The sequence below is a fragment of the Streptomyces sp. NBC_00691 genome, from assembly GCF_036226665.1.
GTDB lineage: Bacteria > Actinomycetota > Actinomycetes > Streptomycetales > Streptomycetaceae > Streptomyces.
Map to the genome: position 1 here is coordinate 5,890,001 of NZ_CP109007.1, position 57,671 is coordinate 5,947,671.

A 57,671-nucleotide genomic window follows, 5' to 3' on the forward strand; every position below is an offset into this window, starting at 1 on the left:
GAACAGGGCGATTCAGTAGCGCGCTCAAGACCCGAAGCGGAGTGATCTAGCCATGGGCAGGTTGAAGCGGAGGTAAGACTTCGTGGAGGACCGAACCCACCAGGGTTGAAAACCTGGGGGATGACCTGTGGTTAGGGGTGAAAGGCCAATCAAACTCCGTGATAGCTGGTTCTCCCCGAAATGCATTTAGGTGCAGCGTCGTGTGTTTCTTGCCGGAGGTAGAGCACTGGATAGGCGATGGGCCCTACCGGGTTACTGACCTTAGCCAAACTCCGAATGCCGGTAAGTGAGAGCACGGCAGTGAGACTGTGGGGGATAAGCTCCATGGTCGAGAGGGAAACAGCCCAGAGCATCGACTAAGGCCCCTAAGCGTACGCTAAGTGGGAAAGGATGTGGAGTCGCAGAGACAACCAGGAGGTTGGCTTAGAAGCAGCCACCCTTGAAAGAGTGCGTAATAGCTCACTGGTCAAGTGATTCCGCGCCGACAATGTAGCGGGGCTCAAGCGTACCGCCGAAGTCGTGTCATTGCAGCATGAGGGCCAACGCCCGCTGTGATGGGTAGGGGAGCGTCGTGTGCCGGGTGAAGCAGCCGCGGAAGCGAGTTGTGGACGGTTCACGAGTGAGAATGCAGGCATGAGTAGCGATACACACGTGAGAAACGTGTGCGCCGATTGACTAAGGGTTCCTGGGTCAAGCTGATCTGCCCAGGGTAAGTCGGGACCTAAGGCGAGGCCGACAGGCGTAGTCGATGGACAACCGGTTGATATTCCGGTACCCGCTTTGAAACGCCCAGTATCGAGCCCATTAATGCTAAGGCCGTGAAGCCGTTCCGGACCCTTCGGGGAAAGGAAAGTGGTGGAGCCGCTGACCCAAGGTGGTAGTAGGTAAGCGATGGGGTGACGCAGGAAGGTAGTCCAACCCGGGCGGTGGTAGTCCCGGGGTAAGGGTGTAGGCCGTGTGATAGGCAAATCCGTCACACATTAAGGCTGAGACCTGATGCCGAGCCGATTGTGGTGAAGTGGATGATCCTATGCTGTCGAGAAAAGCCTCTAGCGAGTTTCATGGCGGCCCGTACCCTAAACCGACTCAGGTGGTCAGGTAGAGAATACCGAGGCGTTCGGGTGAACTATGGTTAAGGAACTCGGCAAAATGCCCCCGTAACTTCGGGAGAAGGGGGGCCACGTCTGGTGATCGGATTTACTCCGTGAGCTGGGGGTGGCCGCAGAGACCAGCGAGAAGCGACTGTTTACTAAAAACACAGGTCCGTGCGAAGCCGTAAGGCGATGTATACGGACTGACGCCTGCCCGGTGCTGGAACGTTAAGGGGACCGGTTAGCTCTGTTTCGACAGGGCGAAGCTGAGAACTTAAGCGCCAGTAAACGGCGGTGGTAACTATAACCATCCTAAGGTAGCGAAATTCCTTGTCGGGTAAGTTCCGACCTGCACGAATGGCGTAACGACTTCTCGACTGTCTCAACCATAGGCCCGGTGAAATTGCACTACGAGTAAAGATGCTCGTTTCGCGCAGCAGGACGGAAAGACCCCGGGACCTTTACTACAGTTTGATATTGGTGTTCGGTTCGGCTTGTGTAGGATAGGTGGGAGACTTTGAAGCCGTGACGCCAGTCATGGTGGAGTCGCCGTTGAAATACCACTCTGGTCGTGCTGGATGTCTAACCTCGGTCCGTGATCCGGATCAGGGACAGTGTCTGATGGGTAGTTTAACTGGGGCGGTTGCCTCCCAAAGGGTAACGGAGGCGCCCAAAGGTTCCCTCAGCCTGGTTGGCAATCAGGTGTTGAGTGTAAGTGCACAAGGGAGCTTGACTGTGAGACCGACGGGTCGAGCAGGGACGAAAGTCGGGACTAGTGATCCGGCGGTGGCTTGTGGAAGCGCCGTCGCTCAACGGATAAAAGGTACCCCGGGGATAACAGGCTGATCTTCCCCAAGAGTCCATATCGACGGGATGGTTTGGCACCTCGATGTCGGCTCGTCGCATCCTGGGGCTGGAGTCGGTCCCAAGGGTTGGGCTGTTCGCCCATTAAAGCGGTACGCGAGCTGGGTTTAGAACGTCGTGAGACAGTTCGGTCCCTATCCGCTGCGCGCGCAGGAATATTGAGAAGGGCTGTCCCTAGTACGAGAGGACCGGGACGGACGAACCTCTGGTGTGCCAGTTGTCCTGCCAAGGGCATGGCTGGTTGGCTACGTTCGGGAGGGATAACCGCTGAAAGCATCTAAGCGGGAAGCCTGCTTCGAGATGAGTATTCCCACCTCCTTGAGAGGGTAAGGCTCCCAGTAGACGACTGGGTTGATAGGCCGGATGTGGAAGCCCAGTAATGGGTGGAGCTGACCGGTACTAATAGGCCGAGGGCTTGTCCTCAGTTGCTCGCGTCCACTGTGTTAGTTCTGAAGTAACGAACTGTGCCGATATCCGGTTGGTTAACTTCATAGAGTTTCGGTGGTCATAGCGTTAGGGAAACGCCCGGTTACATTCCGAACCCGGAAGCTAAGCCTTTCAGCGCCGATGGTACTGCAGGGGGGACCCTGTGGGAGAGTAGGACGCCGCCGAACACCCGCCCTTTTAGCTCAGTCGGTAGAGCGTCTCCATGGTAAGGAGAAGGTCAACGGTTCGATTCCGTTAAAGGGCTCAGAGTAAGAAGGCCCCCGCCTTGTGGCGGGGGCCTTTTTGCGTTTCCCGGTGCGGATAGGTCCGGTCGGCGATCCCCGTAAGGGGATCGCCGGTGGCGTCAGCGGTCGTCCGGCTCGCGGAGGCGCATCGCCAGGATGGCCATGTCGTCGGAGGCCGGGGCCTGGGCGAAGCGCTCCACGGCGCGGAGCACTCGGGCGGCGACCGCGCCGGCCGTCAGACCCGTACAGGTCTTGAGGACCTCGGCGAGGCCGTCGTCGCCCAGCATGCGGGTGCCTTCGCGGCGTTCCGTCACGCCGTCCGTGACACAGAGGAGGACATCGCCCGGTTCGAGCGTGATCGTCTCCTCGTACAGTTCGAGGTCCTCCATCACGCCCAGGAGCGGCTGCGGTTCTGCCGCGGACGTCACCGTGCCGTCCGGGCGGAGCCGCAGCGGGAGCGGATGGCCGGCGCAGACGACCTTGAGGATCGCGGAGCCGTCCTCCTGAGGGCGCATCTCGCCGTACAGGAGGGTGAGGAAGCGGCTGCGGGCGCCCTCGTCGAGGATCGCCGCGTTGAGGCGTTCCAGGACGGCCGGGCCGCCGAAGCCCTCGCGGGCCAGCAGACGGAGGGCGTGGCGCGCCAGGCCGGTGACGGCGGCCGCCTCCGGGCCCGTACCGCAGACGTCGCCGATCGCGAAGCCGTAGGCGCCGTCGCGGATCGGGAAGAGGTCGTAGAAGTCGCCTCCGACCTCGTTGCCCTCGCCGGCGGCGCGGTAGATCACGTCGACCTCGACGCCCGGGATCTCGGGGAGGCCGGGCGGGAGGAGGCTGCGCTGGAGCGACTGGCTGATGGCCACGCGCTCCGAGTACAGGCGGGCGTTGTCCAGGGCCAGGGCGGCCCGGCGGGAGAGGTCCTCGGCGAGCTCCAGGATCTCCTGGCGGAAGTGGTCCTCCGAGGGCCGGCCGAGGGTCAGCATGCCGATGACCCTGTTGCGGGCCACCAGCGGCAGGACGACCGTCTCGCCGGCGACCGCGCTCGCGGTGGCCAGGGTGGTGTCGATGCCGGAGGAGAGCGGGCTCGTCGGGTTGTCGAGGGCCCGGACCGAGGCGGTCAGGGCCGCGCGGTGGGCGGCGTCGCCCGGTGCGGTCCAGACGCGGGCGCCGGGGGTCGGCACCGGGTCGGGCGGGGAGATGGAGGAGAGCAGGTCCTTGAGGCCGTCGATACGGTCCTCGTCCTCGTGGAGCACGTACGACAGGTACGGGTCGGAGGCCTGGTCGGCGATCGTGTAGACCGCGCACCAGGTGGCGAGGGTCGGGACAGTCATCTGGGCCATCAGGGCCAGGGTCTGGTCCCGGTCGAGCGTGCCCGCGAGCAGGTCGGAGGCCTCGACGAGGAAGCTCAGGGAGCCGCGGCGGAGGCGTTCCAGCTCGCCGAGGCGGGCGGACTCGACGGCCAGGGCGATGCGGTCGGCGGCGAACTGGAGACGCAGGGCCTCCTCGTTCGAGTAGCGGTTGGCGCTCTCGGCGGCCACGCCGAGGGAGCCGGTGAGCCGGCCCTCGACCTTGAGGGGCACGGTGACGACCGAGCGCATGCCGGTGCCTTCGAGGAGGGGGACGGCGCCGGGCACGGCGGCCAGGTCCTCGTGCACGGCGGGCATACGGGCGGAGCCGTAGCGGCTGGCGCCGGTCTCGACGGGAACGCGGGCGAAGCGCTGGCGGGCGGCCGGGAGGCCGGTCGTCGCCCGTACCTCCAGTTCCGTCTCGTCGTCGGTGGCGAGCAGCAGGAAGGCGGCGTCGCCGTCGAGCATGTCGCGGGCGCGTTCGACCGTGCGCTGCAGGAGGCCGTCGAGGTCGTCGGGGGCCGGGGAGCCGATGAAGACCTCGAAGGGGTCCGCGGTGCGGCTCTCGGAGCCCGGCTCGGAGGCGGGGCGCTGCGGGGTCTGGAGGATGGCCCGCTCGTGCTCGCGCACCAGGAGACAGACCGTGGAAGGCTCGCCCTGGGCGTCGCGGACGCGGAGGTGGGCGGCGTAGACGGGGATGACGCGGCCGTCGGCGCAGCGGATGCCGTAGCTGCCCTCCCAGCGGGAGAGGCGGAGTGCCTCGGCGAGGCCGGTGCCGATGCCGGGGGTGTGGGGCCAGGCCGCGAGGTCGCCCAGGGGTTTGCCGGTGACCTGTTCGGAGGCGTAGCCGAAGAGCTCTCCGGCGTCCTCGTTCCAGGCGGAGATGGCTCCGCCGCGGTCGATCTGGACGACGGCGACGCGTACGCGGCTGTCCGTGACCGGGAGGAGGGCATCGGGGAGGACGGGGCCCGCGGAGCGGGTGCCGACCGGGCGCTGGGCGAGGTCGAGGTGGAACCAGACGTGCTTGCGGGTGGGGGTGTAGTCGACGCCCCAGCGGTGGGCGAGGGCGGCGCAGAGCAGCAGGCCACGGCCGTTCTCGCGGTCGGGGCTGCCGAGGGTGCGGCCGCTCTGGACAGGGATCTCGCGCTCGGGGTAGCGGTCGGCGACCTCGACGCGGATGCTGTCGTCGGAGCGGAGGCAGAGCACCTCGGCGGAGGTGCCGGCGTGGATGACGGCGTTGGTGACGAGCTCACTGGTGAGCACGACGGCGTCGTCCACGAGCTCCGGGTGTCCCCAGCCCTGGAGGGTGTCCCGGACGAAGGCGCGGGCGGCCGCGACGGACCGCCCGACGGGCTCGAAGCTGGCAGTCGCCCGCGCGGTGATCACAGCACTCCTCGTACGCGTCTCGACGCCCGGCTCTGCCATGCTCGGTCTGTCCCTCCCGCTGCCCGGTGGTCGTCACGCGTGCCACACCGCCCCTGCCGGGCTGACCGGGACGGTTGGACAGTCGGAAGCCAGGTTACTTACCTTCACTGTCCGAGCGGATGCCGGTCATCGCTGAATCCGTCCCCAGGGGGTAGGGACGCTGTGCGAAGCTGCCGAACTGTTATCGCCTGGTTCGGTGGCGGTGAAACACTGGGCAGGCTACCGGCGAAAGCCGGAGCGGTACGGTCGACCCCTTTCGGGAGGGACACGGTGGAACCTGGCACGGCGGCGCGGCGCGGCGGAGGCAGCGGTACGCGCGCGAGGGGCGGGCGTTCCCGTGGGGGGACGGTGCAGGTCGACGCGGCGGCGCTGGAGCGGCTGCTGGCCGCACTGGTGTCCATGCGGGACGGCAATCTCCGCAGGCGGCTCACGGTGTCCGGCGACGGGGTCATGGCGGAGATCTCCGCCGTGTTCAACGAGGTCGCGGACCGGCAGATGCATGTGACGGGGGAGCTGTCCCGGGTCCGCCGGGTGGTGGGACGCGAGGGCAAGCTGTCCGAGCGCCTCGAGGCGGGGGCCGGTGAGGGGGCGTGGGCGGCGGCGATCGAGGCCGCGAACGCGCTCGTCGACGATCTGGCCCGGCCCGTGTCCGAGGTGGGACGGGTGCTCTCGGCGGTGGCCGAGGGTGATCTGGACCAGCGGATGGACCTGCGTTCGGAGGGTGCCGACGGGGCGGTCAGGCCGCTGCGCGGAGAGTTCCTGAAGGTCGCCCGTACCGCGAACAATCTCGTAGACCAGCTGTCGGTCTTCGCCTCCGAGGTGACGAGGGTCGCCGTCGAGGTGGGGACGGACGGCAAGCTGGGCGGGCAGGCGCAGGTGCGCGGGGTGTCCGGTTCGTGGAAGGACCTCACGGACTCGGTCAACACGATGGCGAACCGGCTGACGGCCCAGGTGCGGGACATCGCGCTGGTGACGACGGCGGTCGCAGACGGCGATCTGTCGCAGAAGGTCACGGCGAACGTGGCCGGCGAGATGCTGGAGCTGAAGAACACCGTCAACCGGATGGTGGACCAGCTGTCGTCGTTCTCCTCCGAGGTGACCAGGGTCGCCCGTGAGGTGGGTACGGAGGGCGAGCTCGGCGGTCAGGCCGAGGTGGCCGGGGTCGCCGGTGTGTGGAAGGACCTCACGGACTCCGTCAACACGATGGCGGGCAACCTGACCAACCAGGTGCGCGGCATCGCCGAGGTCACGACGGCGGTCGCGAACGGTGACCTGTCGCAGAAGGTGCGGGTGTCGGCGCGCGGTGAGATCGCGCAGCTGGCGGACACGATCAACCAGATGACGAAGACGCTGCGGATCTTCGCCGACGAGGTGACCCGGGTGTCGGGCGAGGTCGGCGCCGAGGGTCTGCTCGGTGGTCAGGCACAGGTGCCGGGGGCAGCGGGGACCTGGAAGGACCTCACCGACTCGGTCAACACCGTCTTCCGGAACATCACCACGCAGGTGCGGGACATCGCGCAGGTGACCACCGCGGTCGCCAACGGCGATCTGTCGCAGAAGGTCACGGTGGACGTGGCCGGCGAGATGCTGGAGCTCAAGAACACCGTCAACACGATGGTGGACCAGCTGTCCGCCTTCGGTTCCGAGGTGACCCGGGTGGCCCGGGAGGTCGGTGTCGAGGGTCTGCTCGGGGGCCAGGCCGAGGTGAAGGGCGCGGCGGGTACGTGGAAGGACCTCACCGACTCGGTGAACACGGCCTTCCGCAACCTGACCGGTCAGGTGCGGGACATCGCGCAGGTGACGACGGCGGTCGCCAACGGCGATCTGTCGCAGAAGGTCACGGTGGACGTGGCCGGCGAGATGCTGGAGCTCAAGAACACCGTCAACACGATGGTGTCGCAGCTGTCGTCGTTCGCGGACCAGGTGACGCGGATGGCCCGGGACGTGGGCACCGAGGGCCGGCTGGGCGGTCAGGCGCGGGTGGACGGCGTGTCGGGGCGCTGGCGGGAGCTCACCGACTCGGTGAACTTCATGGCCGGCAACCTGACGTCGCAGGTGCGGCAGATCGCGCAGGTGACGACCGCGGTGGCACGCGGTGACCTGTCGCAGAAGATCGACGTGGACGCGCGCGGCGAGATCCTGGAATTGAAGAACACCATCAACACGATGGTCGACCAGCTCTCCGCGTTCGCCGACCAGGTGACCCGGGTGGCCCGTGAGGTGGGTACCGACGGGCGTCTCGGCGGGCAGGCGCAGGTGCCGGGTGTGGCAGGCGTGTGGCGTGACCTGACGGATTCCGTGAACGGCATGGCGGGGAACCTGACCACTCAGGTCCGCAACATCGCGCAGGTCGCCACGGCGGTGGCGCGCGGTGACCTGTCGCAGAAGATCGACGTGGACGCGCGCGGCGAGATCCTGGAGCTGAAGAACACCCTCAACACGATGGTGGACCAGCTCTCGAACTTCGCCGAGCAGGTGACCCGGGTGGCCCGTGAGGTGGGCACCGAGGGCATTCTGGGTGGTCAGGCCGAGGTGCAGGGGGTCTCCGGCACCTGGAAGGACCTCACCCAGTCGGTGAACTTCATGGCCAACAACCTCACCATCCAGGTGCGGAACATCGCCGAGGTCACGACGGCGGTCGCCAAGGGCGACCTGTCGAAGAAGATCACCGTCGACGCCCGGGGCGAGATCCTGGAGCTGGTGACGACCGTCAACACGATGGTCGACCAGCTGTCCAACTTCGCGGACGAGGTCACGCGTGTGGCCCGCGAGGTGGGCACGGAGGGCATCCTCGGCGGTCAGGCGCGGGTCCGGGGCGTCACGGGCACCTGGAAGGACCTGAGCGACAACGTCAACCTGATGGCCAACAACCTGACGAGTCAGGTGCGGAACATCTCCCGGGTCTCGGCGGCCGTCGCCAACGGCGACCTGACGAAGAAGGTGACGGTCGAGGCGCGCGGCGAGGTCGCGGAGCTTGCCGACACCGTCAACACCATGGTGACGACCCTGTCGTCGTTCGCGGACGAGGTCACGCGTGTGGCCCGTGAGGTGGGCACGGAGGGTGAGCTGGGCGGCCAGGCCCGGGTGCCGGGTGTCTCGGGCACCTGGAAGGACCTGACCGAGTCGGTGAACTCGATGGCCTCCAACCTCACCGGTCAGGTGCGCCAGATCGCGGCGGTCACCACGGCCATCGCCAAGGGCGACCTCACCAAGAAGATCGACATCGATGCGCGCGGCGAGATCCAGGAGCTCAAGAGCACCATCAACACGATGGTCGACCAGCTGTCGAACTTCGCCGAGGAGGTCACGCGTGTGGCCCGCGAGGTGGGCACGGACGGCCAGCTCGGCGGTCAGGCCCGGGTGCGGGACGTGGACGGCACCTGGCGCGACCTGACCGAGTCCGTGAACGAGATGGCCGGGAACCTGACCCGGCAGGTGCGGGCGATCGCCGCCGTCGCCACGGCGGTGACGCGGGGCGACCTGAACCTCAAGATCGACGGTGTCGACGCGGCGGGCGAGATCCAGGCCCTCCAGGAGAACATCAACACCATGATCGCCAACCTGCGCGACACCACCCTCGCCAACGAGGAGCAGGACTGGCTCAAGGGGAACCTGGCCCGTATCTCCGGCCTCATGCAGGGCCGGCGGGACCTGGACGACGTCGCCTCGCTCATCATGAGCGAGCTGACTCCGGTGGTCTCGGCCCAGCACGGTGCCTTCTTCGTGGCGATGCCGACCGGCTCCGCGCACAGCGACGCCGAACTCGTCGGTGAGGGCGAGGGCTCGTACGAGCTGCGGATGCGCGGGAGTTACGGCTACTCCGCCGGGTCCATGCCGACCTCGTTCCGTCCGGGCGAGACGCTCATCGGGACGGCGGCCGAGGAGAAGCGGACCATCCAGGTCAACGTTCCGCCGGGCTATCTGAAGATCTCGTCCGGGCTCGGCGAGGCCGCGCCGGCGCATGTGATCGTGCTTCCGGTGCTCTTCGAGGGCAAGGTCCTCGGTGTGATCGAGCTGGCCTCCTTCCAGCCGTTCACGCAGATCCAGCGCGACTTCCTCAACCAGCTGGCCGAGCTGATCGCCACCACGGTCAACACGATCAGCGTCAACACCAAGACCGAGGTGCTGCTCCAGCAGTCGCAGGAGCTGACCGAGCAGCTCAAGGAGCGTTCGGCGGAGCTGGAGCACCGGCAGAAGGAACTCCAGGGCTCCAACGCCGAGCTGGAGGAGAAGGCCGAGCTGCTGGCCCGGCAGAACCGCGACATCGAGGTGAAGAACACCGAGATCGAGGAGGCCAGGCAGGTCCTGGAGGAGCGGGCCGAGCAGCTCGCGGTCTCCATGCGCTACAAGTCCGAGTTCCTGGCGAACATGTCGCACGAGCTGCGCACCCCGCTCAACTCGCTGCTGATCCTCGCCAAGTTGCTCGCGGACAACGCCGAGACCAATCTGACGCCGAAGCAGGTCGAGTTCGCGGAGACGATCCACGGCGCGGGTTCCGACCTGCTCCAGCTGATCAACGACATCCTCGACCTGTCCAAGGTCGAGGCGGGCAAGATGGACGTCTCGCCGACCCGGATCGCGCTCGTCCAGCTCGTCGACTACGTGGAGGCGACCTTCCGGCCGCTCACGGCGGAGAAGGGGCTCGACTTCTCGGTGCGGGTCTCGCCCGAGCTGCCGGCCACCCTCCACACGGACGAGCAGCGGCTGCTCCAGGTGCTCCGCAACCTCCTGTCCAACGCGGTGAAGTTCACCGACACGGGGGCGGTCGAGCTGGTGATCCGGCCGGCCGGGACCGATGTGCCGCAGTCGATTCGCGAGCAGCTCCTGGAGGCCGGTTCGCTGCGCGATCCGGAGGCCGATCTGATCGCCTTCTCCGTCACGGACACCGGCATCGGGATCGCCGCGAGCAAGATGCGGGTCATCTTCGAGGCGTTCAAGCAGGCCGACGGCACGACCAGCCGGAAGTACGGGGGTACGGGTCTGGGGCTCTCGATCAGCCGGGAGATCGCGCGGCTGCTCGGCGGCGAGATCTTCGCGGCGAGCGAGCCGGGCCGCGGGTCGACGTTCACGCTCTATCTGCCGCTGAGCCCGACGGAGCTTCCGGCCGGCTACGGGCAGGGGGTGGCCGACGACCCGCAGCAGGGCGCCGAGGAGGGGGCCGCCGGGGCCGTCCACCCGTTCCCGCACTTCCCGCCGGCGCCCGCACGGACGGAGGCGCGGTCCGGTGCCGGGGCGCTCTTCCGGCACCGGCGGAAGGCCGCGGCGGAGGCGACCGGGGCGCGGACGGCGGTGCCGGGGCAGTCCGGGCAGGAGATCGCCGTCGACCGGGCGGAGCAGGAGGTGGAGGCCGCGCCGCGCCGCACCTTCGGTTTCTCCGGCGAGAAGGTGCTCATCGTCGACGACGACATCCGCAACGTCTTCGCGCTCACCAGTGTCCTCGAGCAGCACGGACTCGCTGTGCTGTACGCGGAGAACGGGCGGGAGGGCATCGAAGTCCTGGAACAGCACGACGATGTGACGATCGTCCTGATGGACATCATGATGCCCGAGATGGACGGATACGCGACGACGACGGCGATCCGGCGGATGCCGCAGTTCGCGGGGCTTCCGATCATCGCGCTGACGGCGAAGGCGATGAAGGGCGACCGGGAGAAGGCGATCGAGTCGGGTGCCTCGGACTATGTGACGAAGCCCGTCGACCCCGATCACCTGCTGTCGGTGATGGAGCAGTGGATGCGGGGCGAGTGACTCCGGGCGGGGCCCGTGGGGCGGGGGGAGTGCCTCCGCGCCGCGGGCCCACCGCGGGCCGCGCCGGGGCTCCGGGCCTCGGCTGACGGACTGTCGCCAGGGGGGTGTGAGAGGCCGGGATACGGGGAACCTTCTGGTCTCCCACCGCGTTTCCGGTACGTGCACAGTGACATCGCGGTGACAGGGTGTGGCGACGGGCGGGGTGCGGCTACGATGACCGGCACAAGGACGGACGGCGTTAGGGAGTCGTCTTCTGGGGCGGCGCCCGGTGCTTCCCCCGGTTCCGGGAGCCGGGGAGACACGTTGCCGGGGCGAGGAGGACGGGGCATGGTGCAGAAGGCCAAGATCCTCCTGGTCGATGACCGGCCGGAGAATCTGCTGGCGCTGGAGGCCATTCTCTCCGCGCTCGATCAGACGCTGGTGCGGGCATCGTCCGGGGAGGAAGCGCTCAAGGCGCTGTTGACGGACGACTTCGCGGTCATCCTGCTCGACGTCCAGATGCCGGGTATGGACGGCTTCGAGACCGCGGCGCACATCAAGCGGCGGGAGCGGACCCGGGACATCCCGATCATCTTCCTCACCGCCATCAACCACGGCCCCCACCACACGTTCCGCGGGTACGCGGCCGGGGCGGTCGACTACATCTCGAAGCCGTTCGACCCGTGGGTGCTGCGCGCCAAGGTCTCGGTCTTCGTCGAGCTGTACATGAAGAACTGCAAGCTGCGTGAGCAGGCCGCGCTGCTGCGGCTGCAGCTGGAGGGCGGCGGTGAGGCCGGTCACGGCAAGGAGGCCGCCGGTCTGCTCGCCGAGCTCTCGGCCCGCCTCGCGGCCGTCGAGGAGCAGGCGGAGGCGCTGTCCAAGCAACTCGACGACGACTCCGCCGACGCGGCCGCCGTCGCCACCGCCGCGCATCTGGAGCGCAAGCTCACCGGTCTGCGCCGGGCGCTGGACGCGCTGGAGCCGGGTACGGGCGCCGCGCCGACGCTGCCGGCCCAGGGCTGACGTACCGTCACCGAGACGTCGGGCGCCTGCCGTCCCTCGTGATGCGGCGTCAGCTTCGGGCCATGGCTTGGGCGACACGAACGGGTGAGGCGGACAGCCGGTCTTCACACCGGTAACCTCGGCATCATGGCTTCACGTACGTCCGGAAAGGGTTCCCAGGGCACGGCGGGCACCGCAAAGCCGCGCGCCGGCCGTACGACCGGCGCTGCGAAGAAAGCGGCACCCGCGAAGTCCCCCGCCAAGCCGCCCGCCAGGAAGGCGCCGGCCAAGAAGGCCGCGCCCGCCAAGCGCGCGCCCGCGCGGAAGGCCGCGGCGAAGAAGCCCGCTCCCCGGCCCGCTCCGTCCCCCACCGGGGGCGTCTACCGGCTGGCGCGCGGCGCCTGGCTCGGCCTCGCGCACGCCGTGGGGGCGATGTTCCGGGGGATAGGGCGCGGCGCCAAGGGCCTCGACCCGGCCCACCGCAAGGACGGGCTCGCGCTGCTGCTCCTCGGCCTCGCGCTGATCGTGGCCGCGGGCACCTGGTCCAACCTCCGCGGGCCCGTCGGCGACCTCGTCGAGATGCTGGTCACCGGCTCCTTCGGCCGGCTCGACCTGCTCGTTCCGCTGCTCCTCGGCGCGATCGGGGTGCGGCTGATCCTCTTCCCGGAGAGGCCCGAGGCCAACGGCCGGATCAGCATCGGCCTCTCCGCGCTCGTCATCGGCGTCCTCGGCCAGGTCCACATCGCCTGCGGCTCACCCGGCCGCGGCGACGGCAGCGAGGCCATGCAGGACGCCGGTGGCCTCATCGGCTGGGCCGCGTCCCAGCCCCTGGTCTTCATGATGGGCGAGGTCCTCGCCGTCCCGATGCTCGTCCTGCTCACGCTCTTCGGGCTGCTCGTCGTCACCGCGACCCCGGTCAACGCGATCCCGCAGCGGCTGCGCGCCCTCGGGGCCCGGCTCGGCATCGTCGAGCCCGCCTACGACCCCGCGGAGGACCACCCCGAGAGCCAGGGAATCCCCTCGGGCGCGTACGACGGGTACGACGAGGAGTGGCGCGAGGACCGGCCGCAGCCCCGGCCCGCCCGGCCCGCACGGCGTCGCGGCCCCGTGGATCCCTACGACGTGGACCGGGCCGAGGCCGAGATGCTCGACCGGCGCAGCCGGCGGGCCCGCCATCCGTCCCCGGAGACCGCTTCCGAGCAGGGCCTGGACCCGGTGGACGTCGCCGCCGCCGCGGCCGCCGCGCTCGACGGCGCGGTGCTCAACGGCATGCCGCCGTCCCCGCTCGTCGCCGACCTCACCAGGGACGTCACCGCCGACCGCAAGGCCGCCGTCGACGCCGCCGCGAAGGCCGCCGCGAAGGCCGGGGGAACGGCTGCCGCGGCCGCTCCCGTGCCGACGGCCCGTGGTGGGGACCAGCGGCCCGGCGGAGGCGTACCGGATCTGACCAAGCCGGCGCCCGAGCCGACCGATCTGCCGCCCCGGGCCGAGCAGCTCCAGCTGTCCGGCGACATCACGTACTCCCTGCCCTCGCTCGACCTCCTGGAGCGGGGCGGGCCCGGCAAGACGCGCAGCGCCGCCAACGACGCCGTCGTGGACTCGCTGTCCAACGTCTTCACCGAGTTCAAGGTCGACGCGGCCGTCACCGGCTTCACCCGGGGGCCGACGGTCACGCGGTACGAGGTCGAGCTCGGCCCGGCCGTGAAGGTCGAGAAGATCACGGCCCTGACCAAGAACATCGCGTACGCGGTGGCCTCCCCGGACGTACGGATCATCTCGCCGATCCCCGGCAAGTCCGCGGTCGGCATCGAGATCCCCAACAGCGACCGGGAGATGGTCAACCTCGGCGACGTCCTGCGGCTCGCCGCGGCGGCCGAGGACGACCACCCGATGCTCGTGGCGCTCGGCAAGAACGTCGAGGGCGGCTACGAGATGGCCAACCTGGCGAAGATGCCGCACGTCCTGGTCGCCGGTGCCACCGGCTCCGGAAAGTCCTCCTGCATCAACTGCCTGATCACCTCGATCATGATAAGAGCGACCCCCGAGGACGTCCGGATGGTCCTTGTCGACCCCAAGCGGGTCGAGCTCACCGCGTACGAGGGCATCCCGCATCTCATCACCCCGATCATCACCAACCCCAAGCGGGCCGCCGAGGCCCTCCAGTGGGTGGTGAAGGAGATGGACCTCCGCTACGACGATCTGGCGGCCTTCGGCTACCGGCACATCGACGACTTCAACCAGGCGATCCGGGACGGCAAGATCAAACTGCCCGAGGGCAGCGAGCGGGAGCTCAAGACGTACCCGTACCTGCTCGTCATCGTCGACGAGCTCGCCGACCTGATGATGGTGGCGCCGCGGGACGTCGAGGACTCGATCGTCCGCATCACCCAGCTCGCGCGCGCCGCCGGTATCCATCTGGTGCTCGCCACCCAGCGGCCGTCCGTCGACGTCGTCACCGGTCTCATCAAGGCCAACGTGCCCTCCCGGCTCGCCTTCGCGACCTCCTCGCTCGCCGACAGCCGGGTCATCCTCGACCAGCCGGGCGCCGAGAAGCTCATCGGAAAGGGTGACGGACTGTTCCTGCCGATGGGGGCCAACAAGCCCGTCCGCATGCAGGGCGCCTTCGTCACCGAGCACGAGGTCGCGGCCGTCGTGCAGCACTGCAAGGACCAGATGACCCCGGTCTTCCGGGAGGACGTCACCGTCGGGACCCGGCAGAAGAAGGAGATCGACGAGGACATCGGCGACGACCTCGATCTGCTGTGCCAGGCGGCCGAACTGGTCGTCTCCACGCAGTTCGGCTCCACCTCCATGCTCCAGCGGAAGCTCCGCGTCGGCTTCGCGAAGGCCGGGCGGCTGATGGACCTCATGGAGTCGCGGAACATCGTCGGGCCGAGCGAGGGCTCCAAGGCGCGCGACGTGCTGGTCAAGCCCGACGAGTTGGACGGGGTGCTGGACGTGATCCGGGGGCAGTCGGGGGAGTAGCCCCGGGGCCGGCCGGAGCGCGGTGGCCCGGTCGGAGCAATGCGGGGACCGGCCGGAGTGCGCGGCCGGGGGAGCGGGTACGCGATCGAGACCGGGCCGAGACTCACTCGTAAGGGAATGGAGGGCAACCGTTTCCCCTGGCCGTACGTCAAGTTGAGCGGAGGGACAGAAGGATGTCCCAGCCTCATGGCGTACAAACAGCACCCGCCCGGTTGCCCCACCCTTTCGTACCACCCATAGACTGAACGTCCAGCAGGTGGCTACACGCTCGAAAGGCGCTCTCGTGTCCATCGGCAACTCCCCCGAAGACGACCGGATCTTCCCGGCAGACGACCGGGACTCGATCGGTCGCGCTCTCCAGCAGACCCGCATCGCCGCCGGTCTCACCGTCGAAGAGGTCAGTGCCTCCACCCGTGTCCGGATTCCGATCGTGCACGCGATCGAGGAGGACGACTTCTCGCGCTGTGGCGGCGACGTCTACGCCCGCGGCCACATCCGCACGCTCGCGCGTGCCGTCGGCCTCGATCCGGCCCCGCTGATCGAGCAGTACGACGCCGAGCACGGCGGCCGTCCCGCGCCCACCCCCGCCGCCCCGCTGTTCGAGGCGGAACGTATCCGCCCCGAGCCGCGCCGGCCCAACTGGACCGCCGCGATGGTCGCGGCCATCGTCGCCGTCGTCGGCTTCGTCGGCTTCACGATGTTCAACGGCAACGAGGCGCCCAAGGGCACCACCGCCGCGGACGGCGGACCGGCACCCGCGCCCGAGAAGGCCACGTCCGCCGGCAAGCCGAAGCCGGTCAAGCCCGCGCCGCCGAAGCCCACCGAGAGCGCGATCGCCGCGGTCCCGCAGGACAAGGTGACGGTGAAGATGACCGCCACCGACGGCAAGAGCTGGATCTCGGCGAAGGACGCCAACGGCAAGATCCTCTTCGACGGGCTGCTCCTGAACGGCGAGTCCAAGACCTTCCAGGACGACGAGCGCGTCGACCTGGTCCTCGGCAACGCCGGAGCGATCGAGCTCTACGTGAACGGCAAGAAGATCGACGACAAGTTCGAATCCGGCCAGGTCGAGCGGCTGACCTACACGAAGGGCGACCCCGAGGCGGGCTGAGCCGCCCCCTCCGGGCCCGTGATGTGGCCCCTGTCGCGCAGGTGAACCCTGCGCGACGGGGGAACGGCCGGGACGAAGTAGTCTTGAGTCCATGCCCGAACGCCGTACCGTCGCCCTTGTCACTCTTGGCTGCGCCCGTAACGAGGTGGACTCGGAGGAGCTCGCAGGCCGCTTGGCAGCGGACGGCTGGGAGCTCGTCGAGAACGCCGAGGACGCGGATGTCGCCGTCGTCAACACCTGTGGATTCGTCGAGGCCGCCAAGAAGGACTCCGTCGACGCCCTCCTCGAAGCCAATGATCTGAAGGACCACGGCCGCACCCAGGCCGTGGTCGCCGTCGGCTGCATGGCCGAGCGGTACGGCAAGGAACTCGCCGAAGCCCTTCCGGAGGCCGACGGCGTCCTGGGCTTCGACGACTACTCCGACATCTCCAACCGCCTCCAGACCATCCTCAGCGGTGGCAGTGTCGAGGCCCACACCCCGCGTGACCGGCGCAAGCTGCTGCCGCTGTCGCCGGTGGAGCGCCAGGCGGCCGCCGCCGCGGTCGCCCTGCCCGGCCACGGCGTCGTGGACGCCCCCGCGCCCGCCGCCACCCCGGCCTCCGCCCCCGAGGACGTGCCGAGCGACCTGCCGGACGGTCTCGCGCCCGCCTCCGGGCCGCGCGCCCCGCTCCGCCGGCGCCTGGACAGCAGCCCCGTCGCCTCCGTGAAGCTGGCCTCCGGCTGCGACCGCCGCTGCTCCTTCTGCGCCATCCCCTCCTTCCGCGGCTCCTTCGTCTCGCGCCGTCCCTCGGACGTGCTGAACGAGACGCGCTGGCTCGCCGAGCAGGGTGTGAAGGAGGTCATGCTGGTCTCCGAGAACAACACCTCGTACGGCAAGGACCTCGGCGACATCCGGCTCCTGGAGAGCCTGCTGCCCGAGCTCGCCGCCGTCGACGGCATCGAGCGCGTCCGCGTCAGCTACCTCCAGCCCGCCGAGATGCGCCCCGGTCTGATCGACGTCCTCACGTCGACCGACAAGGTCGTGCCGTACTTCGACCTGTCCTTCCAGCACAGCGCTCCCGACGTGCTGCGGGCCATGCGCCGCTTCGGCGACACCGACCGGTTCCTCGAGCTGCTGGAGACCATCCGGTCCAAGGCCCCGACCGCCGGTGCCCGCTCCAACTTCATCGTCGGCTTCCCCGGCGAGACCGAGGCCGACTTCGCCGAGCTGGAACGCTTCGTCGCCCACGCCCGGCTCGACGCCATCGGCGTCTTCGGCTACTCCGACGAGGACGGCACCGAGGCCGCCACGTACGAGCAGAAGCTCGACCAGGACGTAGTCGACGCCCGCCTCGCCCACCTCTCCCGGCTCGCCGAGGAGCTCACCGCGCAGCGCGCGGAGGAGCGGATCGGAGAGACCCTGGAAGTACTGGTCGAGTCCGTGGACGACGAGGACGGCGCGATCGGCCGCGCCGCGCACCAGGCGCCCGAGACCGACGGGCAGGTGGTCCTCACCACGTCCGACGGTGGGAGCCCCGACGTGGCTCCGGGCCGTATGGTCATGGCGAAGGTCGTCGGCACGGAGGGCGTCGACCTGGTGGCCGAGTGTCTTTTCGAGGAGGCAGGCAGATGACCGGAGTCCCGGCATCCGCGACGGGCGGGACCGGTAGGCCGGCGCCCCGCGGCAAGCTGGGCACGGCGGCCGTCAACCAGGCCAGCCTGTGGAACATCGCCAACATCCTGACCATGATCCGGCTCGTGCTCGTGCCGGCCTTCGTGCTGCTGCTCTTCCAGGACGGAGGTCACGACCCCGCGTGGCGGGCCTGGGCCTGGGCGGCGTTCGCCGTCGCCATGATCACGGACGTCTTCGACGGGCACCTCGCCCGTGCGTACAACCTGGTCACTGACTTCGGGAAGATCGCCGACCCGATCGCCGACAAGGCGATCATGGCGGCCGGACTCGTCTCGCTGTCCTTGCTCGGGGACCTGCCCTGGTGGGTGACGGGCGTCATCCTGGCCCGTGAGCTGGGGATCACCCTGATGCGGTTCTGGGTGATCCGTCACGGGGTCATCCCGGCCAGCCGCGGCGGCAAGATGAAGACGCTCGCCCAGGGCACGGCGGTCGGCATGTACGTACTGATGCTCACCGGGCCGCTCGCCACCCTGCGCTTCTGGGTGATGGCGGTGGCCGTCGTGCTGACGGTCGTCACCGGTCTGGACTACGTCCGCCAGGCGGTCGTCCTGCGCCGCAGGGGGCTCGCCGCCGAGCGGTCCGCCGCGCGGTCGGAGGCGGCGACGCGATGACCGAGGCCGCCCGGGTGCTGGCGCTGCTCGCCGAGCGTGGTCACACGCTCGCCGCGGCGGAGTCGCTCACGGGTGGACTGGTGGCCGCGGAACTCACCGGGGTGCCCGGTGCCTCGGCCTCCTTCCGGGGGTCCGTCACGGCCTACGCGACGGACGTCAAGCGGGAGCTCCTCGGTGTCGACGCGGCCCTGCTCGCCGAGCGCGGAGCGGTGGATCCCGAGGTCGCGCTGCAGATGGCGGCCGGTGCGCGGGCCCGGCTCGGCGCCGACTGGGGGATCTCGACGACCGGGGTCGCCGGGCCCGAACCGCAGGACGGACAGCCGGTCGGCACCGTCTACGTGGCCGTCGCGGGACCCGCGGCGACGGGCGCCGGCGCCGGGAAAGTGGTCTCGTTGAGGTTGAACGGCGACCGCGCGGACATCCGTAGAGAGAGCGTCCGGAGCGTGCTGGAGCTGCTCCTTGAGGAACTCTCGGGAAATGCGCGGGCACAGGATACGGAACACAACGGGGGGAATTGATGTTTGCAGCCCTGAGTGAACACGACATCGCTCCCCGCACGGCCGCAGCGCGAGGCGGTACGGTGGGGCGTGAAGGATGCGGCTACGCGGTCCGAGGAGGGAGCCACCGATGATTCTGCTCCGTCGCCTGTTGGGTGACGTGCTGCGTCGGCAGCGCCAGCGCCAAGGCCGTACTCTGCGCGAAGTCTCCTCGTCCGCCCGAGTCTCGCTCGGCTATCTCTCCGAGGTGGAGCGGGGGCAGAAGGAGGCTTCCTCCGAACTGCTCTCCGCGATCTGCGACGCGCTGGACGTACGGATGTCCGAGCTCATGCGTGAAGTGAGCGACGAGCTGTCACTGGCCGAACTGGCCGAGTCGGCAGCGGCGAGCGAACCGGTGCCGACGCCGGTACGCCCGATGCTCAATTCGGTGTCGGTGACGTCGGTGGGCCGTGTGCCCACCGAGCGGGTGACCATCAAGGCGCCCGCGGAAGCGGTGGACGTCGTCGCCGCCTAGTCGTCGCCGTACGAAGCGTACGAAGCGATACGGGGTCTGGCCTCGGTCGGTGTCCTCTCGAGGGCGCCGGGCGGGGCTTTTCTCTTGCCCGGGGGCCGGTGGGGCGAATTGTCTGAGATGCCGGGTTCCGGTGCCTCGTGCCATGGTGGGGGGAACGTACGACTGGGCCGTGTGCGCCGGGTTTGCCTCCGGTGCGCCCTCCCGCAGGGTGATCCTGCCGGTCTAGCGTCGACGGCAGGAGGCGGCCATGGTACGGCGACGGATGCCGCCGGCGACGCTCGCGCTGGTCGCGATCGGGCTGGTGGCCGGAGGGCTCTGGTGGTGGGCGGTGCTGCGCCTGCTCCTGGTGCCGGGGGAGGCCGGCACGGTCGAGGGCGCGGTGGCCGCGGGCGGCTGGGGGCTGAGTCTGCTGCCGGTGCACGTCGCCGCCTCGTCGGGGCGGCCCGGGGTCCTCGCCCGGCGGATCACCAGGGCATCGCGACGCCGCCGTTGGGGCGCAGGATCTGGCCTGTCGTGAACGCGGACGCGTCGGACGCGAGGTGCAGGACGGCGTGCGCGATGTCCTCGGCCTCCCCGACCCGGCCCAGCGGTGAATGACGGATCATCGCCGCCTCCGCCTGTTGCTGGGCGGTCGGCTCGTGGCGGTCGGTCATCGGAGTGCGGATCCAGCCCGGGGCGACCGCGTTGACCCGGATGCCGTGCCGGCCCGCCTCCGTCGCCAGCGTCTTCGTCAGCTGGACGACGGCCGCCTTGGTGACGCTGTAGCAGAGCAGTCCCGGGCTCGCGCTGTCCATCGCGCCCGAGGCCATCGTGACGATCGAGCCGGGGACGCCCGCCGCGATCATCGAGCGCGCCGCCTCCTGGCAGGCGTAGAGCACGCCCTTGAAATTGACGGCGAGGACACGGTCCAGGTCCTCCTCGCGGGTCTCAAGGACCGAGCTCGTGTGCATGATCCCGGCGACGGCGGCCATGACGTGGAGGGGGCCCGCCGCGCGGACGGCGGCGGCGAGGGCGGCGCGATCGGTGACGTCCAGGGGGTGCGCGTGCGCGGAGCCGCCCTCGTGGGCGATGAGGGCGACCGTCTCCGCGAGGCCGGGCTCGTCGCGGTCGGCGCAGTGCACGGTTGCGCCGGCCCGGGCGAGGAGGGCGGCGGTGGCGCGGCCGATGCCGCTGGCGGCGCCGGTGACGAAGGCCGTGCGGTGGGTGAGGTCGTAGGCGCGGAGGGGCGTCGTCATGTTCGGACGGTACGGCGGGATCTGACGGACCGTCAATCAGTGGGGGCGGGAGGATCTGATGGGTCTGATGGATCGGGTGCCGGAGGGGCGCCGACGGGGCCTCGCTGGCAGCCAGGGCACCAGTAGGTGACGCGGTCGCCCAGCTCCGCCTTGCGGATCGGGGCGCCGCAACGGAGACACGGGCGTCCCGCGCGGCCGTAGACGTGCAGCGGGGTGCGCGGACGGCGGGTGGTCGTCGTGCGCCGGTCCGGGCGGTCCTTGTTCGCGTCCAGGAGGCGGTGGGCGGTCGCGACCAGGCGGGCGGGGACCTCGGGCTCCAGGTCACCGACCGGGAGCCACGGCGTCACACCGGCCAGGAAGGCCAGCTCCGACTTGTACACGTTGCCGATGCCGGCCAGGTTCCGCTGGTCGAGCAGGGCCTCGCCGAGTGTGCGGGCGGGGTCCGCCGTCAGCCGGCGGGTCGCCTCCTCGGCGGTCGTCGTTCCCCAGTCGGGGGCGAGCAGGTCCGGGCCCAGATGGCCCACCGTGTCCGGCTCGTCCGCGGTGCGGATGAGTTCCAGGACCGGGAGGCGGTAGCCGTACGCGGTGTTGTCGGTGTTGCCGAGGATCGCGCGGATCTGGTGGTCCGGGCCGCCGTGCGGGCGGGTCCCGGTGGCGTACACGCGCCAGGCGCCGTCCATCCGCAGGTGGGAGTGGAGGGTGAGGCCGCCCTCGATGCGGGCGAGGAGGTGCTTGCCGCGCGGGGTGACGTCGAGAAGCATGCGGCCGGTCAGGTCGGCGGTCGCGAAACGGGGGACCCGGAGGTCCGCGCGGGTCAGCGTCCGGCCGGCCAGGGCGCTGTGCAGGCGGCGGGCGGTCTGCCAGACGGTGTCTCCTTCGGGCACGGTTCCATGATGCCGTGCGGGTGGGGTCTGGTGCGGGTGCGGGTGCGGGTGCGGGTGCGGGTGCGGGTGCGGGGGCGGTGCCCGTGGCCGGTGCGGGGGCGGGTGCCGTGGCGTGGCCGGCCGCGGGTGTGCCGCCTACGCGCGGAGGCGGAGGCCTCTCGGGGTGGCGATGAAGCCCGCCTTCTCCAGGGGAGCCGCCAGGGGAGAGGTCAGGGACGTCGTCCCGTTGATCCGCTCCACCGTCACCGTGCCCAGGGTGCCCGCTTTCGCGGATGTCGCCAGGGCCTCCGCCGCGGCTGTCAGCGCCGGGTCGTCCGGTTCCGTCGGCCAGCACAGGAGCGTCTTGCCGCCGCGCTCCATGTAGAGCGAGAGCTCGCCGTCGACCAGGACCACGAGGGCGCCCGCCTTGCGCCCCGGTTTGTGGCCGGCGCCCGTCGGGGGCTCCGGCCAGGACAGGGCCGCCCCGTAGGCGTTCGCCGGGTCCGCCGCCGCGAGGACCAGCGCGCGGGCGCCCGCCGCGGCCTCCGCGCCGCGGTCGCGTGCCGTCGCCGCGGCCCGGAGGCGGTCCACCGCCCCGTCCATCGCGAACTGGGCCGCGCCGAGACCCTCGACCACATAGCCGCGCCGGGCCTGGCCGCTGTCCTCGAAGGCGGCCAGGATCCGGTACGTGGCGGAGAAACCGCCCTCCACACCCTCGGCCGCCACCGCGCCCCGGGTGACCACACCGTGCCGGTCGAGGAGGGTGCGGGCGAGCGCGTGCGCCCGGTGGGTCGGTTCGGGCTCCGGCGGGGGGAGCAGGGACCAACGGCCGGAGACCGTCGGAGGACCGGTGCGGGAGGCGGGGCGGGCGGCCGCGGTCAGCGTGCCGTACCGGCCGCGCGGGACCGTGCGGCGCGCGCGGTGGGCGGTGGAGCCGGCCGTACGGCCCGAGCCGAGCAGTGCGCGCAGCGGGGCCAGCGTGTCGTTGGTCAGACGGCCGGACCAGGCCAGGTCCCAGAGGGCGTCCGCCAGCTGCGGATCGGTGGCGTCCGGATGGGTGGTGGCCCGGATCTGGTCGGCGATCTGCCGGAAGAACAGGCCGTACCCGCCGGAGAGGGCCGTGAGCACCGACTCGTGCAGCGCGGACAGCTCCAGGGGGTGCGGCTGCGGCAGGAGCAGCGGTGCCGCGTCCGCCAGGTACAGCGAGACCCAGCCGTCCTTGCCGGGCAGCGCCCCCGCTCCCGCCCAGACGACCTCGCCGGTGGTCGTCAGCTCGTCGAGAAGGGCCGGGGAGTAGTCGCGGACCCGGGACGGCAGGATCAGCTTCTCCAGCGCCGAGGCGGGCACGGGTGCGCCCTGGAGCTGCTCGATCGCGCGGGCGAGGCCGTCGATGCCGCGCAGGCTGTTGCTCCCCAGGTGCTGCCACTGCGGAAGGAAGGTGGCGAGCGCGGCCGGCGGCACCGGCTCCAGTTCATGACGCAGGGCGGCGAGGGAACGGCGGCGCAGCCGGCGCAGGATCGTGGCGTCGCACCATTCCTGGCCGATGCCGGAGGGGTGGAACTCGCCCTGGACGACGCGGCCCGAGGCGGCGAGCCGCTGGAGGGCGCCGTCGGTGACGGCCGCGCCCAGGCCGAAGCGGGTGGCGGCCTGGGTGGACGTGAACGGGCCGTGCGTCCGGGCGAACCGCGCGAGGAGGTCGCCGAGCGGGTCCTTGACCGGCTCGGTGAAGGCCTCCGGCACACCGACCGGCAGGGCCGTGCCCAGGGCGTCCCGGAGTCTGCCCGCGTCCTCGATGGCCGCCCAGTGCTCCCGGCCCCCGATCCGGACCCGGATCGCGCGACGGGCCGCCCCGAGCTCGTCCGCCCAGCCCGTCCCGGCGCCGCGCTCGGCCAGCTCGGCGTCCGTCAGCGGGCCCAGGACCCGCAGCAGGTCGGCGACGCCCTCCATGTCCTTGATCCGCCGGTCGTCCGTCAGCCACTGGAGCTCCCGCTCCAGCTCCGTCAGGACATCGGCGTCGAGCAGCTCGCGCAGCTCCGCCTGCCCCAGCAGCTCGGCGAGCAGCCGGGAGTCCAGGGAGAGTGCGGCCGCCCGCCGCTCGGCGAGCGGGGAGTCGCCCTCGTACAGGAACTGCGCCACGTAACCGAAGAGGAGCGAGCGGGCGAACGGGGACGGTTCGGCGGTGGTGACCTCGACCAGGCGGACCCGGCGCGCCTCGATGTCCCCCATCAGCTCCGTCAGACCGGGGAGGTCGAAGACGTCCTGGAGGCACTCGCGGACGGCCTCCAGGACGATCGGGAACGAGCCGAACTCACTGGCCACCTGGAGGAGCTGGGCGGCGCGCTGGCGCTGCTGCCAGAGCGGGGTGCGCTTGCCGGGGTTGCGCTTGGGCAGCAGCAGGGCGCGCGCGGCGCACTCGCGGAACCGGGACGCGAACAGCGCGGAGCCGCCCACCTGGTCGGTGACGATCTGGCCGATCTCGCCCTTGTCGAAGAGGGCGTCGGCGGCGCCGACGGGCGCCTTGTCGGCGTCGAAGGCCGTGTCGAGGTGCGGTCCGGGGTCGACCGGTTCGTGGTCGAGGAGGTCCAGGCCCATGTCCAGGCCCATCAGGTCGGCGTCCGGGAGACGCAGCACGATGCCGTCGTCCGCGTGCATCACCTGCGCGTCCATGCCGTACCGCTCGGCGAGCCGCGCGCCGAGCGCCAGCGCCCACGGGGCGTGCACCTGCGCGCCGAACGGGGAGTGGATGACGACCCGCCAGTCGCCGAGTTCGTCCCGGAAGCGCTCGACCAGGATCGTCCGGTCGTCGGGCACGTGGCCGCAGGCCTCGCGCTGCTCCTTGAGGTACGCCAGGACGTTCTCCGCGGCCCAGGCGTCCAGGCCCGCGGCGAGCAGCCGCAGCCGTGCGTCGTCGTCCGAGAGGGCGCCGACCTCGCGGAGGAACGCACCGACCGCGCGGCCCAGTTCGAGGGGGCGGCCCAGCTGGTCGCCCTTCCAGAACGGCAGCCTGCCCGGCACCCCGGGCGCCGGCGTGACGAGCACCCGGTCGCGGGTGATGTCCTGGATCCGCCACGAGGTGGTGCCGAGGGTGAACACGTCGCCGACCCGGGACTCGTACACCATCTCCTCGTCGAGCTCGCCGACCCTGCCCCCGCCCTTCTTGGGGTCCGAGCCGACGAGGAACACACCGAAGAGGCCGCGGTCGGGGATCGTGCCGCCCGAGGTGACGGCGAGCCGCTGCGCGCCGGGCCGCCCCGTGACCGTCCCGGCGACCCGGTCCCAGACCACGCGGGGGCGCAGCTCGGCGAAGGCATCCGACGGGTAGCGGCCGGCGAGCATGTCGAGCACGCCCGTGAACGCCGATTCGGGCAGCGAGGCGAACGGCGCCGCCCGGCGCACCAGGGCGAGCAGGTCGTCCACCTGCCAGGTGTCGAGCGCGACGACGGCCACCAGCTGCTGGGCCAGCACGTCCAGAGGGTTGGCGGGGATCCGCATCGACTCGATCGCGCCCGACCGCATCCGCTCGGTGACCACGGCCGCCTGCACCAGGTCGCCCCGGTACTTGGGGAAGACCACACCCGTCGACACCGCGCCGACCTGGTGCCCGGCGCGGCCCACGCGCTGGAGCCCGGAGGCCACCGAGGGCGGCGACTCGACCTGCACGACCAGGTCGACCGCGCCCATGTCGATGCCCAGCTCCAGGCTGGAGGTGGCCACCACGGCGGGCAGCCGGCCCGCTTTCAGGTCCTCCTCGACCTGGGCCCGCTGCTCCTTCGACACCGAGCCGTGGTGGGCGCGGGCGAGCAGCGGCGGGGCGCCCTGGGCCGCGCCGGACTGGGCCATGATCTCGGCCGGCTGAGCCCCCTCGGGGAGCGGTTCGCCGGTGGCCCGCTCGTACGCGATCTCGTTGAGCCGGTTGCACAGGCGCTCGGCGAGGCGGCGGGAGTTGGCGAAGACGATCGTCGAGCGGTGGGACTGGACGAGGTCGGCGATCCGCTCCTCGACATGCGGCCAGATCGAGGGCTTGTCGCCGCCGTCCTTGCCCTCGGAGGCGGGGGAGCCGCCCAGCTCGCCCATGTCCTCGACGGGGACGACGACGGAGAGGTCGAACTCCTTGCCCGAGCGCGGCTGCACGATCTCCACGGCGCGCCCCGGCGACAGGTACCGGGCCACCTCGTCCACCGGGCGGACCGTGGCCGACAGCCCGATCCGGCGCGCGGGGCGGGGCAGCAGCTCGTCGAGCCGCTCCAGGGAGAGGGCCAGGTGCGCGCCCCGCTTCGTGCCCGCGACGGCGTGGACCTCGTCCAGGATGACCGTCTCCACGCCCGCGAGTGCCTCGCGGGCGGCGGAGGTCAGCATCAGGAACAGCGACTCGGGCGTGGTGATCAGGATGTCCGGCGGCCGGGTCGCGAGGGACCGGCGCTCGGCCGGCGGGGTGTCGCCGGAGCGGATGCCGACCCGGATGTCCGGCTCGGGAAGCCCGAGCCGCACCGACTCCTGCCGGATTCCGGTCAGCGGCGAGCGCAGGTTCCGCTCGACGTCCACGGCGAGGGCCTTGAGCGGCGACACGTACAGCACGCGGCAGCGCTTCTTCGGCTCGGCCGGCTGCGGTGCGGAGGCGAGCCGGTCGAGGGAGGCGAGGAAGGCGGCCAGGGTCTTGCCCGAGCCGGTCGGCGCGACGACGAGCACGTCGGAGCCGGCGCCGATGGCGGTCCAGGCGCCCTCCTGCGCCGCCGTGGGCGCGGTGAACGCCCCGGTGAACCAGCTGCGGGTCGCGGGGGAGAACGAGTCGAGCGCGGACCTGACCATGTCCTCCATCGTGCACCCCGGCACTGACAACCGCCCGGACCTGGGGATATCAGGACCCGGGATGTCCCGGAGTCACGACGGCGCCCCCTTCGCCGCTGCCGCAGAATGGAGGCATGGCGAGTGGGGAGCGGGCACGGTACTGGCAGTACTCCGAGCTGCCGGGGGTCGACCTGCTGCACGCCCACTACATCCACAAGGCCTTCGCCCGGCACACCCACGAGACCTTCGTCTTCGCCGCGATCACCGAGGGCGTCGAGGCCTTCCACTACCGTGACGACCTCGTCCACGCGGGCCCCGGCCAGATCGCCCTGGTGAACCCCGACACCCCGCACACCGGGCACGCGGGCGTGCCCGAGGGCTGGACGTACCGGACGATCTATCCCGACGCGGAGATCGTGCGGTCCATCGCCGCCGACACCCTCGCCCTGCGCGGCTCGGTCGGCTTCACCACGCCCGTCGTGGACGACCCGTACGCCGCCCGGCTCATCGTCGGCGTCCACCGGGCCGCGGAGGAGGGGAACGCGCTCGCGGCCGACAGCCTGCTGCGGCTGGTCACCGCCCGGATGCTGCGCAGCCACGGCGGTATCGTCACCCCGCTCGCGCCCCGCTCGGCGGGCTCCCGGAACGCGGCACGCGCGCGTGCCGTCCTGGAGGACCGCATGATCGAGCCGCCGACCCTGGAGCGGCTCGCCACGGACCTGGGCACCAGCCCCTTCGCCCTCCTCCGGGCCTTCCGGGACGCGTACGGGATGCCGCCGCACACCTGGCTGACCGACGCGCGCGTACGCCGGGCCCGGCAGCTGCTCGACACGGGGACGCCGCCGGCGGAGGCGGCAGCGGCCGTCGGCTTCACCGACCAGTCGCACCTCAACCGGCATTTCACCCGCAGCGTCGGAGTGCCGCCGGGGGCGTACCAGCGCGCAAGAACGTACAAGACCGGGCCTCCGGAGCTGCCGTAACGTCCCTGACGTGGCAGAACAGACAGCACCTCCCGTCATACGCGACGACACACCGGCCAAACCCGACGCGGCCGTCGTCCGCGACGCCCTCGGTGTCGGCGTCGCCGTCGGGCTCTCCGGCTTCGCCTTCGGCGTGACCTCGGCGGGCTCCGGCCTCAGCGTCCTCCAGACCTGCGTCCTCAGCCTGCTCGTCTTCACCGGCGCCTCGCAGTTCGCCCTGGTCGGAGCGCTCGCCGCGGGCGGCAACCCCTTCACGGCCGCCGCCGGGGCCTTCTTCCTGGGCACCAGGAACGCCTTCTACGGGCTGCGCCTCTCGCAGCTCCTGGCCCTGCCGAAGGCCGTCAGGCCGTTCGCCGCGCACTGGGTGATCGACGAGACCACCGCCGTCTCCCTCGCGCAGCCGACCCGCCGGGCCGCCCGCGTCGGTTTCACCGTCACCGGACTCACGCTGTACGTCCTGTGGAACGCCACCACGCTCCTCGGGGCGCTCGGCGCCGAGGCCATCGGCGACACCGCGGCCTGGGGGCTCGACGCGGCCGGACCCGCCGTCTTCCTCGCCCTGCTCGCCCCCATGCTGAAGTCCGCGACCGAGCGGGCCACCGCCGGCATCGCCGTCCTGCTCGGCCTCGGGCTGCTGCCGGTGCTGCCCGCCGGCGTCCCGGTCCTCGCGGCTGCCCTCGCCGCGCCCCTGGTGCTCTGGCTCCAGGGCCGCCGGATGGGCACCGCCGGACGAGAGGAGGACTCCCGATGAACGTCTGGATCGCGATCGCCCTCACCGCCGCCGGGTGCTACCTGGTGAAGCTCGTGGGCCTGCTCGTACCCGCGGGAGCGCTGGAGCGACCGCTCGTCCAGCGGCTCGCCGCCCTGCTCCCCGTGGCCCTGCTCGCCGCGCTCACCGCGCAGCAGACGTTCGGCGCGGGCGGCACCGTGGTCCTGGACGCCCGCGCCGCGGGGCTCGCCGCGGCGGCGGTCGCCCTCGTCCTGCGGGCACCGTTCCTGGTCGTCGTGGGCGCCGCCGTCGCGGTCACCGCGGGGGCACGGGCGCTGGGCTGGGGGTGACTCCGGCGAGGCGGCCTCCCCGGGTCAGTCGACCGGACGGCCGTGGGCGCGGAGCGTGCGGAGGGCTTCGACCGTGACCATCGGGCGGCATTCCAGGGCCGTGCCGGGGGCCCAGGTGCGCCAGCGGATCGGCCAGCCGCCGTCCTCCCGCTGATCGGCCGCGAGCCGGTCGAGCGAGCGGGACATCTCCTCCTCCGTGAACCAGCGGGTCGCCAGGGAGTCCGGCACGCGCGCGTAGTCGTGCGGGAAGTGCACCTCCCCGGGCGCGTATCCCTCCGCCACCGGGTCGTCCTCCTCCCGGTCCGGGTCCAGGACGGCGAGCCGCTGCTCCCGGACCATGCGGCCGAGGCGGTCGGCGGCCGCCTCGGCACGCGCGCGGTCCGGGGCCCCGTCGAGGAAGGCGACGGCGGCCTGGACCTCGTACGGATGGGACTTCTCCAGGGACTCCACGGCCGACCAGCAGAACTCGGTCGCCCGGAACAGCCACGCGTGCCAGACCTGGTTGCGGTGCAGCACTCCGACCACCGGGCCCGTCGTGAGCAGCGCGCTCGGCGGGGAGTCGACGACCGGGACGAACGGCGCGGACGGGTAGCCGCGCTGCGAGGGGTGGATCGCGGGGAGCGCGCCGTCGTGGGTCGACACGTCCGTGAGGTAGCGGCAGATCCGCTCCACGCGCAGTCCGCCGCAGCGGCCGATGGAGTCCAGCACCCGCAGCGCGTGCGCGGTGTGCAGGGGCTGGCTGACCGGCCCGCGGAGATCGGGTTCGAGCGCGTGGCCGTAGCCGCCGTCCTCGTTGAGGTACGCCGAGAGGGACGTCTCCACCTGGTCCGCGCCACCGCGCAGGAAGTGGTAGGCGAACCGGCGCTGTTCCAGGACCCGGGCCGTCAGCCAGATGAAATGCTCGGCGCGGGCCAGGGGGGTAGCTGGCGGGGAGGAGAGTGGTTTTTCGGCCATGCTCCGACCGTAGGGCGGAAAGTCGCGGTGACAAGGGCTACGGAGCGGGCTGCACTCTTGGGAGCGTGATACTGGGGTCATGCGGTTGACGATTTTCTGGGAACGGATGGCGGACCACTTCGGCGCGTCCTACGCCGAGTCCTTCGCGCGTGACCATGTGATGGCCGAGCTCGGAGGCCGGTCGGTGCACGAGGCACTGGATTCCGGCTGGGAGACGAAGGACGTGTGGCGGGCCGTCTGCGCGGCCGTCGGCGTACCCGCCGACAAGCAGTGACCGGACGCCGGCGGACGGTTCGGTCCGCGGCGCCGCCGGAGGGCACCCCCGCCGTCACCGGGCCGGTCACGGCAGGTGACCGAAGGGGATGTGGGGGGTCCGGGGCGGAATGTCCCCGCGGTGCGCGAGACTGGCGGGGTGGCTTCTCCGACTGACGACACCGAAGGCTCCGACGACACCGACGGCTCCGGCCTGAGCGCACCCGCGGGTGCGACGGGCGAGACCGGCGCGAGCGGGTCGACCGCCGCGACCGGACCGACCCGGTCCGCCGGGCCGGATGCCTCGGCCGGACCGGCCGGGACGGTCACCGCGTCCGGACCGGCAGGCCCCGCCGTCTCCACGGCGGCGGGCGGCAGAGGCGACGACGGCGGACCCGCACCCGTGTCCGCGGCCCAGGCGGCCCGGATGCCGCGGTGGCTGCCGCGCGCGCTCGTCCTCGCCCTCGCGCTCTACTCCGTCTTCCTCCTCGGCAACTGGGCCTTCCACCAGCTCGTCGGCCTCCTCGTCAACATCCTGCTCGCCTTCTTCCTCGCCCTCGCCATCGAACCGGCGGTCGGCCGCATGGCGGCGCGCGGGATGCGCCGGGGGCTCGCCACGTTCCTCGTCTTCTTCGCCGTCCTGATCTTCAGCGTCGGATTCGTCGTCCTCCTGGGGTCGATGCTCGCCGGCCAGATCGTGGACATGGTCGAGAACTTCCCCAAGTACCTCGACTCGCTGATCAACTGGATCAACCAGAACTTCCACACCGACCTGTCGCGGGTCGAGGTCCAGGACAGCGTCCTGAGCTCCGACTGGCTGCAGAAGTACGTCCAGAACAGCGCGTCCGGCGTTCTCGACGTCTCCGCCACCGTCCTCGGCGGCCTGTTCCGGCTGCTGACGATCTTCCTGTTCTCGTTCTACTTCGCGGCCGACGGGCCCCGGCTGCGGCGCGCGCTCTGCTCCGTCCTGCCGCCCGCCCGGCAGACCGAGGTGCTGCGGGCGTGGGAGATCGCGGTCGACAAGACCGGCGGCTATCTGTACTCGCGCGGGCTCATGGCCCTCATCTCCGGTGTCGCGCACTTCGTGCTCTTCGAGATCCTCGGCGTGCCGTACGCGCCCGCGCTCGCCGTGTGGGTCGGCCTGGTCTCGCAGTTCATCCCGACCATCGGTACGTATCTGGCCGGCGCGCTGCCGATGCTGCTCGCCTTCACCGTGAACCCCTGGTACGCGCTGTGGGTGCTCGGCTTCGTCGTGATCTACCAGCAGTTCGAGAACTACCTGCTCCAGCCGAAGCTCACGTCGAAGACGGTGGACATCCACCCGGCGGTCGCCTTCGGATCGGTCATCGCGGGGACGGCGCTGCTCGGCGTCGTCGGTGCGCTGATCGCGATCCCGGCCGTCGCCACCCTCCAGGCCTTCCTCGGCGCTTATGTGAAGCGGTACGACGTGACGGACGACCCGCGCGTCCACGGGCACCGGAGGTACGGGGAGGCCGTGGTCGCGCGGCTGCAGAAGGCCCTTCACCACAAGAAGGAGAAGGAGAGGGAGGCCGCTCGGGATGCGGACGACTCCTGAGCCTCAGAGGTGGGACAGCCCTTCCCTCAGAGGTACGACGGTCCGGTGACCCGGTGCCGGAAGGTGTGCCAGATCCATGCCTGGACGGCGACGAGCAGCGGCGTGACGACCAGCAGGGCGGGCACCAGCAGACCGAGCGTGGCGGGGGACGCCGCCCGCTCGGCCAGCGGCAGCGCGGTGCCCGCCCAGAGCGGCAGCCCGCCCATCAGGACCGCGGTGAGCGCGAAGGACTGCCAGGGGCGCCCGGCGTGTCCGACGAGCCGGCGGGCGCGCTCGTACGGCAGTCCCGTGAGCCGGAGCGCGGCGAAGCCGAGCCCGTGCGCGGCGAACAGCGCGGCCGCGGCGAGCGAGGTGAGGAAGGCCGTCGCGCCGGTCGCCGGTGTGTACGGCCGCCCGGTGAGCAGGGCCGCGAGCAGCCACCCCCAGGACAGTGCGACGGTCCAGCTCCCGCAGGTCACCGCCGCGTCGCAGGCGGTGCGCCAGCGCGGACCCGGGCCGCGGCCGCGGGACCAGAGGCCCGCGTCGCGGACGATCCAGCCGGTCAGCAGGGCCACGAGGACCGGGAACTGACCGCTCAGGAGCTCGCCCTCGAGAGCGGGGAAGCAGCCGACGAGGACGCCGACGGTGGCGACCAGCCAGACCTCGTTGCCCAGGAAGAACGGGGCGATCGAGGCGAGCACCAGCTGCCGTTCGCGGTCGTTCCGGCCGAGCCAGGGTGTGAGCATGCCCGTGCCGATGTCCGCCCCGGCGAGGACGGACCAGCCCGCCGCGAAGAGGGCGAGCAGGGCGATGGCCAGGGTCTCCACGGGGGCTCCTCGGGCTTTTCTGGGGGAGGGAGAGGGGACGGAGAGGAAGGGGAGCTGACGGTTCAGTAGCGGGGGGCCGGGAGGGCGTCGGCCGGGTCGGGTGCTCGGCCGTCGCCGTCGTTCCCGCCTCCGTCGCCGTCGCCGTCTCCGGTCCCGTTGCCGTCCCCGTTGCCGTTCCCGTTGCCGTTCCCGGCCGCGGTCGGCCGTTCGTCGTGGCCGAGGCCGGCGTCGACCGGGCCCCGGCGGGCGTGGCGGGTGAGGAGCCAGGCGTTGAGGACGGCGAGCAGGACGAAGACCGTGGTGAAAACGGTGAGGGAGAGGCGCATGGTGCCGGGGGAGAGGTCCGAGACCGCGTCCTCCGTCTTCAGCAGTCCGTAGACCACCCAGGGCTGCCGCCCGGACTCCCGGAACACCCAGCCGCTGATCATCGCGATGTACGGCAGCGGGACGGCCGCCATCAGGACGAGATGCCACAGACGGAACCGGAAGACGACCTTCCTGAAGGCGGCCAGGATCACCCCGGCGAAGCACAGGTACATCATCAGCGCGAAGCAGATCAGCATCACCAGCGCGCCGCCCCGGGTCCACGCCTCCGAGGGCACGTAGTCACCGGGCCCGAAACGTTCCGTCAGCTCTGCCTGGACCTGCGCGATCTCCGCGGTCTTCCCTCTGAACACGGCCGACTTCATCGGCTGGAAGGCGTCCAGGACGGCCAGCTGCACCCCGCCGAAGACGGCGGTCACCATCAGCGCGGGCGCCGAGAGGAACACCCCGATCCGCAGACTGCGGCCGAAGAACTCCCACTCAGGGCTGCGCCGGAACAGGTGGTACGCGCTCACCCCGGCCATGAAGAACCCCGCCGTGAGCAGCGCGCCCGCCACGATGTGACCGAAGGCCAGCAGCGCGGAGGGGTTGGTCAGCACCGCGACCGGGTCGTCGAGGACGAGCTCGCCGTTGTCGGAGCCGTACCCCACGGGATGGTTGAGGAAGCCGTTGGAGACGAGGATCCAGTACGCCGAGACATAGGCGGTCAGGACCACGACCCAGATCGCCGCCAGGTGGGCCCAGCGGTTGAGACGGTTCCAGCCGAAGATCCACAGGCCGAGGAACGTCGACTCCACGAAGAACGCCACGATCGTCTCGACGGCCAGCGAGGCCCCGAGGATGTTGCCCGCCTCATGGGTGAGCCCGCTCCACGCCATGCCGAACTGGAACTCCATCACCAGACCGGTGACGATGCCGACCGCGTAGTTGATCACGTACAGCTGGCCCCAGAACCGCACCATGCGCGCGTCCAGCGGCTTGCGGCTGAACGTGGCGCGCGTCTGGAGCACGGCCACGACCGTCGCGAGTCCCAGAGTGAGGGCGACGAAGAGGAAATGGCCGCCCGCCGTGAGGGCGAACTGCAGCCGCGCGAGATCGAGTACGTCCTGGTTCACCCGATCAGCGTCGGCGTACGGCCAGAGGCGTGGCGTCACCCCACGGTGGACAGTGGCCGTACCCCAGGAGTTGCGCCCGCCCACGCGCGCGTACCCCGTGAGTTGCGCCGAACGGCTCCCGCCACCCGGCCGATTCTTCGGTCAGGCCAGCCAGCCCGGCGTGATCATCCCCGACTCGTACGCCAGGATCACCAGCTGCGCCCGGTCCCGTACGGCCAGCTTCGTCATGATCCTGCTGACATGGGTCTTCGCGGTCGCGGGGGACAGGACGAGGCGGCCGGCGATCTCGTCGTTCGAGAGCCCCGCGCCCACCAGGCCGAGGACCTCGCGCTCCCGCTCGGTGAGGGCGTTGAGCCGGGGGCTCGGGTCCGGCTGCCGGTCGGCCCGGCCCGCGAACTCGGCGATCAGACGGCGCGTCACGGCCGGGGCGATCAGAGCGTCGCCGCGCGCCACGACCCGTACCGCGTGCAGCAGTTCCATCGGCTCGGTGTCCTTCACCAGGAAGCCCGAAGCGCCCGCGCGGAGCGCCCCGTACACGTGGTCGTCCGCGTCGAAGGTGGTCAGGATGACCACCCGTACCCCTTCGAGCCGCTCGTCGGCGGTGATGCGGCGGGTGGCCTCCAGGCCGTCGAGGACCGGCATGCGGATGTCCATCAGGACCACGTCCGGGCGGAGTTCGCGGGCGAGCGCGATCGCCCGCTCCCCGTCCCCGGCCTCGCCGACGACCTGGAGGTCCTCCTCGTCGGACAGGATCGACCGGAAGCCGGCCCGGACCAGGGTCTGGTCGTCTGCGAGCACGACACGGATCATCGGGGGTCCCTCTCGGTCGCGTCGCTGCCGGACGCGGTGGGGTCGGGGGCGGTCGGTTCGGGGGTGGCCGGGTCGGCCGTGGGGCCGGGGGTGGCCGGGTCTGCCGGGGTGGGGTCGGGCGCGGCGGATCCGGGCGCGGTGGGGTCCCGGGTGACGGACGCGGGTGTGCTCGGTCCGGGCGGGCCGGGTTCCGGGAACGGCAGGCGGGCGTCCACCAGGAAACCGCCGCCCGCTCCGTTCCCGGCGGTCAGCTCGCCGCCGAACGCACGGGCCCGCTCGGCCATGCCCCGGACACCGCTGCCGAGCGGACGCCCCTCCGGTGCCCCCTCACCGTCGTCCGCGATCCGCAGCCGCACCGCGTCCGCGCCCCAGTCGAGGGTGATGCGGACGGTCTTCGCGCCCGCGTGGCGGGTGACGTTCGTCAGCGACTCCTGCACGATCCGGTACGCGGCCAGGTCGACGGGCGGCGGAAGGGGTACGGGCGTGCCCGTGGCCTCCGTACGGACATCGAGACCGGCACTACGCGCGCGTGCGGCGAGATCGCCGAGCAGCGCGAGCCCCGAGGAGGAGGGGGCCGTGGGCGTCGGTTCGTCGGCGCCGCGCAGCACCCCGAGCGTGGCCCGCAGCTCGCGCAGCGCGTCCTTGCTGGTCGACTTCACCGCCTCCAGGGCTTCGGTGGCGGTGGCGAGCCCGGCCTCCGGGGCGGGCCCCTTGCCGAGGCGGTGGAGCGCGGCACCCGACTGGACGTTGATCAGCGAGATGCTGTGGCCGAGCACGTCGTGCACCTCACGGGCGATCCGCAGCCGCTCCTCGGTGGCGCTCTGCCGCGCCCTGGCCTCCTGCTCCCGCTCGGCGGCCAGTGCCCGCTGCTCCACCTCGTGCAGATAGGCGATCCGGGTGCGCTGGGCGCGTCCGACCGCGACGAGACTGATCAGCCAGCCGGCCAGCATGACGAGCGAGGTGTCGTCGATCTGCCGGTGCCCCGGCTGCTGCCGGATCTCGCCGAGTCCGACCGCGAGGAGGGTGACGGCGGCCAGCGCGACGGCGGCCGCGAAACGGCCCTCCGCCGCGGTCGTGTAGAGCGCGAGCGCGAAGGCGATCATCAGCGGGCCGTCCTGGGCGGACAGCGGGTAGTAGACGACGCAGGCGAGCAGCGTGACGACGGAGACGGCGACCGGCTGCCGCCGCCGGAAGTACAGGGCTCCGCAGCCGATCAGGATCAGCACCCAGCCGAGCGCCGTACGGACGGCGGGCTCGCTCGCGTACCGCGCGGAGACGAGCGTCCAGACGGCGACGACGAGCAGGACGGCACCCGCCACGACGGCATCGGCGGCCCGCGGCGAAAGACGCCCGCCGCCCGGGGAACGGAGGGGGAGGGGCATGCGTCGAAGGATAGGCGGGGGACGGTTCGTGGGGGCGGCAGCGTGCGGCCGACGGGCTCGGGGGGCTTCGATGATGTTCGGGTACTCGGACGAGTGGTGGGCGCTGCTGTTCGTGCCCGTGATGCTGTGGGTGCCGTTCGGGCCCTTCGTCATGGGGGCCATGGGGGTGTGGTGCGCCCGGCGGCCCGGGTGGATGCCGCGGTTGTGGTCGGTGCTTCTGCCGCTGGTGCCGGTCGCGGTCTCCGCGACCGTGATCATCCTGCCCGTGGACCGATGGGACGATCCCCGCCACGGGGAGGACGTGCTCGGTTACGTCCTCGTGTACGTCCTGGGGATCACTGTGCTGCCGTGGGTGCTGGGGTACGGGATCGCTCGGGTGGTGCGGGGGGCGCGGGCGCGGCGGGAGCGGGCGGTCGGCGAGTCGAGCAGGGACGTGACGTCGGGGAGCGGCTGCCCGCCGGACCGTCCGTCGTGCGGGTGGCCGTCGTAGGGGGTGGCCTCGCACCGCGACGGCCGTCGTCGGATCCGGCGGGCAGGTGCCTCAGCCGGCGTGCGTGTCCTCGGCGGGTGCCGCCGCGAGGTGCTGTGCGGCCTCGGTGGCGCTGTAGGAGGAGGCGAAGGTGAACGCGCGCGGGGACGGGCCGTTCGCGCGCAGGTCCGCCAGCCGCTCCAGGGCCTCGTCGACGCTCGGGGCGTGCCCGGCGGGGACCCACCACAGCACCAGGTGCGACTCGACGTGCCGGGCGAACCATTCGCGGCGCCGCCGCATCACCTCCAGGTGCCCGCTGCGGTACGCGAAGTCCCACAGGGCCTCCTGGGTCTCCCAGACCGACATGTTGACGATGACGTCCTCGCCCGCGGGGCGCAGGGCCGTGGCGTCGGCCTCGCCCTCCTCCACCAGGCGCCACACGAAGCCGGGTGTGCCGTCGGCGGCGGCGTTGACCGGATCGAGGAGCTCGACGAAGGACGCCAGGCGCGGATCGTCGAGGGGGTGGAGGAGCGTGGCGACGTTGAGTTGGGCGAGGTGGGCGGCGGCATGCGGGGACGCGGTCATGGCCTCATCCCAGCACGACGTCGTTTTCTATGTCAATGATCGTTGTTTTTAGAATTCTCGATCACCACGCAGCACTCGCCCGGCCGGGCGTCCATGCGTGCGCGTACGGCGCCGTCCGCGCCCAGGAGGCCCTCCAGGAGCGCGAGGTTCATGCCGCAGACGAGGGGCGGGAAGCGTTCGGCGACGGCGTGGAAGGGGCAGTTGCGCATGCGGAGAACGGTGCCGGCCGAGGCCCCGGCGTCCTCGTGGGCGCCCTCGGAGTCCCCGGGGTCGGTGTCCCCGGTGGCTTCCAGGCGCGGCTCGTAGCCGCGCGCCGCCAGCGTCTTCATGGCCTCCGTCAGATCGCCGCAGGGCGCCGCCGTGCCGCGCAGCTCCTCGCCCCGACGGCGCGCGGCCGCGCAGAGCCCCGCGTCGAGCCCTGCCTGCTCCGCCGCCTCGGCGAGCAGCTCGGCGGCGGTGCGGTAGTCGCGCGCGGGCAGGGACACCGACCGCTCGCCACGCGCCCGCGTGTAGACCTTGGCGGGGCGGCCGGCTCCCGGCCCGGAGCGGCCCGTCAGGCGGCGGCTGCCGCTCTCCAGGAGCCCGGCGCCGGTCAGCTTGTCCAGGTGGTGCGCGGCGAGGGTGCGTGCCACTCCGGTGGCCTCCGCCGCCTCGTTGCGGCCGACCTCGCGGCCCTGTGCCACCACGTACTCGTACAGGCGGCGCCGAACCGGATCCTGCAGCATGGCGATCGCTTCGATGTCCTGCGTGTCCTCCATCCGGCCATTCTAGGAACAACGCGGATTGGAGATAGAGAGCCTCCGTGCCGCGATCTCCGGAGCGGCCGGACTGCCGGTCGGCCTCCCTCCGCGAGCAGGGGGCGGGGCGGAGGCCGGGCTCACGGTCCGCGCCAGATGTTGGCGAAGGCGGTGTTCTCGATCGTCCGCCGCTGGCGTACGGCTTCGAGTTCCATCACCGCGTCGTGGACGACGGCGACCACGGTCGTGACCGCCTCGTCGCCGAGGCCGGACTCGTCGGCGGCCCGTCCGCCGTCGATGCCCACGGCTGAGGCGAGGGCGGCCAGGACGGGTTCGTTCTCCTCCCAGCGGTCGGCGGCCCGGCGGCACGCGGGTGTGTCGGCCGGTTCCACGCGTTCCGGCGAGAAGGGCAGTACGCCGCTCCGCTTCCGCGTCAGCTCGCCGGCGTTCTCCAGCGCGGTCCGGTAGGTGGCCGAGAGGTCACGGCCCCGGCGCCACAGCCAGTCCTCGACGAGCTCGTACGGCTCCTGGCGGGAGAGCTCCGCGGCGGCCTCGCCGAGGAGCCGGTCGTCGGGCACCGACGGCTCGCCCGGAACGACGCGGTCGTCCGCCACGGTGACGGCCCCGGTGCCGAGGAGGTCGATCAGCTCGGCTCCCGCGAGGGCCAGTGACAGGTCCCCCTGGCCCACGGAACGGTCCGGCTTCGGGTCCATGGCGATGATGAACAGGTCTTTCGCCGTGGTCATGAAGGCTCCCCTCGGAGACATCGACAAAGATGCGTTCCCGCCCCCACGCGGCGGCCCTGTCCAGGACCGATCGGGTGCGAGGCGACTGCCACGATCAGTATCGCCCTGCCCGCAGGTCCGAAGCTCCGTCGCGGGGAGGGGAGTTCCGTCGGCGGTCGGGGGAGATCCGCCTGCCGGAGGAAAGCGGCAGGCGAGGGCCGTCGGGGGCAGGGCGCGAGGGCGGCCGGGGGAGGGCGCCGATCGCGTCGATCCGGCCCGCCGCCCCGCCGCGACGCGTCGGCGTGTCACTCCGGAGTGTGCTTGACACTGAAATCGAACATCCATTCTCATGGAAGCCCGGCCCTTGGAATCTCGGGCTTGTCGCCGAGTTGTCCACAGGCTGGAGGGGACGTCGGGGCCCATTGTCAGTGGCAGGGGTTAGCGTCTTTCACATGAAGCGATCGACTCAAGCAAACCGGGTGGAACCCATGGCAGGAACCGACCGCGAGAAGGCGCTCGACGCCGCGCTCGCACAGATTGAACGCCAATTCGGCAAGGGCGCCGTGATGCGCATGGGCGACCGCACCCAGGAGCCGATCGAGGTGATCCCGACCGGATCGACCGCCCTCGACATCGCCCTCGGTGTCGGCGGCCTGCCGCGCGGCCGTGTCGTCGAGGTCTACGGCCCGGAGTCCTCCGGCAAGACGACCCTGACCCTGCACGCGGTGGCCAACGCCCAGAAGGCCGGCGGCCAGGTGGCCTTCGTGGACGCCGAGCACGCCCTCGACCCCGAGTACGCCAAGAAGCTCGGCGTCGACATCGACAACCTCATCCTGTCGCAGCCGGACAGCGGCGAGCAGGCCCTCGAGATCGTCGACATGCTGGTCCGCTCCGGCGCCCTCGACCTGATCGTCATCGACTCCGTCGCCGCGCTCGTCCCGCGCGCGGAGATCGAGGGCGAGATGGGTGACTCGCACGTGGGTCTCCAGGCCCGTCTGATGAGCCAGGCGCTCCGGAAGATCACCGGCGCGCTCAACCAGTCCAAGACCACCGCGATCTTCATCAACCAGCTCCGCGAGAAGATCGGCGTGATGTTCGGCTCGCCGGAGACCACGACCGGTGGCCGCGCCCTGAAGTTCTACGCCTCGGTGCGCCTCGACATCCGCCGTATCGAGACCCTCAAGGACGGCACGGACGCGGTCGGCAACCGCACCCGCGTCAAGGTCGTCAAGAACAAGGTCGCGCCTCCCTTCAAGCAGGCCGAGTTCGACATCCTCTACGGCCAGGGCATCAGCCGCGAGGGCGGTCTGATCGACATGGGCGTGGAGCACGGCTTCGTGCGCAAGGCCGGTGCCTGGTACACGTACGAAGGCGACCAGCTCGGCCAGGGCAAGGAGAACGCCCGTAACTTCCTGAAGGACAACCCCGATCTCGCCGACGAGATCGAGAAGAAGATCAAGGAGAAGCTGGGCGTCGGCGTCCGGCCCGAGGCCGCCAAGGACGAGACGGCGACGGACGCGGCTCCCGCCGCGGACACCGCCGGCGCGGACGACGCCGCCAAGAGCGTCCCGGCACCCGCGAGCAAGACCGCGAAGGCGACCAAGGCCACCGCGGTCAAGAGCTGAACCAGTGACCGGTCGCACCGAATGGCCGGGTGACAGCCCCGATTCGTCGAGGGCCGAGAAGGAGCTGTCACCCCAGGACCCGGCTGAGCGGGCGCGGGCGATCTGCCTGCGCCTGCTCACCGGGAACCCCCGCACGCGCAAGCAGCTCGCCGACGCGTTGCGCAAGCGGGAGATCCCCGACGAGGTGGCCGAGGAGGTCCTCTCCCGCTTCGAGGACGTCGGGCTCATCGACGACGCCGCCTTCGCGGGGGCCTGGGTGGAGTCCCGCCACCACGGCCGGGGCCTCGCCCGCCGGGCTCTGGCCCGCGAGCTGCGGACCAAGGGCATCGAGCCGACGCTCATCCAGGAGGCGGTGGAGCAGCTCGACTCCGACCAGGAGGAGGCCACCGCGCGGGAGCTCGTCGCCCGCAAGCTGCGCGCCACCCGCGGTCTCGACCGTGACCGGCGCCTGAGACGGCTCGCCGGGATGCTCGCCCGCAAGGGCTATCCCGAGGGCATGGCCCTCCGCGTCGTCCGCCAGGCGCTGGAGGCCGAGGGCGAGGACACGGACGGGCTCGACGAGCCCTTCTGATCCCCGGGGGAGATCAGAAGGACGCGTCGCGTCCCGTCCGGTCCGGGCCGGGCTTTCGAGTTCCGTCCGGGCCGTCGTGCCCTGCCCGGGCCCTAGCGTCTCCTTCGGGATGGCTCGTTCGCTCGCGTCGTCGCGTTCCTGCTCAGGGTTCAGCTCGGTGTCGTCGGCAGCAGGACCGGGAGGCCCGCCGCCTTCCAGGCCTGGAAGCCGCCGATCAGGTCGGTCGCGCGGTGCAGGCCCAGACGGCGCAGGGACTCGGCCGCAAGGGAGGAGGCGTAGCCCTCGTTGCAGAGGACCACGACCAGCAGGTCGTGGCCGGTCGCCTCCGGGGCGCGGTGGCTGCCCTGTGGGTCCAGGCGCCATTCCAGTTCGTTGCGCTCCACCACCAGCGCGCCCGGGATCAGGCCGTCCCGTTCGCGCAGGGCCGCGTAGCGCGTGTCCACCAGGAGCGCCTCACCCGTCTCGTACGCCTCGTAGGCGGTTCGCGGCTCGATCCGGTCGAGGCCGGACCTGACCTGCTCCAGGAGCTCGTCGATACCGACGCGGCCGTCGTCGTTGTCGCTCACTGCCAGTCCTCCGGGCGTTCGACCTGCTCGAGGCGGAGCACCGCGCCCGTCCGGCTGAAGCGCCGGATCAGCGGGAGCGGCGGATAGTAGGCGTGCACCGACACCGCGTGGGTGTCGGGGGACTCGTTGAGCACCTCGTGCACATGGTGACGGCCGAAAGCGCGGCCGACGCCGTCCCCGAGCCGGCGGGAGCGGTCGAGGCCGTCGGCCAGTTCCAGGGTCTTCCAGCCGCCCGCCGGTAGCCGGACCGCCAGCGCGTTCTCGGTGAGGGTGCCGCGCGCGGTGGCGAAGGCGCCCAGCGACTCGGCGTGGTCGTGCCAGCCCGTACCCGCGCCGGGCGGCCAGCCGATGAGCCAGGCCTCACTGCCGCCGGGGCCTTCGAGCCGTACCCAGGTGCGGCCCTCGGGGTCGAGGGGCAGGGAGTCGACCAGTTCCCGGTCCGCCGCCGTGCGCCGGACGAAGTCGAGCAGATCGGCCGCGGTCGGGGCGCCGGGAGGCGGGGTGGCGGGAGCGCCGGGGGAGTCGGTGGAGCCCTCGGCCGAGGCCACGGCCGAAGCATCGGCCGAGACGTTCAGCAGGAGGTGTGCGGGGGCGGGTTGAGACACGGGTGACCGTCCTGGGTTCGCTGAGAGCGCGCGGCGGCAGCACGGCACACGGGCGTACCTGGACGTACGGCGGTGGCGGGGCGCGCGCGGGGAAGAGGCGAGATCAGCGGGACGGGCGACACACGCAGCCCGCATAGCGGACGAGGTCCATATGGACCCTCCGCCACAGGCGCACATCGGTGTCGGTCACGCTCCGGAGTACACCATGCGCGCCGAGGGGAATCAATGCGTGTCCGCTGTGCGGTCACTCCCCGTGGACACCGCGGCGGTGCCCACGGTCACCCGCGGCGGTACCCGCCTTGGCCCGCGGCGGCACCCATCGAGGTCTGCGGCGGGCCCCACGGAGGCCTGCGGCGGCCCCCGTCGGCGCCTCAGGCCTGCGCTCAGGCCTTGGTCCCGACCTTCGCTCCCGTCTTCGCCCCGGCCTTCGCCGTGGGTTCCGTCCCGGTCTCCGGGCCGTCCTCCGGCTCGTCGGTCGGCGAGCCGCCGCGGGCCGCGTCCGCCGCCGCGTACAGCTCCTCCGGATGCACCCCGGCGAAGGCCGCGACGAGGTGCCCGTCGGGCCGTACCAGCAGGACGGCGTGGGCGGGGGCGCCCGGGTAGGCCTCCGTCACCAGGACCTCGGCCTTCGCCGGGAGGGCGGCTACCGCCTCTTCGAGCCGGGGCATCACACCGGCGCCGCGCCAGTGCCGCGGGTCCCACACGCCGGTGCCGGGGGCGACCAGGAGGACCAGGAGGCCCTGACCCAGGCGGTCCCGGAGCCGTACGGTCGTGCCGTCGGGGGCGGTCACGCGGACGTCCTCGACCGGGGCGCCCTCCGGGGTGCCGACCGGCGTCCGGCCCTCGGTGTACGGAGGCGCGAGGGGGGAGTGGGGGTACGCCGGGGGCGCGCCGAGCGGGCCGCGCCCCACATGACCGTCGGTGAGGAGGGCGTCGTGGCCTCGCGCGGTCCCCGGAAGGTACGTCCGCAGTCCGCCACCGCCCCGCAGGACCGGCAGGGACTGGTCGGCGCCGCGCAGCCGGTGGGCGACGGCCGCGCGCCGCTCGCTCTGGTAGCTGTCGAGCAGCCGCTCGGAGGCCCCGTGGTGCCAGGTGTGGGCGAGCTTCCAGGCGAGGTTGTCGACGTCCCTCAGCCCCTCGTCGAGGCCCTGGGTGCCGACCGCGCCGAGCAGGTGCGCCGCGTCCCCGGCGAGGAGGACGCGGTCGACCCGCCAGCGGCGGGCGAGCCGGTGGTGGAGGGTGTGGACGCCGGTGTCGATGAGTTCGTACGGGGGTGTCACCCCGTCGCACCAGCCGGCCAGGGTCTCGCGGATCCGGGCGATCAGCGCGTCGGGGGTGACGAGGTCGCCGCGGGGCGGCAGCAGCCAGTCGATCCGCCACACCCCGTCGGGCAGCGGGCGGGCGGTGATCTCGTCGGCGGCGCCGCGCCACGACGGCTGACGGTGCAACAGGGCCTCGCCGGGCCAGGGGAGTTCGGTGCGGAGCGCGGCCACCGCGTGCCGCTCCACGGCCGTACGGCCCGGGAAGCGGATGCCGAGCAGTTTGCGGACGGTCGAGCGCGCGCCGTCGCAGCCGACGAGGTGGCTGCCGCGCCACCAGGTGCCCGCCGGGCCCCGGGTGTGGGCGACGACGCCGTCGCGGTCCTGCTCGATGGTGTCGAGCCGGGCCTCGGGGACGAGCCGGATCAGCTTCTGGTGGGCGATGGCGTCGCGCAGTCCGCGTGCGAGGGCGTGCTGCGGGATGTGCAGCGGCGCGGCGGGGGCCGAGGGCGCGGCGGGGTCCTCGGACCACTCCTCGGTACCGCCGAGGCCCAGGTCGAGGGTCAGACGGCGGACCACCTGGCGGCGGCGCATACCGCGCCAGCCGACCCAGCGGACGCCCTCGTCACGGAGGGTGGTGCAGCCGAGTCGCTCGACCATCGCGGCCATGTCGGCACGGAGCACGACGCTGCGGGCGGGGCGTGGGTCGTCCTTGCCGGAGCCCTCGTCGAGCACGACGCTGGGCACGCCCTGCGCGGCGAGCGCGAGGGAGAGCGCGAGGCCGACCGGCCCAGCGCCCACGATGATCACCGGGTCCACGGCGCGGCTCCTGAAGGCCGGACGGTCATGGGGGCAGCACATCTGAGTGTGGCACGAGCCCGGTGCTTGATCACAGACCGTATGCAACCCACTGAGGGTGCTTGCGTCAAGCGACGGGGTGGGCGCGGTGCGGCTGACCTCAAGTCAGTACCGCTCCGGCCCACCCCTGTTGTCCCATGGACCCCTTCGGGGTCAGCCGCCGCTCACGGCGTCGCTCTTCACGACCGCCTTGGTGTCGGTGGCTCCGGCCTGGGCCGGGATGGCCACCGCGGCGGACTTCTTGCCCCGTCGCAGACGCTGCTCCAGGCGACCGGCGAGGCTGGTGAGGATCGCGTTGATGACGATGTAGATCAGCGCGATGACCGTGAAGGTGGCGATCGTGTTGGCACCGTAGTTGGCCGTGATCTGCCGGTTCTGGCTGAGCAGCTCAGTGAACCCGAGCAGCGCGCCGCCGATGGCGGTGTCCTTGACGATGACGACGAGCTGGCTGACGAGGGCGGGGAGCATGACGGTGACGGCCTGCGGCAGCAGGACGTACATCATGGTCTGGCCCTTGCGCATGCCGAGCGCCTCGGCCGCGTCCCCCTGGCCGCGGGGCAGCGAGAGGACGCCTGCGCGGACGACCTCGGCGATCACCGAGGCGTTGTAGAGCACCAGGGCGGTGACGACCGCGTACAGCGGGCGGAAGTCGGAGCTGACGGTGGTGAACTCGCGGTAGATCGCGCTCGCGAACATCATCAGGAGCAGGACCGGGATGGCGCGGAAGAACTCCACGACCGTGCCGACGGGGATCCGCACCCACCGGTGGTCGGAGAGCCGGCCGATGCCCAGGAGTGCGCCGAGCGGCAGCGCGATCAGGATGGAGAGTCCGGCGGCCTTGAGCGTCTCGGTCAGGCCGGGGAGCAGGTACGTCGTCCAGACCTGGGAGTCCGTGACGAACGGCTTCCACTTGTCGGCGTCCAGCTGGTGCTTGTCGGCCAGTGCGCCCAGGACCCACCATGCGACCAGGGCGAGAAGGGCCAGGAAGCCGATCGTGTAGAGGACGTTCCGCCGCTTGGCGCGCGGGCCGGGAGTGTCGTACAGGACGGAACTCATCGCTTCACCGCCAGTCGCTTGGCCACCCAGCCGAGGATGAGGCCGGTGGGGAGGGTGAGGACGATGAAGCCGAAGGCGAAGACGGCGAAGACCGCGAAGAGCGCGTCGGTCTCGTTCTCGATCATCGCCTTCATGAGGAAGGCCGCCTCGGCGGCACTGATCGCCGCGGCCACCGTGGTGTTCTTGGTGAGGGCGATCAGGACGTTGGCGAGGGGAGCCACCACCGCGCGGAAGGCCTGCGGGAGCACCACCAGGGTGAGGACCTGGGTGAAGCTCAGCCCCAGCGCGCGGGCGGCCTCGGCCTGGCCCGGCGGGACGGTGTTGATGCCCGAACGCAGCGCCTCGCAGACGAAGGTGCCGGTGTACGCGGTGAGTCCGAGGATCGCGAGCCGGAAGCCGATCTCCTCGAAGCTGCCGCCGCCGAGCTTGACGCCGAGGGTCTGGTTGAGACCGAAGGAGCAGGCCACGATGACCACGGTCAGCGGCGTGTTGCGGACGATGTTGACGTACGAGGTGCCGAAGGCCCGCATGACGGGCACCGGGCTGACCCGCATCGCGACCAGGGCGGTGCCCCAGATCAGCGAGCCGATCGCCGAGTAGAGGGCGAGCTGCGCCGTCACCCAGAAGGCGCCGAGCAGGTCGTACTGCCCGGAATCAAGAAAGTCGAACACGATGCCCGCGCTCTCCCCTGGTGGTCGGTCGGTGTGAAGGCCGGTGCGGGGGCAGCGGCCGGTGCGGGTCCGTGACGGCCGCCCCGAGCGGGGCGGCCGTCACGGACCGGGCGGGGTGGATCAGCCGGCGATCTTCGGCGCGGGGTCGTTCTTGTAGCCCGAGGGACCGAAGTGCTGCTTGACGAGCTTGTCCCAGGTGCCGTCGGAGACCATCTTCTCCAGGGCCTTGTTGATCTTGCCCTTGAGTTCCGAGTCGCCCTTCTTGATGCCGATGCCGTAGTTCTCGTCGCTCATGGAGAGACCGGCGAGCTTGAACTTGCCCTGGTGCTCCTTCTGCGAGGCGTAGCCCGCGAGGATGGAGGCATCCGTGGTCAGGGCGTCGACGGCCTTGTTCTCCAGGCCGGTGAGGCACTCGGAGTAGCCGCCGAGCTGCTGGAGGTCGGCCTTGGGGGCCAGCTTCTCCTTGACGTTCTGCGCGGAGGTCGAGCCGGTGACCGAGCAGAGCTTCTTGGAGTTGAGGTCGTCGACCTTGGTGATCGAGGAGTCGTCGGCGCGCACCAGCAGGTCCTGGTGGGTCACGAAGTACGGGCCGGCGAAGTCGACCTCCTTGAGGCGCTTCTCGTTGATCGAGTAGCTGGCGACGACGAACTTCACGTCACCGTTCTTGATCAGGTTCTCGCGCTCGGCGCTGGGCGCCTGCTTCCAGGTGATCTTGTCCTCGGAGAAGCCGAGCTCCTTGGCGACGTACTTGGCGACGTCGACGTCGAAGCCGGCGTACGTGCCGTCCGGGGTCTTCAGGCCCAGGCCGGGCTGGTCGAACTTGATGCCGACGGTGATCTTGTCACCGTTGCTGCCCGAGTCGGAGCCGCTGCCACAGGCGGTGGCGGTCAGGGCGAGGACAACGGCGGCCGCGGCGGCGGCAGGGGTGCGACGAAGCTTCATCGGGGAATGTCCCTTGGTCTAGAAGTGAGTGGGGAAGAATAGGCCCGAACTCGCTCAGTGGTGAAGGATCTTGGAGAGGAAGTCCTTGGCCCGGTCACTGCGCGGGTTGCTGAAGAACTCCTCGGGTGTCGCCTGCTCGACGATGCGACCGTCCGCCATGAAGACGACCCGGTTGGCGGCGGAGCGCGCGAAGCCCATCTCGTGGGTCACGACGACCATCGTCATCCCGTCCCGCGCCAGTTGCTGCATGACCTCGAGGACCTCGTTGATCATCTCGGGGTCCAGCGCGGAGGTCGGCTCGTCGAACAGCATGACCTTCGGGCCCATCGCGAGCGCGCGGGCGATCGCCACGCGCTGCTGCTGACCGCCGGACAGCTGCGCCGGGTACTTGTCCGCCTGGGTACCGACCCCGACCCTGTCGAGCAGGGCGCGGGCCTTCTCCTCGGCGGCCTTCTTCTCCGTCTTCCGGACCTTGATCTGGCCCAGCATCACGTTCTCGAGCACCGTCTTGTGCGCGAAGAGGTTGAACGACTGGAAGACCATGCCGACGTCGGAACGCAGGCGCGCGAGCTCCTTGCCCTCCGCCGGCAGCGGCTTGCCGTCGATGGTGATGGTGCCGGAGTCGACGCTCTCCAGCCGGTTGATCGTGCGGCACAGCGTCGACTTGCCGGACCCGGAAGGTCCGATGACGACCACGACTTCGCCGCGGCTGATCGTCAGATCGATGTCCTGGAGGACATGCAGTGCGCCGAAGTGCTTGTTCACGCCGGACAGTACGACCAGGTCGTCCGTGGCGTGCGGGGTGTCCTCGGGACCCTGGGGCAGGGGCTTGGACACTGACTCTCCGCTCATCGGGCTCTAGCTCCGTCCTCCTCGGTTGGGGAGGACACTAGAGACCCGATGTGATGACCGTCATCACATCTGAGCGGAAATTGAGGATAACGATCCGGCCGCAACCGGACACAGTGTGTGAACGGGACACCCCGGGCCGTACCGGCTGCATAACGGAAACGCCGCCGTCACAGGGGGACACTTGACTGTGACACCGCTCATCGGTGTTCATGCCTTGGTACCACCTGGTACACAGAGAGCCGCTATCAGGACCGCGACCACGGAGGAGGTACGTATGCGACTGCTGCTCGTCGAGGACGACGATCATGTCGCCGCCGCCCTCTCCGCGATCCTCGCCAAGCACGGCTTCACGGTGACCCACGCCCGCAACGGCGAGGAGGCGCTGCAGGCCGTACTGCCCACGGCTCAGGGCGAGCGCCCCTCGTACGGGGTGATCCTGCTCGACCTCGGTCTGCCCGACCAGGACGGCTATCAGGTCTGCGGCCGCATCCGGAAGCTCACCGCCACCCCGGTGATCATGGTGACCGCGCGCGGCGACGTGCGCTCCCGGATCCATGGGCTCAACCTCGGCGCCGACGACTACGTCGTCAAGCCCTACGACCCCGGCGAGCTCCTCGCCCGGATCCACGCGGTCAGCCGGCGCAACGCGGGCGCGGAGGAGACGGCGGGCGCCGGGGCGGCCGCCGACGGAACCCAGCTGAGGCTCGGCTCCGTCACCATCGAGCTGCCCACCCGCCGGGTCAGCGTCGAGGGTGAGAGCGTGCCCCTCACCCGCAAGGAGTTCGACCTGCTCGCCCTCCTCGCGCAGCGCCCCGGAGTCGTCTTCCGCCGGGAACAGATCATCAGCGAGGTCTGGCGCACCAGTTGGGAGGGGACCGGTCGCACCCTGGAGGTGCACGTCGCCTCGCTGCGCTCCAAGCTCCGGATGCCCGCCCTGATCGAGACCGTGCGGGGCGTCGGCTACCGCCTGGTCGCCCCTGCCGCGTAACCGCCGGACGGCCCCTTCGTGCGCACCCGCCTCCTTCCGCTGCTCATCGTGCTGATGGCCGGCGTCCTGCTCGCCCTCGGCTTCCCGCTCGCCGCCAGCCTCGCCGCCTCCGAGCAGCAGCGCGTCGTCGTCGACCGGCTCGACGACGCGGCGCGGTTCGCCGCGCTCGCCCAGTTCGTCAGCCCGACCAGCCCCGGCACCGACGAGCGCAGCACCACGCTCGGCGGTGAACTCGCCAGCTACCACGACGTGTACGACATCCGTGCCGGGATCTTCTACCGCGACAACCAGTCCATGGCCGCCGCCCCCGAGGACTGGGTGGTCCCCTACGAAGGGGAGGGCCGCCGCGCCTTCAACGAGTCGCTGCTCGGCCGCCGCAGCCACGACCCGCCCCAGGTGTGGCCCTGGCAGGCCGACGCCCGGCTGATCATCGCCTCACCGGTCGTCCGCGACGGCGACGTCGTCGCGGTCGTCGTGACCGACTCGCCGACCGGGCAGCTCCGTATGCGCATCCTGCGCGGCTGGTTGCTGATCTTCGCTGGCGAGTCCCTGGCCATGCTGGTCGCCGTCGGCGCCGCCTTCCGGCTCACCGGCTGGGTCCTGCGGCCCGTCCGCGTCCTCGACTCCGTCACCCACGACATCGCCACCGGCCGGATGAACTCCCGGGTCGCCGCGACCGGCGGACCGCCCGAACTCCGGCGCCTCGCGCTCTCGTTCAATGAGATGGCCGACAACGTCGAGGAGGCGCTCGAACAGCAGCGGGCATTCGTCGCCGACGCCTCCCACCAGCTGCGCAACCCGCTGGCGGCGCTGCTCCTGCGGATCGAGCTGCTCGCCATGGAGCTCCCTGAGGGGAACGAGGAGATCGCCTCCGTACGGACCGAGGGCAAGCGCCTCTCGCAGGTCCTCGACGACCTCCTCGACCTGGCGCTCGCCGAGCACGCGGCGGCTGAGCTGCGGCTCACCGACGTGGGAGCGCTCACCGCCGAGCGGGTCGCTTCCTGGCGGCCGGTCGCCGACGACAAGGGCGTCGTGCTCACCGGGGAGTGCGGGGCCGTCACGGCCTGGGCGGACCCGGTGGCGCTCTCCAGCGCACTGGACGCGGTGATCGACAACGCGTTGAAGTTCACCCCGGCCGGGGAAGAGGTCACCGTCACGGCCAAGGCCCTGCCCGGCGGGGACAGCGTCGCCGTCGTCGTGGCCGACCACGGGCCCGGTCTCACGGACGAGGAACTGGGCCGGGTCGGCGACCGCTTCTGGCGTGCGGGGCGGCACCAGAACATCAAGGGATCGGGCCTCGGACTCTCGATCACCCGCGTCCTTCTCACGGCGGGCGGCGGCGGCATCGCCTTCTCGCCGAACGAGCCCCACGGGCTGCGGGTGACGGTCACCGTGCCCCGTAACGCTCCGGTGGCGCAGCCGGGGGAGCGGTGGAAGCCGGGGGATCGGTAGACGCCGGAGGACCGGCAGGGCGGCAGGACCGTGCGCCGGCGTCGGGTGCTGCGGTGGGACGGTCTCGGGCGCTGTGCCGGGGGCCGGGCCTACGAGAGGCTCAGGGCTTCACCGAGCGGTAGTAGCGGCGGGCCCCGTCGTGGAGCGTCAGGGGCTCCGTGTAGACGGCGGTCCGCAGGTCCACCAGCTGGGCCGGGTGGACCTGGCGGCCGATCCGGTCGCGGCTCCCGATCACCGTCCGCGTGAAGCCCTCGACCAGGTCGTCGTCGGCCTCCTCGGTCGTGACCAGCAGGTTCGCCACCGCGAGGGTCTCTATGGGACGGCCGTCCTGCGCCTTGGAGTACGCGTCGGCCGGGATCACCGCGGACCGGTAGTGGCGGGTCGAGCCGCCGACGTCGTGGAGCCGCTCGACCAGGGCCTTGTCCAGCGGCAGCAGCCGGACCTGGAAGCGCTCGGACAGCGTCTGCACCGCCAGGGTGGGCAGGCCGCCCGACCAGAAGAAGGCGTCGAGCTCGCCCCGCTCAAGGAGGCCGGGCATGGTGTCGATGCCCGCCGGGACCGGCACGATGTCCCGGTCCGGGGTGAGGCCCGCCGCCGCGAGGACCCGGTCGGCGATCAGCCGTACGCCCGACCTGTCCTGGCCGACGCCGACCCGGAGGCCGCGCAGGTCCTGCACCTTCTGCAGCGCCGAGCCCTTGCGGACCAGGATCTGCACGTAGTCGTCGTAGAGCCGGGCGCAGCCGCGCAGCCGCTCCCAGCCGGGCCTGCGCTCCCGCTGGTACTGGGCGACCGCGTCCGCCGTCGCGACGGTGAAGTCGGCCTCGCCGGTGGCCACCCGCTGCACGTTCTGCTGGGAGCCCTCGCTCTCCTTCAGCGTTATCGACACCTCGGGCAGGTCCTGTGCGAGGTCCTGCCTGAGGAGGTCCCCGTACCGCTGGTAGACGCCGGTGGAGACTCCCGTGCTGAAGGTGACGGAGCCCGTGGGAGCGGGGGAACCGAAAGGCATCAGCCACCACGCCAGCACCCCGCACACCGCGAGCAGCGCGGCCGCGCCGGCCAGGACACGGCGGCGGGCGGCACGGGAGAGGGAGGCGAACATGCACGCGATCCTGCCAGGCCGCGGGCGTGTCTGGCCAGGTTCGATCGGGTGAGGGGACGGAGGTCCGGGTCGGAGCCGCAATTCTTCGGCGCGGCCCGCACGGCGCCCCGACGCGGCCCCCGCACGGCGCCCCGACGCGGCCCGCACGGCGCCCCGACGCGGCCCGCACGGCGCCCCGGCGCGGCCCGCACGGCGCCCCGGCGCGGCCCGCACGGCGCCCCGGCGCGGCCCGCACGGCGCCCCCGCGCGGACCTGGCGAGAGGTCCGCGCGGCCGTGCCGGTCAGTAGGCGAAGGCGGACTTCCCCGTCATGGTCGTGGCGACGTGAGTGATGCCACTGCCGGGCGGCAGCGCCACCGTGGTGCCGGGCGGGTTGGTGGTCGTGCCGTCGCCGAGCTGGGCCGCCGCGTTGGCGCCCCAGCCGATCACGGAGCCGTCGTCCAGCGCGGCCACGGTGAAGTCGGCGCCGCCCGCGATGCTCTGGACGCCCTGGAGCGAGTCCAGGACGACCGGTGTGGTGCGGTTGGCGTTCGTGCCGTCGCCGAGCTGCCGGTCGGTGTTCTTGCCCCAGCCGGCCAGGCTTCCGTCGTCGAGGACGGCGAAGCCGGAGGCGGAGGTGGCGAAGATCCTGGCCACGGCGTCGAGGTAGGCGACGTCCACCGGCTTGTTGCTGTCGGTGGTGGAGTCGTTGCCGAGCTGGCCCTCGGCGCCCTTGCCCCAGGCCTTGACGACGCCGTCGGCGGTGAGGGCGAGGACGTGGTCGCAGCCCACGGCGACCGACTCGACGTCGACGAGGTCGGGGACCTTCTGCGGGGTCTCACGGGTCGTGTTGTTGCCGGTGCCCAGGCGCCCGTTGTCGCCCTTGCCCCAGGTCCAGACCGTGCCGTCCTGCCGGAGCGCCACGCTGAAGTCGCAGCCCGCGCCGACGTCCTTGACCTTGTCCAGGCTCTGCACGGCGATCGGGACCTTGTACGGGTTGGTGGTGTCCTGGCCGGTGCCGAGCTGCTTGGAGGCGTTGCTGCCCCAGGCGAGGACCCGGCCGCCCTTCACGGCGAGGGCGTGGTTGAGGCCCGCGGAGACCTCGCTCACGCCGGAGAGTCCGGCGACGGTCGCGGGGAAGGACTGGGCGACGAGGGTGCCGTTGCCGAGCTGGCCGGTGGCGTTGTTGCCCCAGCTCTTCACGGTGCCGTCCTTGAGGAGGGCGACGGCGAAGCCGTTGGCTGCCGCTGCGGCGCCGCCGCCGCCTCCGGAGAGCTCGCGGACGTCGTCGCGGGTGACGCCGGTGACGGCGGCGGGGGTCTGCTGGGGGATGACGCTGCCGTTGCCCAGCTGCCCCTGGGCGTTCTCGCCCCAGGCTCGGACCCAGGGGTCGGTGCCGGCGGCGTGGGCGGTGAGGCAGGGGGCGGTGAGGGTGGCGGCCGCCGCGAGGACGGCCAGAAGTGCGGTGCGGGGGGAGGGGGACATCTCTGGGACCTTTCGGGGTCAGTACGCGTAGCTGGACCGGGAGACGGTGGAGGTCGCCACGCGGGTCGCACCGCTGCCCGGAGGCAGGGCGGTGACCGGGGAGAGGGAGTTCGTGGTGGTGCCGTCGCCGAGCTGGCCCATGGTGTTCTCGCCCCAGGCGAGGACCGAGCCGTCGGCGAGGACGGCGAGGGTGTGGTTGTAGCCGCCGGCGAGGGCGGTGACGTCGGTGAGTCCGGGGACGGGTACCGGGGTGGTCCGCGAGACCGTGGAGCCGTCGCCGAGGTGCCCGGCACCGTTCCAGCCCCAGGCGCGCACCTGGCCGTCGTCGAGGACGGCGAAGGAGTGGTAACCCGCCGCGAAGATCCGCGCGACGTCGGTCAGGTGCTTGACGTCGACGGGTGCCGAGCCGTGTTCGGTGCTGTCGTTGCCCAGTTGCCCGTTGGAGTTGTATCCCCAGGCCTTGACGGTGCCGTCCGCCGTACGGGCGAGCGTGTGGTTGCAGCCGGCGGACACCTCCACGACGTCCGTGAGGTCGGGCACCCGCCGGGGAGTGTTGCGGTCGGTGGTGGAACCGAGGCCGAGCTGGCCGAACTGGTTGCGGCCCCAGGTCCAGACGGTGCCGTCCTCGCGGAGGGCGACCGCGTGGTAGCAGCCGAACGAGATGTCCTCGACCTTGTTCAGGCTCTGGACCGCGGCCGGACGGGGGGAGGCCTGGGTCGTGCCGTTGCCGAGCTGGCCATAGGCGTTGTCTCCCCAGGCGAGGACGCGTCCGCCGCGAACGGCGGAGGCGGAGTTCACCCCGGCGGAGATCTTCGAGACGCCGGAGAGACCGGTGACGGCGGCGGGGAAGGGGCGGCCGACGGTGGTGCCGTCGCCGAGCTGTCCGCTTCCGTTGCCGCCCCAGGACTCGACCGTGCCGTCGTCGAGCAGGGCGATGGCGAAGGCGCTCGTGTCGTTGCCGCCGCCGGCCGAGAGCTGCCGTACATCGGCGCGGGCCAGGCCCTGGACCCCGGACGGCGTCGGCTGGGCGGCCAGCGAGCCGTTGCCGAGCTGGCCCGCGCCGTTCCCGCCCCAGGCCCGCACCCAGGGATCACGGGGCTCCGCGGCATCGGCCGGGCCCGTGAGGGCGAGGAGCACGAGGGCCGGGGCGAGAGCGCGGCGGGCGACGGCGCATGCGTACGCGTACGTCATGGGAGTGCCCTCCCCGCTCAGTACGCGTACGTCGTGTTGCCGCCCAGCGAGGCGGCCACGTTCTTGATCGCCGAGCCCTCGTTGAGGATCTTCACCGACTCGTAGCGCGGGACGGTCGTGCCGTTGCCGAGCTGGCCCTCGCCGTTGTGGCCCCAGGTGAAGACCTCGTCCGCCGTGACCGCGACGCCGTGCCGGGCGCCGGCCGCGAGGTGCTGGACGCCTTCCAGGCGCGGGATCTCGACGGGGGCGGTGCGGTTGGTGCGGGAGACGTTGGAGTCGAAGGCCTCGTCGGACTCCAGGAGCTGGCCGTACTGGTTGTTGCCCCAGCCCCAGACGTGGCTGTCGCTCGTCTTGACGTAGTTGTGGAACGCGCCCGCCTCGATGTCGGAGACGCCCTCGATCCAGTCGACGTCGACGGGGACGGTGGAGGACTTGGTGGAGGAGTCGCCGAGCTGGCCGTAGAGGTTGTAGCCCCAGGACTTGACCGTGTCGTCGGCGGTCAGCGCGAGGGCGTGGTAGCAGCCCGCGTCGATCTCGACGATGTTCTCCAGGCCCTGTACCTGCCGGGGGACGGAGCTGGTGGCGCGGTTGCCGGTGCCGAGCTGGCCGTGGATGCCGCGGCCCCACGCGTACACCTTGCCGTTCTCCAGGAGCGCGAGGCTGAAGTCGCAGCCGGCCGAGATCTGCTTGACCTTGGGCATGCCCTGGACGCGGTCGGGGACCGTACGGCTGTCGCCGGTGCGGTTGTTGCCGAGCTGGCCGTAGGCGTTGTCGCCCCAGGAGAAGACCTGGCCGCTCGCGTCGAGGGCGAGTCCGTGCTTCCCGCCCGCCGCGATGTCCTTGATGTTGGTGAGGCGGGGGACGGTCGTGGGCACGGTCTGGTTGGTGTTGCCGCCGTTGCCGAGCTGGCCGGAGGAGTTGTGGCCCCAGGACTTGACCGTCTTGTCGGTACGGGCGAGGGCGAACGAGTCGGCGGACGAGGTCCCTCCGGCCGACATCTGGTCCACGTCGCCGCGGAAGAGGCTGGTGACCGAGGACGGGCTGAGGCTGTCGGACAGGGTGCCGTTGCCGAGCTGGCCGGTGCGGCCCGCGCCCCAGCTCAGCACGGTCGGGTTGCCCTCGTTGGCGGTCGCGGCCGGGGCGAGGGCGGGTACGGCGGTCAGGGCGGCGGCCGTGAGGACGGCGGCGGCGAGCGGCCGGGCACGCAGTCTCGGGCGAGGGGGTACGGGTCGTGAACGGGACATGGCTCTGCTCTCCTTCGATGGGGACACACGGGAGCGCTGAGCCCGGCGGTGCCGTGCGCGTCCGCGGGGGTGGGCGGAGACTCACGGGGGCCGGGCGCGGGTCATGCGAACACGGCGTGCCGGGCCCTTGGGCATGGGACGCCCACGGCCGGTGCGACGACCGGGACGGGCCGCCGGGCACACGAGAAGACTGTCCGAAAATGATCACGGGAGCGAGCCGGAAGAGCCGAAACACCCGTCTGACGGACGTCCGTTCGGGGCGGGGTTCGGGGGGCGCATTCACCCTCGGTGCGCGCCCCGAGAGGGCTCCCGCGGATGGCTCGGGCGGGCCGCCGAACGGCGGCGTCTGGGGGAGTGAGGGGCCCGGCCGCGCACGGCCCTCGGCCACCTCGGGTACGCCCCCGATTCCCTGCGAACGGGTGGACCGGCGGCCTCGGGCGGAGCCCCGTGAACTGCCCGCCGGCACCCCGTCCGAGGGGTCCCGAGTGCGCTCCGCCGAAGTGGTGAGCGGCCCCCGGGGAGCGCGCCGCGCCGTGTGGCCTGCCGGAGTGCCGGGGCCCCGGCGGCTAGCGTCGGGCTGCGCTCGGTGATCTTGAGGACAGTCCCCTGTCCGCCCCTGGCATCCCCGGCCGAGCCCACCAATTCACCCCTGTCCCAAGGGAGTTCCCATGCCCGAACGGAAGACCTCGGCACGCCGTGTGCTGACCGCGGCCGTCCTCGCCGCCGCGCTCGCCCTGCCCCTGGCCCCCACCGCGTACGCCGAGGAGTGCAAGCCCGACGACCAGGCCTGCCTGGACAAGGAGGCCAACGCCAAGGAGGCCAAGGAGATCGAGGAGCAGCAGAAGAAGAACCAGGAGGCGGCCGACAAGACCGACAAGGAGATCAAGGCGGCCGGGGAGAAGCTCAAGGAGTGCCCGCCCGGCTCGTCCTCCTGCATGGACAAGCTGACCGGCGGCAAGGGCGCCGCCGAGGAGCAGGGCCTCAAGGACATGAACGAGACCATCGCCTCGAACGAGCCCGAGCCGGCGAACAACGCCGCCCAGGCCGTGACCTCCACCTGCGAGTCCTTCCCCGGCTCGCTGCCGCAGGGCTCCGCCGACCCGGGACAGTCCCCCTTCCCGGTCGACCAGCTGTGCGGCCTCCTCGGCGACTGAGGCGTTCGCCCTCCCCGCACGTCCCCCGCTCCTCTCTCCTCTCCCTCCCCGTCTCCCGCTCCTCTCCCTCCCCGTCTCCCCTCCGTCCCGAAGGGATTCCCCGTCATGCCCGCGTGCCTTCGCCGCGCCGCCCTGCTGCCCGCCCTCTCCGTCCTCCTCGGCCTCGCCGCCGTCTCCCTCGCGCCGCCCGTCGGCGCCGCCGAGGAGGGGCCGGGTGAGACCCCCGTCCCCCGCGCCCTCACCGCCGACGGACGCCCGGCCAAGGTCGCCGACGTCCTGAAGTACTGCGGTACGAAGCGCTCCGCCTGCACCTTCGCCATCGACCACAAGCTGGGCCGCGAATACGTCACCACCGTGAAGTCGCTCGTCAACGCGGTGGTCAACTGCACCCAGAGCGACATGGCCGTCGAGCGGACCGTCACCCTCAAGACCGGTACCAGTGACAACATCGGCGGCGAGATCTCCGGGCAGATCACCGCGGAGGGCACGGTCGGCGCCTCGGGCCAGGTCACCGCCAACCTCGCCAACGAGACCGCCAGCGAACACAAGACGCCCCAGCTCGACAAGGGCCCCACCTCGTCGAACGGCAACAAGACCACCGTGTCCGGAGGCGCGACGGCGACCGGCTCGCTGAGCGCGCGCCTCGCCTTCGAGGCCGCCTTCAAGGCCACGTACTCCAAGTCGTGGACCGTGGAAGCCACCGAGGAGACCGTCTACAAGACCACCGTCAAGGCACACGACATGCTCGTCTTCGGTGCGAGCGCCGCCATGCGGCGGGTGGCCGGCAGCCTCGTCGCCGACACCGGGCAGCGGATCATCGGCATCGTCGTGGACAGCCCCTCGATGGTCAACGACAGCACGTTCGTCGCCCAGACGTACGCCGCGTCCACGTGCAGCGGTACGCGGCCCTCCGGAAACACCGCCCCCGCCCCGGCTCCCGGCCCCGGACCGGCCCCGGCTCCCGGCCCCGGACCGCTCTCGGCCGCCGAGGTCCCCGCCGCGCGGGCCGTGCCCCCGGGCGCCGAGCCGAAGCACGTCGTCGTCCTGCCCGCCGCCAACTGACCGGGAGAAGCGCCATCATGAACCGCACCACCCTCCCGGTCCTCGTCGTCCTCGGGGCCGCCGGTCTGCTGCTGCCCGTCGTCCCCCTCGCCTCCCACGCCGCGGCCGCGGCGGCCGAGCAGGCCGTCCCCGTCCTCAACGGCGACTTCGCCGACCCGGTCATGAAGGGCGACGGCCCCACGACCGTCGGCCTCGACCACTGGACCGGCTCCAACCAGCGCTACTCACCCGCCGCTTCGGGCCGCGGCGACGCCTCCCACGGCGTCGCCCTCCAGAAGGACGGCAACACCCTCCAGCAGCGGCTGCGCGGAGTCCGCGCGGGCGCCAGGGTCACCGTGCGGTACGAGGACAGCCCCGCCGTCTCCAAGGAGTGCACCGGAGAACAGGTCGTCGCAGGTCAGCCCTACGCCGTCGTCGGCTCCGGAGGCCCCGTGCAGGAGGTCACCACCGCCGGCGACCCCGACCGGGCGAAGGGCACGCCGGGCAAGGGGCGTTGGACCGGACGCGCCTACGTCTTCACCGCGAGCGAGAACGAGCCGCTGCTCACCTTCACCTCCCGCGTCACCGACTCCCGCACCCATGTGACCTGTTCGCCCATGATCGCCCGCATCCGGGCGGTCGAGGTGCCGCCGGACGTCGACAGGACCGTCAGCAAGACCGCACTCGGGACCTCGGAGGCGTACAAGGGCAACGAACGCGAGAGCACCCTCCACAACGCCGCGGCCGCCTGCAACGGCGAGAACGCCTGCACCTTCCGGCCCGACACCCGCACCTCCTTCCGCTACTACGACCGGGCACGGGTCGTCGGCGAGGCCTTCGTCAACTGCACCCGCAACACGCTGGAGC

General features: G+C 71.5%; 46 protein-coding genes, 1 tRNA gene and 2 rRNA genes (2 of these 49 running past the window's edge). 25 read left to right on the forward strand and 24 right to left on the reverse strand.

The window, feature by feature from the left end; genetic code table 11:
* From OG392_RS26745 to OG392_RS26755, 3 genes are all read left to right on the forward strand, one after another.
* Nucleotides 1-2,378, forward strand: a 23S ribosomal RNA gene (locus OG392_RS26745); it begins 741 nt to the left of the window's first position.
* A 74-nt stretch (nt 2,379-2,452) separates the two neighbouring features.
* Nucleotides 2,453-2,569 (forward strand): 5S ribosomal RNA (gene rrf / locus OG392_RS26750).
* 4 nt (nt 2,570-2,573) lie between these two features.
* Nucleotides 2,574-2,646 (forward strand) — tRNA-Thr (locus OG392_RS26755).
* 99 nt (nt 2,647-2,745) lie between these two features.
* Here the strand turns inward: OG392_RS26755 and OG392_RS26760 are convergent.
* Entirely contained in the window at nt 2,746-5,391 is a 2,646-nt protein-coding gene (locus tag OG392_RS26760; RefSeq protein ID WP_329283680.1) for a SpoIIE family protein phosphatase, read from the reverse strand.
* A gap of 270 nt (nt 5,392-5,661) precedes the next feature.
* Between OG392_RS26760 and OG392_RS26765 the strand changes: the two genes are divergently transcribed.
* The 9 genes from OG392_RS26765 (at nt 5,662) to OG392_RS26805 (ending at nt 20,027) form a co-directional block, all read left to right on the forward strand.
* Complete coding sequence (locus tag OG392_RS26765; RefSeq protein WP_443054886.1) at nt 5,662-11,139, forward strand: HAMP domain-containing protein; 5,478 nt, start codon at nt 5,662-5,664, stop codon at nt 11,137-11,139.
* 327 nt (nt 11,140-11,466) lie between these two features.
* A complete protein-coding gene (locus OG392_RS26770) occupies nt 11,467-12,141 on the forward strand; it encodes a response regulator (RefSeq protein ID WP_209497096.1) in 675 nt (224 codons plus the stop codon).
* Nucleotides 12,142-12,267: 126 nt separating this feature from the next.
* On the forward strand, nt 12,268-15,105 hold the full coding sequence (locus tag OG392_RS26775) for a DNA translocase FtsK (protein ID WP_329283681.1): 2,838 nt from the start codon (nt 12,268-12,270) through the stop codon (nt 15,103-15,105).
* Between the two features lie 283 nt (nt 15,106-15,388).
* Nucleotides 15,389-16,216, forward strand: coding sequence for a helix-turn-helix domain-containing protein (locus tag OG392_RS26780; RefSeq protein WP_329283682.1), 828 nt, complete (start codon nt 15,389-15,391; stop codon nt 16,214-16,216).
* A gap of 91 nt (nt 16,217-16,307) precedes the next feature.
* Complete coding sequence (rimO, locus tag OG392_RS26785; protein WP_329283683.1) at nt 16,308-17,828, forward strand: 30S ribosomal protein S12 methylthiotransferase RimO; 1,521 nt, start codon at nt 16,308-16,310, stop codon at nt 17,826-17,828.
* Nucleotides 17,825-18,499 carry a CDP-diacylglycerol--glycerol-3-phosphate 3-phosphatidyltransferase gene (gene pgsA / locus OG392_RS26790; protein ID WP_329283684.1) on the forward strand — a complete coding sequence of 225 codons (675 nt, stop codon included), beginning with the start codon at nt 17,825-17,827 and terminating at the stop codon, nt 18,497-18,499. The genes rimO and pgsA overlap by 4 nt, the downstream gene beginning before the upstream one ends.
* On the forward strand, nt 18,496-19,017 hold the full coding sequence (locus OG392_RS26795; protein WP_329283685.1) for a CinA family protein: 522 nt from the start codon (nt 18,496-18,498) through the stop codon (nt 19,015-19,017). The genes pgsA and OG392_RS26795 overlap by 4 nt, the downstream gene beginning before the upstream one ends.
* A 109-nt stretch (nt 19,018-19,126) precedes the next feature.
* Nucleotides 19,127-19,510 (forward strand): helix-turn-helix domain-containing protein, encoded by a 384-nt coding sequence (locus OG392_RS26800; RefSeq protein ID WP_030326330.1) that lies wholly within the window; start codon nt 19,127-19,129, stop codon nt 19,508-19,510.
* 247 nt (nt 19,511-19,757) lie between these two features.
* Complete coding sequence (locus OG392_RS26805; RefSeq protein ID WP_329283687.1) at nt 19,758-20,027, forward strand: hypothetical protein; 270 nt, start codon at nt 19,758-19,760, stop codon at nt 20,025-20,027.
* Here OG392_RS26805 and OG392_RS26810 read toward each other — a convergent pair.
* From OG392_RS26810 to OG392_RS26820, 3 genes are all read right to left on the reverse strand, one after another.
* Entirely contained in the window at nt 19,975-20,745 is a 771-nt protein-coding gene (locus OG392_RS26810) for an SDR family NAD(P)-dependent oxidoreductase (RefSeq protein WP_329283689.1), read from the reverse strand. The genes OG392_RS26805 and OG392_RS26810 overlap by 53 nt on opposite strands.
* Before the next feature lie 32 nt (nt 20,746-20,777).
* Nucleotides 20,778-21,629 carry a DNA-formamidopyrimidine glycosylase family protein gene (locus tag OG392_RS26815; protein ID WP_329283691.1) on the reverse strand — a complete coding sequence of 284 codons (852 nt, stop codon included), beginning with the start codon at nt 21,627-21,629 and terminating at the stop codon, nt 20,778-20,780.
* A gap of 135 nt (nt 21,630-21,764) precedes the next feature.
* Entirely contained in the window at nt 21,765-26,414 is a 4,650-nt protein-coding gene (locus tag OG392_RS26820; RefSeq protein ID WP_329283692.1) for an Lhr family ATP-dependent helicase, read from the reverse strand.
* 113 nt (nt 26,415-26,527) lie between these two features.
* On the opposite strand from OG392_RS26820, the gene OG392_RS26825 reads away from it, so the two are divergent.
* Genes OG392_RS26825 through OG392_RS26835 form a run of 3 tightly spaced genes read left to right on the forward strand, consistent with a single transcriptional unit; the run spans nt 26,528 to nt 28,432 of the window.
* Nucleotides 26,528-27,373: an AraC family transcriptional regulator gene (locus OG392_RS26825; RefSeq protein WP_329283693.1), complete on the forward strand. Its 846-nt coding sequence runs from the start codon at nt 26,528-26,530 to the stop codon at nt 27,371-27,373.
* A 10-nt stretch (nt 27,374-27,383) separates the two neighbouring features.
* Complete coding sequence (locus tag OG392_RS26830) at nt 27,384-28,124, forward strand: AzlC family ABC transporter permease (protein ID WP_329283695.1); 741 nt, start codon at nt 27,384-27,386, stop codon at nt 28,122-28,124.
* Entirely contained in the window at nt 28,121-28,432 is a 312-nt protein-coding gene (locus OG392_RS26835; RefSeq protein ID WP_329283696.1) for an AzlD domain-containing protein, read from the forward strand. The genes OG392_RS26830 and OG392_RS26835 overlap by 4 nt, the downstream gene beginning before the upstream one ends.
* A gap of 24 nt (nt 28,433-28,456) precedes the next feature.
* On the opposite strand, the gene OG392_RS26840 is transcribed toward OG392_RS26835, so the two are convergent.
* The gene (locus OG392_RS26840) at nt 28,457-29,386 is read right to left on the reverse strand and encodes a hypothetical protein (protein WP_329283697.1); all 930 of its coding nucleotides are present in this window, start codon (nt 29,384-29,386) and stop codon (nt 28,457-28,459) included.
* Between the two features lie 79 nt (nt 29,387-29,465).
* Between OG392_RS26840 and OG392_RS26845 the strand changes: the two genes are divergently transcribed.
* Entirely contained in the window at nt 29,466-29,660 is a 195-nt protein-coding gene (locus OG392_RS26845; protein WP_329283698.1) for a DUF3046 domain-containing protein, read from the forward strand.
* A 405-nt stretch (nt 29,661-30,065) separates the two neighbouring features.
* Nucleotides 30,066-31,214, forward strand: a complete 1,149-nt coding sequence (locus tag OG392_RS26850) for an AI-2E family transporter (RefSeq protein WP_443055101.1) — start codon at nt 30,066-30,068, stop codon at nt 31,212-31,214.
* Between the two features lie 26 nt (nt 31,215-31,240).
* Here OG392_RS26850 and OG392_RS26855 read toward each other — a convergent pair whose 3' ends face one another.
* From OG392_RS26855 to OG392_RS26870, 4 genes are all read right to left on the reverse strand, one after another.
* On the reverse strand, nt 31,241-32,020 hold the full coding sequence (locus tag OG392_RS26855; protein ID WP_329283699.1) for a cytochrome d ubiquinol oxidase subunit II: 780 nt from the start codon (nt 32,018-32,020) through the stop codon (nt 31,241-31,243).
* Nucleotides 32,021-32,082: 62 nt separating this feature from the next.
* Complete coding sequence (locus OG392_RS26860) at nt 32,083-33,459, reverse strand: cytochrome ubiquinol oxidase subunit I (protein ID WP_329283700.1); 1,377 nt, start codon at nt 33,457-33,459, stop codon at nt 32,083-32,085.
* Nucleotides 33,460-33,600: 141 nt separating this feature from the next.
* The gene (locus OG392_RS26865; protein ID WP_329283701.1) at nt 33,601-34,269 is read right to left on the reverse strand and encodes a response regulator transcription factor; all 669 of its coding nucleotides are present in this window, start codon (nt 34,267-34,269) and stop codon (nt 33,601-33,603) included.
* Complete coding sequence (locus tag OG392_RS26870) at nt 34,266-35,651, reverse strand: sensor histidine kinase (RefSeq protein ID WP_329283702.1); 1,386 nt, start codon at nt 35,649-35,651, stop codon at nt 34,266-34,268. The genes OG392_RS26865 and OG392_RS26870 overlap by 4 nt, the downstream gene beginning before the upstream one ends.
* Nucleotides 35,652-35,721: 70 nt before the next feature.
* Between OG392_RS26870 and OG392_RS26875 the strand changes: the two genes are divergently transcribed.
* A complete protein-coding gene (locus OG392_RS26875) occupies nt 35,722-36,141 on the forward strand; it encodes a hypothetical protein (RefSeq protein ID WP_329283703.1) in 420 nt (139 codons plus the stop codon).
* 51 nt (nt 36,142-36,192) lie between these two features.
* Here the strand turns inward: OG392_RS26875 and OG392_RS26880 are convergent, their stop codons facing one another.
* The 3 genes from OG392_RS26880 to OG392_RS26890 form a co-directional block, all read right to left on the reverse strand.
* Complete coding sequence (locus OG392_RS26880) at nt 36,193-36,705, reverse strand: DUF3291 domain-containing protein (RefSeq protein ID WP_329283704.1); 513 nt, start codon at nt 36,703-36,705, stop codon at nt 36,193-36,195.
* 32 nt (nt 36,706-36,737) lie between these two features.
* On the reverse strand, nt 36,738-37,463 hold the full coding sequence (locus tag OG392_RS26885) for a helix-turn-helix transcriptional regulator (RefSeq protein ID WP_329283705.1): 726 nt from the start codon (nt 37,461-37,463) through the stop codon (nt 36,738-36,740).
* A gap of 119 nt (nt 37,464-37,582) precedes the next feature.
* The gene (locus OG392_RS26890; protein WP_329283706.1) at nt 37,583-38,188 is read right to left on the reverse strand and encodes a GOLPH3/VPS74 family protein; all 606 of its coding nucleotides are present in this window, start codon (nt 38,186-38,188) and stop codon (nt 37,583-37,585) included.
* A gap of 467 nt (nt 38,189-38,655) precedes the next feature.
* Here OG392_RS26890 and recA point away from each other — a divergent pair, with 467 nt between their 5' ends.
* Nucleotides 38,656-39,792, forward strand: a complete 1,137-nt coding sequence (recA, locus tag OG392_RS26895; protein ID WP_329283708.1) for a recombinase RecA — start codon at nt 38,656-38,658, stop codon at nt 39,790-39,792.
* A 4-nt stretch (nt 39,793-39,796) separates the two neighbouring features.
* Nucleotides 39,797-40,363: a recombination regulator RecX gene (gene recX, locus OG392_RS26900; RefSeq protein WP_329283710.1), complete on the forward strand. Its 567-nt coding sequence runs from the start codon at nt 39,797-39,799 to the stop codon at nt 40,361-40,363.
* A gap of 149 nt (nt 40,364-40,512) precedes the next feature.
* Here recX and OG392_RS26905 read toward each other — a convergent pair whose 3' ends face one another.
* From OG392_RS26905 to OG392_RS26935, 8 genes are all read right to left on the reverse strand, one after another.
* Nucleotides 40,513-40,929, reverse strand: a complete 417-nt coding sequence (locus tag OG392_RS26905; protein ID WP_329283711.1) for a rhodanese-like domain-containing protein — start codon at nt 40,927-40,929, stop codon at nt 40,513-40,515.
* Complete coding sequence (locus OG392_RS26910; protein WP_443055102.1) at nt 40,926-41,477, reverse strand: cysteine dioxygenase; 552 nt, start codon at nt 41,475-41,477, stop codon at nt 40,926-40,928. Before OG392_RS26910 ends, OG392_RS26905 begins: the two co-directional genes overlap by 4 nt.
* 160 nt (nt 41,478-41,637) lie before the next feature.
* Nucleotides 41,638-41,724, reverse strand: coding sequence for a putative leader peptide (locus OG392_RS37565; protein WP_341874680.1), 87 nt, complete (start codon nt 41,722-41,724; stop codon nt 41,638-41,640).
* A gap of 193 nt (nt 41,725-41,917) precedes the next feature.
* A complete protein-coding gene (locus OG392_RS26915; protein WP_329283713.1) occupies nt 41,918-43,612 on the reverse strand; it encodes an FAD-dependent monooxygenase in 1,695 nt (564 codons plus the stop codon).
* Nucleotides 43,613-43,804: 192 nt separating this feature from the next.
* Complete coding sequence (locus OG392_RS26920) at nt 43,805-44,707, reverse strand: amino acid ABC transporter permease (RefSeq protein WP_329283714.1); 903 nt, start codon at nt 44,705-44,707, stop codon at nt 43,805-43,807.
* Nucleotides 44,704-45,378 (reverse strand): amino acid ABC transporter permease, encoded by a 675-nt coding sequence (locus OG392_RS26925; protein ID WP_329283716.1) that lies wholly within the window; start codon nt 45,376-45,378, stop codon nt 44,704-44,706. The genes OG392_RS26920 and OG392_RS26925 overlap by 4 nt, the downstream gene beginning before the upstream one ends.
* Nucleotides 45,379-45,498: 120 nt before the next feature.
* Nucleotides 45,499-46,320: a glutamate ABC transporter substrate-binding protein gene (locus OG392_RS26930; protein ID WP_329283717.1), complete on the reverse strand. Its 822-nt coding sequence runs from the start codon at nt 46,318-46,320 to the stop codon at nt 45,499-45,501.
* Nucleotides 46,321-46,374: 54 nt separating this feature from the next.
* Nucleotides 46,375-47,172, reverse strand: coding sequence for an amino acid ABC transporter ATP-binding protein (locus OG392_RS26935; RefSeq protein ID WP_443054889.1), 798 nt, complete (start codon nt 47,170-47,172; stop codon nt 46,375-46,377).
* Nucleotides 47,173-47,446: 274 nt separating this feature from the next.
* Between OG392_RS26935 and OG392_RS26940 the strand changes: the two genes are divergently transcribed.
* Complete coding sequence (locus OG392_RS26940; protein ID WP_329283718.1) at nt 47,447-48,160, forward strand: response regulator transcription factor; 714 nt, start codon at nt 47,447-47,449, stop codon at nt 48,158-48,160.
* Nucleotides 48,161-48,178: 18 nt separating this feature from the next.
* Nucleotides 48,179-49,612 (forward strand): sensor histidine kinase, encoded by a 1,434-nt coding sequence (locus OG392_RS26945; protein ID WP_329283719.1) that lies wholly within the window; start codon nt 48,179-48,181, stop codon nt 49,610-49,612.
* Nucleotides 49,613-49,712: 100 nt separating this feature from the next.
* Here the strand turns inward: OG392_RS26945 and OG392_RS26950 are convergent, their stop codons facing one another.
* From OG392_RS26950 to OG392_RS26965, 4 genes are all read right to left on the reverse strand, one after another.
* Nucleotides 49,713-50,711, reverse strand: a complete 999-nt coding sequence (locus tag OG392_RS26950; protein ID WP_329283720.1) for a TAXI family TRAP transporter solute-binding subunit — start codon at nt 50,709-50,711, stop codon at nt 49,713-49,715.
* A gap of 281 nt (nt 50,712-50,992) precedes the next feature.
* Nucleotides 50,993-52,174, reverse strand: a complete 1,182-nt coding sequence (locus tag OG392_RS26955; RefSeq protein WP_329283721.1) for an RCC1 domain-containing protein — start codon at nt 52,172-52,174, stop codon at nt 50,993-50,995.
* Nucleotides 52,175-52,192: 18 nt separating this feature from the next.
* Nucleotides 52,193-53,365, reverse strand: coding sequence for an RCC1 domain-containing protein (locus OG392_RS26960; protein ID WP_329283722.1), 1,173 nt, complete (start codon nt 53,363-53,365; stop codon nt 52,193-52,195).
* Nucleotides 53,366-53,382: 17 nt separating this feature from the next.
* The gene (locus tag OG392_RS26965) at nt 53,383-54,609 is read right to left on the reverse strand and encodes an RCC1-like domain-containing protein (RefSeq protein WP_329283723.1); all 1,227 of its coding nucleotides are present in this window, start codon (nt 54,607-54,609) and stop codon (nt 53,383-53,385) included.
* Between the two features lie 668 nt (nt 54,610-55,277).
* Here OG392_RS26965 and OG392_RS26970 point away from each other — a divergent pair.
* The 3 genes from OG392_RS26970 to OG392_RS26980 form a co-directional block, all read left to right on the forward strand.
* Nucleotides 55,278-55,763 carry a hypothetical protein gene (locus OG392_RS26970; protein WP_329283725.1) on the forward strand — a complete coding sequence of 162 codons (486 nt, stop codon included), beginning with the start codon at nt 55,278-55,280 and terminating at the stop codon, nt 55,761-55,763.
* Nucleotides 55,764-55,868: 105 nt separating this feature from the next.
* Nucleotides 55,869-56,825: a hypothetical protein gene (locus OG392_RS26975; protein ID WP_329283726.1), complete on the forward strand. Its 957-nt coding sequence runs from the start codon at nt 55,869-55,871 to the stop codon at nt 56,823-56,825.
* Between the two features lie 17 nt (nt 56,826-56,842).
* On the forward strand, nt 56,843-57,671 hold the 5' portion of the coding sequence (locus tag OG392_RS26980) for a hypothetical protein (RefSeq protein WP_329283727.1). 557 nt of this gene lie beyond the right edge of the window; the window shows 829 of its 1,386 coding nt (coding positions 1-829); its start codon is at nt 56,843-56,845; its stop codon lies beyond the right edge, outside the window.

Excerpts from the sequence above, each read along its gene's own strand:
- OG392_RS26930 (WP_329283717.1), bottom strand. The coding sequence starts at position 46,320 with ATGAAGCTTCGTCGCACCCCTGCCGCCGCCGCGGCCGCCGTTGTCCTC.
- OG392_RS26965 (WP_329283723.1), bottom strand. The coding sequence starts at position 54,609 with ATGTCCCGTTCACGACCCGTACCCCCTCGCCCGAGACTGCGTGCCCGG.
- OG392_RS26840 (WP_329283697.1), bottom strand. The coding sequence starts at position 29,386 with ATGGCCGAAAAACCACTCTCCTCCCCGCCAGCTACCCCCCTGGCCCGC.
- OG392_RS26760 (WP_329283680.1), bottom strand. The coding sequence starts at position 5,391 with ATGGCAGAGCCGGGCGTCGAGACGCGTACGAGGAGTGCTGTGATCACC.
- OG392_RS26960 (WP_329283722.1), bottom strand. The coding sequence starts at position 53,365 with ATGACGTACGCGTACGCATGCGCCGTCGCCCGCCGCGCTCTCGCCCCG.
- recA (WP_329283708.1), top strand. The coding sequence starts at position 38,656 with ATGGCAGGAACCGACCGCGAGAAGGCGCTCGACGCCGCGCTCGCACAG.
- OG392_RS26870 (WP_329283702.1), bottom strand. The coding sequence starts at position 35,651 with ATGCCCCTCCCCCTCCGTTCCCCGGGCGGCGGGCGTCTTTCGCCGCGG.
- OG392_RS26825 (WP_329283693.1), top strand. The coding sequence starts at position 26,528 with ATGGCGAGTGGGGAGCGGGCACGGTACTGGCAGTACTCCGAGCTGCCG.
- OG392_RS26940 (WP_329283718.1), top strand. The coding sequence starts at position 47,447 with ATGCGACTGCTGCTCGTCGAGGACGACGATCATGTCGCCGCCGCCCTC.
- OG392_RS26805 (WP_329283687.1), top strand. The coding sequence starts at position 19,758 with ATGGTACGGCGACGGATGCCGCCGGCGACGCTCGCGCTGGTCGCGATC.
- OG392_RS26835 (WP_329283696.1), top strand. The coding sequence starts at position 28,121 with ATGAACGTCTGGATCGCGATCGCCCTCACCGCCGCCGGGTGCTACCTG.
- OG392_RS26875 (WP_329283703.1), top strand. The coding sequence starts at position 35,722 with ATGATGTTCGGGTACTCGGACGAGTGGTGGGCGCTGCTGTTCGTGCCC.
- OG392_RS26935 (WP_443054889.1), bottom strand. The coding sequence starts at position 47,172 with ATGAGCGGAGAGTCAGTGTCCAAGCCCCTGCCCCAGGGTCCCGAGGAC.
- OG392_RS26795 (WP_329283685.1), top strand. The coding sequence starts at position 18,496 with ATGACCGAGGCCGCCCGGGTGCTGGCGCTGCTCGCCGAGCGTGGTCAC.
- OG392_RS26890 (WP_329283706.1), bottom strand. The coding sequence starts at position 38,188 with ATGACCACGGCGAAAGACCTGTTCATCATCGCCATGGACCCGAAGCCG.
- OG392_RS26950 (WP_329283720.1), bottom strand. The coding sequence starts at position 50,711 with ATGTTCGCCTCCCTCTCCCGTGCCGCCCGCCGCCGTGTCCTGGCCGGC.
- OG392_RS26920 (WP_329283714.1), bottom strand. The coding sequence starts at position 44,707 with ATGAGTTCCGTCCTGTACGACACTCCCGGCCCGCGCGCCAAGCGGCGG.
- OG392_RS26955 (WP_329283721.1), bottom strand. The coding sequence starts at position 52,174 with ATGTCCCCCTCCCCCCGCACCGCACTTCTGGCCGTCCTCGCGGCGGCC.
- rimO (WP_329283683.1), top strand. The coding sequence starts at position 16,308 with ATGCCCGAACGCCGTACCGTCGCCCTTGTCACTCTTGGCTGCGCCCGT.
- OG392_RS26820 (WP_329283692.1), bottom strand. The coding sequence starts at position 26,414 with ATGGTCAGGTCCGCGCTCGACTCGTTCTCCCCCGCGACCCGCAGCTGG.
- OG392_RS26970 (WP_329283725.1), top strand. The coding sequence starts at position 55,278 with ATGCCCGAACGGAAGACCTCGGCACGCCGTGTGCTGACCGCGGCCGTC.
- OG392_RS26975 (WP_329283726.1), top strand. The coding sequence starts at position 55,869 with ATGCCCGCGTGCCTTCGCCGCGCCGCCCTGCTGCCCGCCCTCTCCGTC.
- OG392_RS26880 (WP_329283704.1), bottom strand. The coding sequence starts at position 36,705 with ATGACCGCGTCCCCGCATGCCGCCGCCCACCTCGCCCAACTCAACGTC.
- OG392_RS26800 (WP_030326330.1), top strand. The coding sequence starts at position 19,127 with ATGATTCTGCTCCGTCGCCTGTTGGGTGACGTGCTGCGTCGGCAGCGC.
- OG392_RS26885 (WP_329283705.1), bottom strand. The coding sequence starts at position 37,463 with ATGGAGGACACGCAGGACATCGAAGCGATCGCCATGCTGCAGGATCCG.
- OG392_RS26810 (WP_329283689.1), bottom strand. The coding sequence starts at position 20,745 with ATGACGACGCCCCTCCGCGCCTACGACCTCACCCACCGCACGGCCTTC.
- OG392_RS26865 (WP_329283701.1), bottom strand. The coding sequence starts at position 34,269 with ATGATCCGTGTCGTGCTCGCAGACGACCAGACCCTGGTCCGGGCCGGC.
- OG392_RS26775 (WP_329283681.1), top strand. The coding sequence starts at position 12,268 with ATGGCTTCACGTACGTCCGGAAAGGGTTCCCAGGGCACGGCGGGCACC.
- OG392_RS26850 (WP_443055101.1), top strand. The coding sequence starts at position 30,066 with ATGCCGCGGTGGCTGCCGCGCGCGCTCGTCCTCGCCCTCGCGCTCTAC.
- OG392_RS26770 (WP_209497096.1), top strand. The coding sequence starts at position 11,467 with ATGGTGCAGAAGGCCAAGATCCTCCTGGTCGATGACCGGCCGGAGAAT.
- OG392_RS26845 (WP_329283698.1), top strand. The coding sequence starts at position 29,466 with ATGCGGTTGACGATTTTCTGGGAACGGATGGCGGACCACTTCGGCGCG.
- pgsA (WP_329283684.1), top strand. The coding sequence starts at position 17,825 with ATGACCGGAGTCCCGGCATCCGCGACGGGCGGGACCGGTAGGCCGGCG.